The organism is Telluria sp. ZT3P39 (genome assembly GCF_059685935.1).
The window spans coordinates 1-54719 of sequence record NZ_JCASIH010000027.1; the positions used below are offsets into that span (position 1 = coordinate 1).

The following is a 54719-nucleotide window of genomic DNA, read 5'->3' on the forward strand; positions in this document are numbered from 1 at the left end:
CTGCTGACAGAGTCGTACTACAAGAAAAAGCGACGACGGGAAGCCGAAGTGGCTTCCCGTCAGCTCAGACTGATCTAATGGAGGACGTCAAGAACATTATTCCGGACAGCAGTGGGCGCATGCCGGGATCCAGGTTTCTTCGCCACCACCCTCACCTCCCCGGATCGATTCCCACGCCCCTCCCAGCGTTATAATGGCGTGTTTTTCTGAAACATGCGCCCGCGCCCTCCTTCAGACCATACAAGACAGGTAGACAAGAACATGACTGAACTGACCCCTCTCCGCCACATCCCGCATACCAACGTGTTCCGCAAGGGCGACGTGTTCGTCCTGTTCGGCGAACTGTTCGGCCGCGGCTACGTGAACGGCCTGATCGACGAGGCGCGCGCCGCCGGCATGACCATCGTCGGCATCACCGTGGGCCGCCGCGACGAGACCGGCGCCCTGCGCGCGCTGGACGCGGCAGAGCTGGCGGAAGCGGAAGAAAAGCTCGGCGGAAAAATCATCAACGTGCCGATGATGGCCGGCTTCGACATGGACGCCCCGGAAGGCGAGCAGAACCCGACCGAGATGCTCTCGAAGATCACCCTGAAGAGCTGGCAGGAAGACAAGCTTGACTGGGAAAAGATCGAAGCCTGCCGCGTAGCCGGCGTGCGCCGCTTCACCAGCTCGGCCGCCACCGTCATGGGCGAGATCGACAAGCTGATCCCGGAAGGCGCGAACGTCTTCTTCGCCCACACCATGGCCGGCGGCATCCCGAAGATCAAGGCCTTCCTGGCCATCGCCAACCGCATCTACAAAGGCCGCGGCGAGCGCTTCATGTCCTCGCGCGCCCTGCTGGAAAGCGACCTGGGCAAGCTGATCCTGATGAACTTCGACGAAGTCACCGCCAACACCCTGAAATACCTGATCGACGCGTCCAGCACCATCCGCGAGCGCGTGACGAAGGCCGGCGGCGAAGTGCGCTACACCGCCTATGGCTACCACGGCACCGAGATCCTGATCGACGGCAAGTACCAGTGGCAGACCTACACCAACTACACCCAGGGCTATGCCAAGATGCGCCTGGAATCGGTGGCCCAGGCCGCCTGGAACCAGGGCGTCCATGCGACCGTGTTCAACTGCCCGGAAATCCGCACCAATTCCTCGGACATTTTCGTCGGCGTCGAGCTGTCGCTGTTCCCTCTGCTGCTTGCCTTGAAGAGGGAAGGTGGCGGCGCCTGGGCCGACCAGCAATGGCAGATCTGCCAGGAACTGCTGGGCGAAGGCATCTCGCTCGAGTCGCTGCTGGAGGCCATCGAGCGCTATAACAACGACGCCACCAGCGCCGAGTTCCGCAACTTCGAAGCCTGGCCGATGGACAACACGCCGGCACTGGCCGAGGTCATGATCGGCACCTCGGAAGCGATCACCGCCCTGCACAAGGACAAGAAAGCCCTGATCACGGACCACCTGTCCTCGCTGGTGCTGGAAGGCGCCGGCCCCTTGATGTTCTACGGCGCCTCGGAAAAGATCGCACCGGTCGTGTGGCTCAGCCACGACATCATTGCGCGCCAGCTGAACGAACTGCACAAGTAAACTTGACGCACGCAGGCTGTGGCACAAGAATCTGCCCGGCCTCCCCTTCTTCTATTTAGGTAATATGATCTTCTCGAAAAAACACAATCTCTACGAATCCGAGCACACCAGGTTCATCAAGGAACTGAAAGCGCAAACGCCGGGTATGGAAGAGCGCCAACAGGAAGGCCGTTCGCTGCTGTGGGACAAGGCTCCGCAGTCGCTGGACGAGCAGGAACGCGCACGCCAGTCGCGCCTGCGCCAGAACGCCTACCCGTACCAGAACAAGGTTTAAGGCGGAAAGCGCCCCATGCTGCCCGAGCAGGCCGAGCACGCGTTGCCGGCCGATCCCCAGCAGGAAGGGGCGATCCCGCCACCTGCCGACGCGGCCATCGCCCGCCTGTATGGCGAGCCCCTCACGCGCCTGCCGACCGACCTGTACATCCCGCCGGATGCGCTGGAAGTCTTCCTCGACGCCTTCGAAGGTCCGCTCGACCTGCTGCTCTACCTGATCCGCAAGCAGAACTTCAACATCCTCGACATCCCGATGGCGCAGGTCACCCTGCAATACCTGAAATATGTCGAGCAGATCCGCGAGCACAACCTGGAACTGGCCGCCGAATACCTGCTCATGGCGGCCATGCTGATCGAGATCAAGTCGCGCATGCTGCTGCCCAAGCGCCATGACGAGCTGGTCGAGGACGTGGGCGACCCCCGTGCGGAACTGGTGCGGCGCCTGCTGGAATACGAGCAGATCAAGGTGGCGGCGGTCAACCTGGGCAGCGTGCCCCAGGAAGGCCGCGACTTCGTGCGTCCGCAGCTGTTCGTGGAGCAAGGCCTGGCGCCGAATCTCCCCGAAGTCGATCCGTGGGACCTGCAGCGCGCCTGGCTCGACGTCGTGCGCCGCGCCAAGCTGACCCAGCACCACCGGATCAGCCGCCAGGAATTGTCGGTGCGCGAACACATGTCGGCCATCCTGCGCACCCTGCAGTCGCAGCGCTTCGTCGAATTCTCCGAACTCTTTGCCGGCCAGCACACGGTGCCGATCGTGGTTGTACACTTTGTCGCCATGCTCGAACTTGCGAAAGAAACCTTGATCGAGATCACGCAGGCCGAACCATTCGCGCCGATCTATGTCAGGCTGGCCTATTCTCCGGCTTGAGGCCGGCTACTTTATTTGCTCATTTTTTGCACCGATAGCTCATGAAAATCATCTCCTCCATCGACGAATTGCGCGACCAGTTGCGCGGCCAGCTGCGCACCGCCTTCGTGCCGACGATGGGCAACCTGCACGAAGGCCATCTGTCCCTGATGCGCCTGGCGCGCAGGCATGGCGACCCGGTGGTCGCCTCGATCTTCGTCAACCGCCTGCAGTTCGGCCCGAACGAGGATTTCGACAAATACCCGCGCACCTTCCAGGACGACGTGGCGAAACTCGAGAAGGAAGGCGTCTACGTGCTGTTTGCGCCGACCGAGAAGGACATGTACCCGGAGCCCCAGGAATACCGCGTACGCCCGCCTGACGGCCTCGGCAACACGCTGGAAGGCGAGTTCCGCCCCGGCTTCTTCGACGGCGTGTGCACGGTCGTGACCAAGCTGTTCTCCTGCGTGCAGCCGCGCGTGGCCGTCTTCGGCAAGAAGGATTACCAGCAGCTCATGATCATCCGGAACATGGCGCGCCAGTTCGCCATGCCCACCGAGATCATCGGCGCCGAGACCTTCCGCGCCGAGGATGGCCTGGCGCTGTCCTCGCGCAACGGCTACCTGTCGCCGACCGAGCGCCTGGAGGCGCCGGCCCTGTACCAGCAACTGAACGCAGTCGCCGCCGCGATGCGCGCCGGCGATCAAGACCCGGTCGCCGTCGAGCGCGCCGCGATGGATGCGCTGGCGGCGCGCGGCTGGAACCCGGACTACGTGTCGATCCGCAAGCAAATGGATTTGCGCGCCCCGTCGGCCGCCGACCTGGCCGCCAGCGCACCGCTGGTCGTGCTGGCCGCGGCCAAGCTGGGCGCCACCCGCCTGATCGACAACCTGGAAATTTAAGTAACAAAAAAATATTGATGCTTGCGAAATTGCAATATCGGGATGGAAGGCTTTATACTTGACCGCGCAGCGCGCTAGTGACCCAGGCAACTGCGCAACAACCAAGGAATGTGCCGTGAATGCAATCGTAACTCCCCAGATCCGCAAGGGCCCGCCCAAGCCGACCGATGCCCTCAACCGCATCGGCGGCAAGGCCGAACCGCATGAGATGCGCGACCCCTTCGATATCGGCGAAGCGCTGACCACCCTGTCGCTCTCGGGCGAAGCGGTCACGGTGTTCCCGGCGGGCTGGATCGAGCCCTTGCTGGCGCGCATCGCCTCGGTGGATCCGGAACTGCCGCATTTCGTGATCGACTTCACCGGCAGCGAACTGCCCCCGAGCGGCAAGGCGACCCTGGTCGCTTCCCTGGGAGGCAATGCCAAGCTGCAGTTCGAGCTCGAGCAGAACTGGAAAGCCCTGCCCGGCCAGCCGCTGCAGGTGCCGGCGGAATTCCCGCAATCGTGCATGGTGCTGAACCGCCGCGCCGCCCGCCGCGTCGAAACGCCGGTCGGCGTGAACTACACGGCCGTGTTCCGCTGCAACGGCAAGCAGGTCAGCCTGCCGCTCTATGATTTTTCGGAAACCGGCGTCGGACTGCGCGCCACGCCTGAACAGGTGTTCGGGCTGCATGTGGGGAAAAAGCTGGAAGGCGTGCACCTGGAGCTGGGCCCGAACCTGACCCTGACCGCCGACCTGGAAGTACGCCTGATGCGCCCTTTCCGCACCTTCCTGCTGGGCGAGCAGGTGCAGATCGGCTGCAGCTTCTCGGCGATTTCGATGCAGATGAAGCAGACGCTGGAGCGGTTCGTGACCAGCGGGGCGGTGGAGCGGCGGGCGGTGGCGCGGTAGGCGCTTGCCTTACGCGACGAACTTGGATCCCGGCCTTCGCCGGGATGAGCAGGTTGATCTTGAATTTTACCCCGCCACGCTCTGCGCCCACGCCAGCGCCGACAAGTGCGCCTTGTTTACTTCTTCCGGGCTGATGTCGAGCGACGCGGCCAGCGAGGCCACCAGGTTCGAATTGAGCTCGCAAGCCTCGGCCAGCGCCAGGTAGGGCCCGTAGATGCCTTCGCGGCTGAGCAGCGCCTTGACCACTTCTTCCGGCAGCGGCACCGTCTCCAGCACCTCTTTCATCGGCAGGCCGAGCAGGCGGTCGAGCAGCGAGAACATGCCGGCGACGAACAGATTCTCCCCTTCCCCGCGCGCCAGCGCATTGTGGCCCAGCAGCTCGGCCAGGCGGCCGCGGATCACGGCCGTTTCCATCAGCACCGGCGAATAGCCGCTCTGGCTGGCCGTGGCCAGCAGCAGCACCAGCCAGCGGTACAGCGGTGCGTAGCCCATCAGCGCGATCGCCTGGCGCAGCGACTGCACCTCGCGGGCGGCGCCGAAGCCGGCCGAGTTAATGAATTGCAGCAGCTTGTAGGTCAGTGCCGGATCGCGCTTGAGCACGTTCTCGAGCTTGGGCACGTCTTCGTTGTTCTGCACCATCTGCATCAGCTGCAGGATGGTGCTCTGGGTCGCGTTCATGCCCTTGACCGCATTGCCCGGGCGAGGCGTCAGGTGCAGCTTGCCCACGAAAGCGTCCAGTCCCAGCGCCGCGCAGGCGTCGAAGTCAAGCCAGGTCGTCACCGGACGGCCCACCATGCGCATCGCCGCGTGCTTGGCGGCCGCATAGGTGCGCGCCTGCGCCGCAACGTCGAGGCCGGTGAACTGCACCTCGACATACGAAGCATAGGGCGACAGGTTGCGGCCCAGCAGATTGATGTCGGCCCCGCGGATCGACACGCCCACGCCGCCCACGCGCACGGCCGCGACCGCCGAACGCACGTTCGGGTCGGTCAGCTTGCGGATGTGCAGGGTCAGGACGGTGCGCTCGGGCGGCAGCGCGTGCAGCGCGTCGAGCGAGAGCATTTCCGGGACGGCGTCCAGGAACAGGATCTTGTCGCGCAGCAGCCAGCCCTGTTCGGGATGCACGACGTGCGCGGCGACGAAGCCGACCAGGTCTTCGAGTTCCTGGTCGGTCGGGATCTTGCCGTCGTTGTGCTGCCACGACAGCTCGTAGCCGATGACACGCTGCTTGGGATCGAGCAGCGGTTCACGGACGATGAAGTTTGTTTGGTGCATGTAGGCGCGTAGTGAAACCTGTAACGAGGCCGGAAAGAAACCGCGGCCCGACGCGCGTCAGAAACCGAGACTGTCGAGCAGGTCGTCGACCTGCCCCTGGTCGGCCACGACTTCCTGCTTGCCTTCCGGGTTGATCTGCGGACCGTTGAGCAGGCCGTTGTCGAGCTCGCGCTTGATTTCGTCCGGCGCGAAGTCGACCAGCACCTGCACCAGCTGCTGCTCGAGGTTCTGCGCGATGCCCGTGATGCGGCCGATCACCTGGCCGGTCAGGTCCTGGAAATCCTGGGCCATCATGATGTCCATCAGCTGCCCGCGGGTGGCCACTGCCCCGGCACGCGATTCGTCCAGGCCCGCGATCGTGCGCTGCGCCTGCGCGCGCCACTCGGCGTCGGAAGCGCCATTGTCCAGCAGCGCCTGCCACGACGCCGACAGTTCGCTGGAGCGCGTTTCGATCGCGTCCTGCACCGGGCCGGCCGCGTCGGTGGCGTCCAGCACCTTCTTGGCGGCCTGTTCCGACAGGCGCGCCACGTAGTCGAGCCGGTCGCGGGCGTCGGGGATCTCGCTCGCCGCCTTCTCGATCAGCTTGTCCAGGCCCAGCCCGCGCAGGCTCTCGTGGAGCGCGCGCGTCATGTGCCCGATACGGCTCAGGACCTCTTCGTTGGAGGTCTGCACACTGTCGGCAGTCTGCTCAATCATGTCAGCCGGCCTTGTCCATTTTTTCGAAGATCTTGTTCAGCTTCTCGTCCAGCGTGGCAGCCGTGAACGGCTTGACCACGTAGCCGCTGGCGCCGGCCTGGGCCGCCGCGATGATGTTTTCCTTCTTGGCTTCGGCGGTGACCATCAGCACCGGCAGCTTGGCCAGTGCGGGATCGGCACGAATGTTCTGCAGCATGGTCAGGCCGTCCATGTTCGGCATGTTCCAGTCCGAAACCACGAAGTCGAACTGCTCGCTGCGCAGCTTGGCCAGGCCCATCACACCGTCTTCGGCCTCGTCGACATTGGCATAACCCAGTTCCTTCAACAGATTCCGGACGATGCGGCGCATCGTCGAGAAATCGTCAACAACCAGAAAACGCATCTTTGGATCAGCCATGAATTACTCCGTTGAATCTTCTACTTTGGTTTAAATGGTGGGCGCCGTGCCTCGCCCGGTCATGCAGCGTCGATCGAACAGCGACAAGCAGCCTCAAGAATAGCATTTTTGTTGCCGTACGGCGATAAAATGGCAGCAATACCCCTGCATTCGCATCAAACGCGCAACGCCCGGCTGCCTTGCGAGGCCAGATGTTCGAGCACCATGCGCGGCAATTGCTGCAATGGCCCCACTTCGTGGGCGCCGCCGAGGGCGATCGCCTCGCGCGGCATGCCGAAGACCACGCAGCTTGCCTCATCCTGGGCGAAATTGTGCGCTCCCGCGTTGCGCATGTCCAGCATGCCGGCGGCGCCGTCCTTGCCCATGCCGGTCAGGATAACACCAACGGCATTCTTGCCGGCCGCCTCGGCGGCGCTGCGAAACAGCACGTCCACCGACGGGCGGTGCCGGTTCACCGGCGGGCCCTGGTCGAGTTTCGTCATGTAGTTGGCGCCGGACCTGGCCAGCAGCAGGTGCGAATGGCCAGGTGCGATATACGCGTGGCCGGGCAGCACGCGCTCGTTGCCCTGGGACTCGCAGACGCTGATCTTGCACAGCGAATCGAGGCGCCTGGCGAACGAGCTGGTGAAGCCTTCCGGCATGTGCTGGGCGATCAGGATGCCCGGGCAGTCCGAAGGCATCTGCATCAGGAATTCGCGGATCGCCTCGGTGCCGCCGGTGGAGGCCCCGATGATGATCAGCTTTTCCGACGAAATGAGCGGGCTGCGCAGCGCCGCCAGCTGGTTTGACGGCGCGGCCTGCTGCAGTGTGCGCGCCTTGACGCGCGCGCGCGAGGCGGCGCGGATCTTGTCGGCGATCAGTTCGGTGTATTCGCGCATCCCGGTCTGGATCGAGATCTTCGGCTTGGTCACGAAGTCCACGGCGCCCAGTTCCAGCGCGCGCATCGTGATTTCCGAGCCGCGCTCGGTCAGCGAGGACACCATCAGCACCGGCATCGGGCGCAGCCGCATCAGCTTTTCCAGGAAGTCCAGGCCGTCCATCTTCGGCATCTCGACATCCAGAGTCAGCACGTCGGGGTTATGGCGCTTGATCAGGTCGCGCGCCACCAGCGGATCGGGGGCGGTGGCCACCACTTCCATATCGGGCTGGGAATTGACGATCTCGCTCATCACGCTGCGGATCAGCGCGGAGTCGTCGACGATCAGTACTTTGATGGTCATGAAGCGTTCTTTCAGAACAAATCGATGTCGCCGCCCACCGGCTCGACCTTGAGCCGCTTGGCGTAGTCGAGTTCGCGCTTGGCCAGCGTATCGTTTTGGGTTTGCATCAGCTTCTTCACCAGCACCTTGCCGGTCTTGGGGAAGAAGTACACCTTGCGCGGGTAGATGTCGTTCAGGTCTTCGGCCAGTACCGGGATGCGCTCGGTCTTGAGGAAATTCATCACGAAGGCCGCATTGCGCTCGCCCACGTTCATCGCCGTGAAGCCGCGCAGCACCGCGCCGCCGCCGAACACCTTGGCTTCGAGGTGCTCGCGCCGCGCGCCCGCCTTGAGCAGGTCGTTGATCAGGATCTCCATCGCGAAGCTGCCGTAGCGCATCGAGGCCGACACCGGGTTGTTCACGTCTCCGCCGTCGGGCAGCATGAAGTGGTTCATGCCGCCCAGGCCGGTGACGCGGTCGCGGATGCAGGCCGACACGCAGGAACCGAGCACGGTCACGATCAGCATGTTCTTGCCGGTGTAGTAGTACTCGCCCGGCAGGATCTTGGCCGCGTCGCAATCAAAAGTGCGGTCGTAATAGACGTTGGTGGCAAACTGGTTGTTCATGTTCTGCTCACTGGCCTTTGGCGCGCCCGGCTCCGTCAAGCTCGTACACGGTCTTGCCGCGCAGGCGCAGCGCGTCCGACACGTACAGGAAGTTCTCGGAGTGGCCCGCGAACAGCAGCGCGTCCGGCTTCATCAGGGGCACGAAGCGCGCGAGGATCTTGCGCTGGGTGTCCTTGTCGAAGTAGATCATCACGTTGCGGCAAAAGATCGCGTCGAACTGCCCTTCCAGCGGCCATCCGTCGGCCAGCAGATTCAGCGGACGGAAGGTGACCAGCTGGCGCAGCTCCGGACGCACGCGCGCCATGCCTTCGTTGGCGCCCTTGCCGCGCATGAAGAAGCGCTTGAGGCGCTCCTGCGCCAGCTTTTCCATGCGCTCCATCGGATAGACCCCGGCGGCGGCCGTGGCCAGCACGTTGGTGTCGATGTCGGTTGCGATGATCTGCACGGGCGGGGTGAGCGTGTTGAAGGCTTCGCAGGCCGTCATCGCGATCGAATACGGCTCTTCGCCGGTGGAGGCGGCCGAGCACCATATCTTGATCGGCGCGCCGCTTCCCGCCTTGTGCCTGAGCGCCAGCAGGTGCTCCGCCAGCAGCGGGAAGTGGTGCGACTCGCGGAAGAACGAGGTCAGGTTGGTGGTGAGCGCATTGGTGAACGACTCCCACTCGGCCGCCATGCGCCCGGCTTCCAGGTCGTCGAGATAGCGCGCGAACGACTGGATGCTTGTTGCGCGCAGGCGCCGCGCCAGGCGGCTGTAGACCATTTCCTGCTTGCTGTCGGCCAGCGAAATGCCGGCGCGCTGGTAGATCAGCGCGCGAACCCGCTCGAAGTCACTTTTCGTGAAATCGAATTCCTTGACCGTATCGGTTTTTTGCTGCGGCACGTGTTTGCCTCTTCGTTGCTGTGCGCCCGGGTGAGCGGGCTCGCTTACTTTGTTGCGTGCCAAAAACCGTTTTTCGTAGGGTGGGCGGCTTCGCCGCCCGCGCGTTCAAATCACGGCAATGCTGCCCGTGCGGCGCTTCACCCTCTTGCTGAACGCGCGGTCGGCACAGCCGACCACCCTACAACTTCTTACGCAGCCAACTTGTCCATCAAACCCATCTCGCTGGAGGACATCAGCTTGTCGATGTCGACCAGGATCAGCATGCGCTCGTCCACCGTGCCCAGCCCGATCATGTAGTCGGAATTGAAGGCGCTGCCCATTTCCGGGGCCGGCTTGATCTGGTCCGGGGTCAAGGTGGTGACGTCCGACACGCTGTCGACCACCATGCCCATGATACGGCCGGCGATGTTCAGGATGATCACGACGGTGAACTGGTCGTAGACCGGGGTGCCGAGGTTGAACTTGATGCGCATGTCGACCACCGGGATGATGATGCCACGCAGGTTGATCACGCCCTTGATGAATTCCGGTGCATTGGCGATGCGGGTCACGGCTTCGTAGCCGCGGATTTCCTGCACCTTCAGGATGTCGATGCCGTATTCCTCGGAGCCGAGGGTAAAGGCCAGGAATTCGCTGCCTGCGCCGTCGTGCGCGGCGCCGTCGGCCGGCTTGGTGTTTTGTACAGTAGACATGTAAAGGTCCTCTTGGTGTAAATGATTATAGGATGGCGGCGCCATCGACCAGCTGGCGCGACGAGCGCACCAGCGCGGCCACGTCCAGGATCAGGGCGACCCCGCCGTCGCCCAGGATGGTGGCGCCGGAAATGCCCGCCACCTTGCGGTAGTTCGCTTCCAGGTTCTTGACCACGACCTGCTGCTGGCCCACCAGTTCGTCCACGAACAGCGCCGCCTTCTTGCCCTCGGTCTCCAGGATGACGACGATGCCCTGGGACGGGTCGGTGATGCGCGGGGCGATCTCGAACATCTGGTACAGCGGAATCAGCGGCAGGTATTCGCCGCGCACCTTCAGCACGCTGCCGCGGCCCGCGATCTCGCGGATGTCGCCAGGTGCCGGCTGCAGCGACTCGACGACAAACGACAGCGGCAGAATGTAGATCTCGTCGCCGCTGCGGATCGACATGCCGTCCAGGATGGCGAGCGTGAGCGGCAGCGAGATCGAAATCGTGGTGCCGAAACCGCGCGCCGAACGGATGTCGACCGTGCCGCCCATGGCCATGATGTTGCGCTTGACGACATCCATGCCGACGCCGCGGCCCGACACGTCGGTCACCTGCTCGGCGGTCGAGAAGCCCGGCGCGAAGATCAGCTGCCAGACCTCGGAATCGCTCATGTTCTCCGACACCGGCAGGCCGTTTTCAGCCGCCTTGGCCAGGATGCGCTCGCGGTTCAGCCCCCCGCCGTCGTCCGCCACTTCGATGACGATGTTGCCGCCCTGGTGGCCGGCCGACAGGAACAGGCGCCCTGCTTCCGACTTGCCGGCCGCGGCACGGGTGGCCGGCATCTCGATGCCGTGGTCGATGCTGTTGCGCACCAGGTGGGTCAGCGGGTCGACGATGCGCTCGATCAGGCCCTTGTCCAGTTCCGTCGCCGCGCCGTTGGTGATGAAGTCGACCTTCTTGCCCAGTTTCGAGGCCAGGTCGCGCACCATGCGCGGGAAGCGCGAGAACACGAAGTCCATCGGCATCATGCGGATCGACATGACCGCTTCCTGCAGCTCGCGCGTATTGCGTCCGAGCTGGCTGATGGAATTGAGCAGGCGTTCGTGCCCCATCGGATCGAGGTTGCTGCTGCGCTGCTCGAGCATCGCATTGGTGATCACCAGCTCGCCGATCAGGTTGATCAGCTGGTCGACCTTCTCGACCGAGACGCGGATCGACGAGGATTCGGCGCCCGGGTCTTTTCTTGCCGCTTTTTTCTCGGCCGCCAGCTCGGACACTTCGATCGGCTCCGGGCGCTGCCCCGCCACGACCTGCTGCGGCGATTCAATGGTGATGCCGGCCTGCGCGCGGATCTGCTCGATCGGCTGGAAGAAGCCGTAGCCGCGCTCGTCGTCGGACAGGTCGTCCTCGACCTTGTTCGCGGTTTCGTCGTCGAAGTCGAAGAAGCCGTAGCCCTGGTCGTTCTCGATGCGCTTGCGCTCGGCCGCCTCCAGTGCGCGCTGTTCCGGCGTCAGGGCCGGCGCCTCGAAGATCTTCAGGTCTTCGGGATTGAGCACGAACGAGCAGATGGCGATGACGTCGTCCAGGCTTTCGTGGGTGGTGATGACGATCGCGCTGCGCCCGCCGCCCTGCGGCGTGACTTTGGCGCGGCCCATCAGGCCCAGTTCATCGACCAGGGCGGTAATGTCGCGCTGCTCGACCGGCGGCAGCTCGATCTTGTAGCGGTGCGCCCCTTCCGTCGGGTGATGCGACCTCGCTTCGGCAGTCAGGTAGGACGGCGCGACCACCGGCGCCTGCGGCACCAGGCCCTCGGCCAGATCGTGCAGCACCATGCGCACGTTGGCGACGGCTTCCTGGTCGACGTTGGCGCCGTGGCGGTGGCCGTCGAGCTGCATCTTGAGGCTGTCCTTGGCCGCCAGGAAGGCGTCCACGTGGTTCGAGGTCAGCGCCATCTCGCCCTTGCGGATGCGGTCCAGCAGCGACTCGAGCACGTGCGTGACTTCGCTCATGTCGGTCAGGCCGAAGGTCGACGCCCCGCCCTTGACCGAGTGGGCGGTACGGAAGATCGCGTTCAGGTCTTCCGGGTCGGGCTGTGCCACGTCGACGCCCAGCAGCAGCCGCTCCATTTCGGCGAGCAGCTCTTCTGCCTCGTCGAAAAAGACCTGGTAAAACTGGCTGATGTCGATCGTCATGATGCAATCCCTTGTGTGGCCCGCTGCGTCATCGCCTTAGCCAATGACTTTTTTTACGACTTCGATGAGGCGCTGCGGATCGAAAGGCTTGACCAGCCAGCCATTGGCGCCGGCGGCGCGGCCCTTGGCCTTCATCTCGTCGGACGACTCGGTGGTCAGCATCAGGATCGGGGTCTTGGCGTAGGCCGGCAGCGTGCGCAGGGTCTTGATCAGGGCCAGGCCGTCCATGCGCGGCATGTTCTGGTCGGTCAACACCAGGTCCACGCTCTGCAGCTTGGCCTTGTCCAGGCCATCCTGGCCGTCCACGGCTTCCACCACGTTATAGCCGGCGGCCTTGAGACTGAACGCCACCATCTGGCGCAGCGAACTGGAATCGTCGACCGCGAGAATCGTTTTTGCCATATTTTTGCTCCTGCTGTTTTAAGTCCGGATATCCGGTTATAGGTATGGTGGCCATCGGGCTTCAGAAAAGCTCGATGTCCCCGCTTTCGAGATGTTGCTGTTCAACCGACTTGCGCAGCATGCTTCGCAGTTCGAGCGACTGGATCGCCAGCGCCATGCTGACCTTGCCGAGGCGCTCGACGATTTCGTCGCTGTCCGTTTCCGGCGCGATGTCCGCGCCATGTTCGCTCAGCGTGCCGAGGAATTCGCGCAGGCCGGCCACGCGGCGCAGCGTACGGTCGATCAGCTGGCTGGTCATGTCCTGGAACTGCATGCTGGTGATCGCCGTGTTCACGTGCTGGCCGATCTCGCCCGACATGTCGGCCAGGTGGGCGCTGTCTTCGGCGCTCGGCGTGCCGCCCGCCAGCAGGCGGTTGATCGCTTCCTGGCGGGTGCCGACGGCCGAGTGGATCGCCATGAAGCTGCTGGTGAGCTTGTCGATGGCTTCTTCCAGCAGCAGTTCGGTCTGCAGCAGGTCGGTTTCGACTTCGGTCAGGTGGCGGCGGCCGTGCACGGCCACGCCCGAAAGCAGGCGCTTCACGTGCGAACCGAGTATCTTTTTTCTTGTCATGCTCATTCTCCTGGCCGGCTAGTTCTTCACCGGCGCGCCGGCGGCGGCGAGGGCTGCTTGCGCCGCCGCCGCGGGTTGCTGCGCGGGCACCTCGATGCTGGCGTTGTCGCGCTGGACGGCCTCCTCGGTGCGTTTGTTCATCACGATGATGCTGATCCGGCGGTTGATCGGGTTGAACGGGTCGGCGCGGTCGAGGTGGGCGGCCGCGGCCAGGCCCACCACACGCAGCACCTTGTCGTCCGACAGCCCGCCGCGCACCAGTTCGCGGCGCGAGGCGTTGGCGCGGTCGGCCGACAATTCCCAGTTGCTGTAGCCGGCGTCGCTCACATAGGGCGTCGAATCGGTGTGGCCCGACAGGCCGATCTTGTTCGGCACTTCGTTAAGCACCATGCCGATCACGTTCAGGATTTCGCGGGTATAGGGCTGCACCTCGGCCCGGGCCAGCGCGAACATCGGGCGGTTCTGCTCGTCCACGATCTGGATGCGCAGGCCTTCGCTGGTGATATCGAGCAGCATCTGGTTCTTGTACTTCTTGAGCAGCGGGTTGACTTCGATGACCGACTCGATCTTGGCCTTGAGCGATTCGAGGCGCTCGGCTTCGGCCTTGGCCACCTGGGCCTTGGCCGCTTCCAGGTTGTAGGTCTTCGCGCTCGGGTCGATGTCGCCCTTCTTCACCTGGCCGTTGCGGCGCGTGAGGTCGGTGCCGCCGCCCTTGATGACGGACGAGGAATCGCCCGAACCGGAGCCGCCCGCCATCGCGACCTTCAGCGGGGTCTTGAAGTATTCCGAAATGCCGTCCAGGTCGCCCTTGGCCGTGGAGCCGAGCAGCCACATGAGCAGGAAGAAGGCCATCATCGCGGTCACGAAGTCGGCGTAGGCAATCTTCCAGGCGCCGCCGTGGTGACCGGCGGCGACCTTCTTGATGCGCTTGACGACGATGGGGCGCATGCCTTCATCGGCCATGGATGCTCCCGGTGCGCGGTTCGACGGATGGGCGGGACATCACTGGCTTACTTCTTCTTCTTGATATGTTCTTCGAGCTCGGCGAAGGTCGGGCGCTCGGTCGAGTACAGCACCTTGCGGCCGAATTCGACCGCCAGCGCCGGCGCGTAGCCGTTCAGGCTCGCCAGCAGCGTGACCTTCACGCACTGGAACATCTTGGTCGATTCTTCGAGTTTTTGTTCGAGGACGTTCCCCAGCGGGCTCACGAAGGCGTAGGCCAGCAGGATGCCGAGGAAGGTACCGACCAGCGCTTTGGCGATCAGGATGCCCAGCTCGGCCGGGGGCAGGCCCACCGATTCCATCGTGTGGACCACGCCCATCACCGCGGCGACGATACCGAAGGCCGGCAGGCCGTCGCCGACCTTGGCGATCACGTGGGCGGGAACCGCGCCTTCGTGGTGGTGGGTCTCGATCTCGTTGTCCATCAGGTTTTCGATCTGCATCGCGTCCATGTTCCCCGACACCATCAGGCGCAGGTAGTCGGTCATGAATTCGATGATGTGATGGTCGGCCAGCACGGCCGGGTATTTGGAGAACAGCGGCGAAGCGTCCGGCGCCTCGATGTCGCCTTCGATCGACATCAGGCCTTCCTTGCGCACTTTCGACAGCACGTCGAACTGCAGCGCCATCAGCTCCATGTACATCTCGCGCGTGTAGCGCGAACCCTTGAAGATGCTCGGGAAGGCCTTGGCGGTGGCCTTGACGTTCTTGATGGTGTTACCGACAAAGAAGGCGCCGATCGCGGCGCCGCCGATCATCAACAGCTCGAGCGGCTGCCACAGCGAGGCAATGTGGCCGCCGGACCAGACGAAGCCGCCGAACACGCTGGCGCAGACGATGACGTAACCGATAATGACTAACAAGGGGATCCCGCTCCAGAAATGCCGGGAATCGATTCTCCGGCTCGCCAAACTAAAAAAGTGATTTCAGGCAAAGTTGATGCAGGGAACCACTCTATCGGGAGAATGGGCTACGGGCAAGCAAAAAGGCCGGTTTTGTCGCCTAAAAGTGCCAGATATGAAGGGCCGGGCCACCCTCTGTGGGATAGACGGTACGGTTCGGTAAGCGATCGTCAATGACGAATTCATAACTGAGCAGGAGCGACCCGGACCGCATCTCGCGCGTGGCCTTGCGCCACAGGGCCGGCATGGCTGCCGGCGAGAGGTAGGCGAAGACGAGATCGAAGCGCGAGAAGTCGAGCCGGTTGTAGTCGCCACGCATGAAACGCGCCCCACTTCCAGACGCCAGCGCGCGCATCCTGCTGACGAACCAGGGCAGCGGCGCCAGCTCGATGCCGCTCGCCTCGATGCCGGGACGGCGCGCCTGCAGGTTCAATACCAGGCCGCCCAGGCCGCTGCCGATGTCGATCACGCGCACCGGTCCCGCGGGCGGCAGCAGGTTCGCCACCGCGTCCCACACGTGGCGGTTGGACGGGTAGTACGGCACCTGGGTGCGGTAGGTGGACCAGTACAGCAGCAGCAGGAAGAGAAAAACGGCCAGGAAGACCAGTGGCGGGATCGCCAGCTGGGCCGTGCCGTACAGGGCCAGCGGGAAGACCAACTGGATGAGGCGCCACCAGCTGGCCAGGCCGCGCCACCAGGTCAGGCCGGCGGCGATGGCGCCTTGCACGAGGGCGACGAGAAGATAGGACATCGGCAGGCCGCTGCTTGCCATCAGCCAAACTGCGGCGAGGGTCAGGGGGACGGCGCCAACTTGAAGCAGCAGCGCCGCAACCGCCGGCTTCACGTAGGGTGGGCGGCTTCGCCGCCCGCGCGTTCAACTTCCGGGTGAATTGATGCAACGCGTCCGTGCAAGCACTGGTTGAACGCGCGGCGTTCGTAATTCCGGGCACTGCCCGAAATTACCCCGCCCACCCTACAAACCCGCCGCGGCATCCCTGGCATCCTGCGCATCCTTGGCATCCTTCGCCTTGCGCGTCTTGCCGGCGCGCGAAGGCATGTGGCACAGGCCGCACAGATAGTCGGCATTCAGGTCGAGCGCGTTGACGATGAACTTGCCCTGGCACTTGCCGCACGGGGCCAGCACCAGCATGCCGCTCTGGAAGAAGCGCACCAGAGTCCAGGCGCGGGTGAGCGAGAGCAGGGGTTCTTCGCCCGGCTCGGGCGGCATTTGTTCGAGATAGAGTTTATACGCCTTCATCACCGCCTGGATGCCGGTGGCGCCGGCATGTTCGACCAGGAAGTTATGGATATTGATGAACAGCGAGGAATGGATATTCGGCTGCCAGGTCAGGAACCAGTCCGTGGAAAACGGCAGCATGCCCTTGGGCGGGGAGACACCCTTGAGTTCCTTGTAGAGCTTGAGCAGGCGCTCGCGGGAGAGCGAGACTTCGGTTTCGAGCAGCTGGAGGCGCGCGCCCAGGTTGATCAGCTCGATGGCGAGGCCGATTTCCTGCGCTTCGGATACGACGCTTTTCTTGCTCATGGTACTGCTCCCGCCTGCGTGTTACGTGCGTCGCGGCCCCGGCGGAGCCGCATCAGCGGGAATTATACGATCTCTTCAGCTGGCTGGCCGGCCATCAGGATGGCGGCGTGCGACTGGGCCAGGCTGCGGTCCTTGGTGTGGCTGGTCAGCATCGACAGGATGGCGGTGTCGTCGAAGCGGAAGCGGGCCAGCATCATGTTGCCGCCGGCGAGCTTCAGGATCTGGGCGTTGCTCATGCCTTCGATCAGGTCGGCGATGTCGGCCGAGACGCCGAGTCGGAAGATGGCGGTGACTTTGTCGGCACGGATCATCTGCTGCGCGAGCATCAGGTAGCTCAGGTTTGCGTCGCGAATTTCAGCCATCATGTCGTTCATCGTCATCTCTATCTCCGTATCCGTTGTGTCGGCGACTTGCGTGTTGCCAATGAGATAGATTCTGACCGTGGAGCAACTTTTGAGGAATTGGACAAAGTCTGTATTTTGCGTCCGATAATGACGGACAGGACCCGTAGGAGTTTGTCTGACAAACCCTGCTGGATCGCTCTGGCGCCCCTATGAAGACAGGGCTGGGGAGGTGCCGCGATGCGGCCAGATTGTGTGCGCTTGACGGTGTTGCTGTCGTGCGCTTGCTACGATTTACGTCAAGCTTCCGGAGAACTTGAGGGTTTTCGCAAAATATTTTTTTGCATCCCCAAAACCGCCCTGCTTCTTCTTTAACGGAGCGCCCGGCAAGAACTTGAGGGTTTCTTGAAAATATTTTTTCAAGCCCCATTACTGCGCTTCTGGTACGGGTAACGGCAGGGCTTTCGGGAACTTTAGGGCAATATCGAAAAAAAACTGAAATATTTTCTTCAGCCCTGAAAAGCCTTGCCGTTGAGCCAACAAACCGGGACGCCGGCCCCTGGAACTTGCTACACTGCGGGGTTTACAAAGCTTCAGGCCTCAACCATCCGCAAAGGCAGTGCATGGAATCCTTACGACTCTGGGACATCAGCCCCTTGATCTCGGCCGCCATACCGGTCTGGCCCGGCGACACGCCCTTCGAGGCCGGCCCGACCTGGCAAATCGGCGGCGGCTGCCCGGTCCAGGTCAGCCGCATGACGATGACCACCCACCTCGGCGCCCATACCGACGCCCCCAGCCACTACGACCCGGCCGGCAGCAGCATCGACCAGGTCGACCTGCGTCCCTACATCGGCGCCTGCCGCGTGATCCACTGCACCGGCATGGCGGTGGTCGAGCCGCGCCACCTCGAGGGCAAGCTCGATGGCCTGCCCCCGCGCGTTTTGCTGCGCACCTATGCGCGCGCCCCGCAAGGCGCCTGGGACCCGTCGTTCCCGGCCATCAGCCCGGCGGCCATCGAACTGCTGGCCAGCCGCGGCGCGATCCTGGTCGGGACCGACGCCGCCTCGCTCGATCCGCAGGATTCCAAGACGCTCGACGCCCACCATGCGGTGCGCGCGGCCCGCATAGCCATCCTGGAAGGCATCGTGCTCGACGACGTGCCTGAAGGCGACTACGAACTGGTCGCCCTGCCCTTGAAATTCGCCGGCATGGATGCCAGCCCGGTCCGGGCCATCCTGCGTGAACTGCCACTGAAAGAAACCGCATGAGCATCTCCCTCACCCGCGACGCCTGCGTGGCGCGCGACCACCTTGATCCGCTGCGCGCCCTGCGCGAGCGCTTCGACCTGCCGCCCGGCCTCATCTACCTCGACGGAAACTCGCTCGGCGCCCGTCCCAGGGCCGCCCTGCAGCGGGCACAGGACGTCGTCGCCCGCGAATGGGGCCATGACCTGATCAAGAGCTGGAACACGGCCGGCTGGTTCGACATGCCCAAGCGCCTCGGCAACCGCCTCGCGCCCCTGATCGGCGCGCTGGATGGCGAAGTCGCCGTCACCGACACCACTTCGCTCAACCTGTTCAAGGCGCTGGCCGCCGCGCTGCACCTGCAGGCCAACGGCCCGGGCCGGGAACGCCGCACCATCGTCACCGAGCGCAGCAACTTCCCGACCGATATCTACATGGCCGAAGGCCTGGCACAGTGGCTCGAGCGCGGCTACCGGGTGCGCCTGGTCGACTCGGTGGAAGAACTGCCTGATGCGGTCGACGCCGACTGCGCGGTGCTGATGCTCACCCACGTCAACTACCGCACCGGCTACCAGCACGACATGGCGCTGCTCACCCGCCATGCGCACGCGAACGGCGCGCTGGCGGTCTGGGACCTGGCCCATTCGGCCGGCGCGGTGCCGCTCGACCTGCATGCTTCTAGAGCCGACTTCGCGGTGGGCTGCACCTATAAATACCTGAACGGCGGCCCCGGCGCGCCGGCTTTCATCTGGGTGCCGAAACGCCACCAGGAACGCTTCGCCCATCCGCTCACCGGCTGGTGGAGCCATGCGCAACCCTTCGCCATGTCGCACGGCTTCACGCCTTGCGACGGCATTGGCCGCGCGCTGTGCGGCACCCAGCCGGTGGTGTCGCTGGCCCTGGTCGAATGCGGGCTCGAAGTGTTCGAGCAAACCTCGATGGCGGCGATCCGCGAAAAATCGCTGGCCCTGACCGACTTGTTCATCGAACTGGTGGAGACCACCTGCGCCGGCCACCCGCTCGCTCTGGTGACCCCGCGCGAACACGCGCGCCGCGGCAGCCAGGCCAGCTTCACCCATCCGCACGGCTATGCGGTGATGCAGGCCCTGATCGAGCGCGGCGTGATCGGCGACTACCGCGAGCCGGAGATCATGCGCTTCGGCTTCACGCCGCTGTACACGGGCTACGCCGACGTATGGGACGCGGTGGCGATCCTGAAGGACATCCTCGACCGCGGCGCCTACGACGTGGCGCTCGAGCGCGGCGCAGTGACTTGAGGAGGACGCATGAACGAGCCAACGAACACCACCGCCGGCTGCCCGATGAGCGCAGCGAACACCGGCAACACCGCCGAATGGCATGGCGCCAAACTCGATTTCAAGGAGTCGATGAGCTATGGCGACTACCTGGGCCTGGACCAGATCCTGTCGGCCCAGCACCCGCTCTCGCCGAATCACAACGAGATGCTGTTCATCATCCAGCACCAGACCAGCGAGCTGTGGATCAAGCTGATGCTGCACGAGATGCAGGCGGTGCGCCGCAACATCCGCGAGAACAACCTGCCGCCGGCCTTCAAGATGCTGGCCCGGGTCGCGCGCATCATGGACCAGCTGGTGCACGCCTGGGACGTGCTGGCGACCATGACGCCGCCCGAATACACGGCGATCCGCCCTTACTTGGGCGCGTCGTCGGGCTTCCAGTCCTTCCAGTACCGCCAGCTCGAATTCATCCTCGGGAACAAGAACGCGACCCTGGTCGGCGTGCACGAGAAATTCCCCGAAGCGCATGCGGTGCTCGCGCACGAACTGACCACGCCTTCGGTCTACGATGAGGCGGTGATGCTGCTGGCGCGCAGCGGCTTCGCGGTGGCGCCCGAGCGCCTGGCGCGCGACTGGACCCGCCCTACCGAACTCGATGAGTCAGTCAAGGCGGCCTGGCTGGGCGTCTACCAGGATACCGATCACCACTGGGCGCTGTACGAGCTGGCCGAGAAGCTGGTCGACCTGGAAACCGCCTTCCGCTTCTGGCGCTTCCGCCACGTGACCACGGTCGAGCGCATCATCGGCTTCAAGACCGGCACCGGCGGTACTTCCGGCGCCAGCTACCTGCGCAAGATGCTCGACGTGGTGCTGTTCCCGGAGTTGTTCGCGCTGCGGACCGCGCTTTGAAAAGAAAAACGGAAAGCGTGCGACCCAGGATCAATAAAAGTTATTGTCCCACTGACTGTCACCATCTTCGTAATCTTGGAAATTCTCATCCCATTTGTCGAGCTTGACATGATCCTCCACGATTTTTTGAAGATGTTTTTGTTCAACTTTACTCCTTGTCTCGAACATAGCTAGCAGATTTTCCTTGCACTTAGTAACGTTCAGACCTTTTTCCAGTACGTCTTCTAAGACATACAAGATATCGTCTGTCATTTTAGCAAACAGCGTTAATACTGATCTCCACCACGCAGAAGCGAGAAGCGGCCCCAAGTCAATGCCACGGTTAGCACACAATTCCGAGGCGCTAAGATATTCCTGATACCGAAGGTGACCAAATCCAAAATCGCCATCCGCTGTCATCGGAACTAAAACATTACAAGGATCAATGAGTTCATGAACCGCGCGCCTCGCTTGCGGTTCACTTACACCGCTTCGTCGCCCAGCAATCCGGACGGCAGCATCTTCGAGATCTTTTAACGATGCAGAACGCGTATTGCGCGTATGCAAATAAAATGCAAGCTTTCTTGCTATAACTTCTAGGGCGGAATGGTGTGAGTCAACCCGTCGCGTCTTCTTATGAATGTCATAGTGACCATATAAAAGCTTAAAGCGCTCTGCATACATGCTTAACTCCCCCTCAGGCAAAGGCACATGATTCTCGGCCAGCACGCAAAGAATGGTAGCAAGGAGCGGGCTTCGGACTATTTCACGCAACTCACTTGCGTTATCGAGGTGCATTTCGACCGCACTAGCCATCTCAGGACTATCGATGAACCAACCCCGAACAAAATATCGGACTTGCTCATCTGTAAAAGGGAGCAAAGTAAGGCCAAGATATTGAATTTCATCTGTGTAACGCCCACTCATCCTAGAAGAAAGAATAATTTGACAATTAGTATAGGTTCTTTCCACTCCCTCAATCGCCTCTAGCACCCAAGGGGTTCGCTTTACGACCTCATCGACACCATCAAAAATAAAAGTAACACGTCGCTTGCTTTTAATAAAATTCGCCATCTCAATCGAACTGATGGCCTTCTCCGAAATAAGATAACTCGACAAACAACTTTCTAATTTTTGCACTGGGGACAGCGAACTTGAATCCGAAGGAAGCATTTTGTCCGCTAGAATTCGAGTTAAAGGCAAAAAGAGAGTCAATTCGTTATCTGGATCACGTCCCGACGCATACGCGGCGTACTGATGCAGTGTTGTAGATTTCCCTGCTCCAGCCTCGCCATACACTGCGCAATGAATTCCCGTTGCGAATACTTCGCGCAATGGCATACTAATACGCTGCGCCGGCATCAGGGGAGCATTATCGCCAATGACTTCTGGCGACAATACGCCCGAGAAATATTTATCGTCAAATATCGCCTCCAAGAACTTGAACAGACTTTGGCAGCGCGAGAAAAACTCTCGAATCTCGCTTGGGCTTTGCCCGCCTTTTGAAAGCAGCTTGATTCTTTTCGCAATCCAGCTTTTCTCTAACTCGACGCCACGAGCTAACACGCATCCGTCAATTTTTATTTGATAATCCGGCTCCGCCACTCTCTTAGCCATCCGCGCGCTTAACTGCTTATGCTTTTCCTTGACTGTCGCCAAATCTTTCAACAAAGCTGAAAGTCTCGTTTTCGCGGTTGATTTGAGAATTGCGATCTCGACCAAAATTTCCTGGGCGTGCGAATCACTCTCACCAATTAAGATACCAATCCGATCATGCACTGCCACGGTCGTTTGCCGGGCTTCTTGGAGAGACTGCAACTGAGCATTTAATGCTGAATTCACTGAACGAATCCTATGCAAACGCTGGCTTTCCTCAATCGTCAGCTCGCTCTTTGTTTTGGCTTGATTATTATTCCTTAGACTATCCAAATTGATTTCTTCGGTTAAGGCATCAGAAATAACTTGGCCGCTCCTTTCGACAAAGGAAAACAATATCTCCTCGATTTCCGACCGTATGCTGCCAATCTCCTTTAGAAGCATTTGATTAGCAGGAGAATGCCAACGCTCAAATTCGATCTCAAACTTAGCACACGCAACTGCAATTGATGGACTGAACATTTCATCTGCAACAAAAGGGACTGCGGCGGCTGCGAGCCCCTCAAAATTGGCCCACCGAGAACGAGGGATGGCGTATTCCGCCAGCGACGGCGAGAAAGTCGTCGAAAACAAACTTTTCGTTGTAATCTTTCCAACACCAAAATCTAAGTCGCAGTAAAAGTCGGCAATCCTTTTCTCGTTCGAGTAGTTAAGCGCGCTTAACAAATCAGCATTTGAAATATTCGAAAGAAGCTTTGCTTCCACCGCGAAGGATTGTCCGCAGATTTTCTCTGCAATATCGGGGAGCCGTCGAACCAATTCGCTAACAATCATACGCCCGTCAAGAATTCGCACACCTCGCGGCGCAAGACTGGCCACTCCTTCGAATCGACTTTCTAAAGCACGTGTATTGATTTCAAACGGCGTAATGAAGTAGACATACGTCGGCAATTGCGCCAGTCCGGACAGTGAGGGAACTTTCTTCTCTACTGCCTGTTGAAGTTGCCACACGATGCCGGCAAAACTTGTTGACTTCCCTGCTGCCGCTGAGGCCGTCGTTTTTTTTACTTGAATGACGCTGACTTCTTGGAAGCCAAAGTCTGCACCCTTCCGACAGATGATATCTTTTCCACCTTCAGAAGGACCACCGTGATAGTCAACTTGGTATCCCATGCTTTTGAATAGTGGGATGATGGCTACCTCAGTAAAGTCGGATTCCGACATAGCCTGAAGCTTTGAGATCAGTAGATCATCTCGTGTGACTGGCGTTTTTTCTTTTTTCATCGAATTTATTTCAAAATTTTTTCTCCAACTAATTGTAACGTCAAACACAGGCCTAGTCTCAGTGGTGCTTCCACGTTTGATTTGCAATCGCGAGGTTTAGCCGACACAGTGATGGCAAACCTGACAGGATGACCGACTCGACAATGGCGGTCACAGGATTGAAGCGTCTGATTGTTTAATTTTTTAATTTCAAGACCGGCACCGGCGGTACTTCCGGCGCCAGCTACCTGCGCAAGATGCTCGACGTGGTGCTGTTCCCGGAGTTGTTCGCGCTGCGCACGGCACTCTGAACCGCCCGGCGGGGGTGCGTGCAAGCGCAAAAAAAGCCTCGCGCGGAGTCTCCGCGACGAGGCTTTTTCACGAGACCGGGCAAGCGCCCGGTTTGCCGATGCGTATTCAGCCGGCAACGACCTGGAACGGATCTTCCACGAATTCTTCGAACCAGGTCGGTTCGCCTTCTTCCGGCAGGGCCGGTTCAAGCTGTTCGACCTCGACCTCGATCGGAGGGCAGACATTCTTGCATTTCGGCGGGGCAGGCACTGCGACGGCCGAGGTAGCGAAGGCAGCGGCGGCGATGGCGAGAACGATTTTTTTCATTGCTGGTCCTGGTGGTTGATTGTCGAATTTAGCCTGAAATTATTTCGGCTTGGAAATAGTATAAGCACCCTTGCTGCGGAAGACAACACACGGTGGGTAAGGTCGGTTCCCCCTGATAAGTCGACCGGAACAATGGCTTGACCCTGGGCGCCCGGCCGGGTGTATGATCGCATTGTTGTCATGATTTACAGAAACAATGCCATATTTACAAGAACCGCTCGCGCGCCCGTTTTCGCTCTATCTCGACCTGACCCGGCTGCTGGCCGCGGTCCTGGTCGTGCTCGCGCATTTCGAGTTCTTCGGCATCCTTCCCGCTGGCGCCTGGGGCGTCCTGCCGGACATGGGCCGCGAGGCGGTGATCGTCTTCTTCGTGCTGTCGGGCTTCGTGATCGCCTCCAGCACGGCCCAACGCAGCCCCTCCGCGCGCGACTATGCGGTGGCGCGGCTGTCGCGCCTGTACTCCGTGGTGCTGCCGCTGCTGCTGCTGGCCTTCGCCTGCGCGGCGCTGCTGCGCACGGCGACCGGCCTGGAGCCGACCTCCGCTTACACGCTCGCCAAGCCCTACGTCTACCTGCCCTTCCACCTGCTGTTCCTCGGCGAGCACTGGCAACTGGCGGAAGTGCCGCCCTTCATGCTGCCTTATTGGTCGCTCGGCTACGAGGCCTGGTATTACCTGCTGTTCGGCCTGGCCTGCTACCTGCGTGGCACCCGCCGCACGCTCGCGGTCGCGCTGGTGCTGGCCATCATGGGCTACAAGCTGTGGCTGCTGCTGCCGGTCTGGTTGAGCGGGGTCTGGCTCAGCCGCCTCTACCGCCGGAACAGCCTCCCGCGCATGGGCATCAAGACAGCGCGCCTCGGCTGGTGTGCCAGCGTGCTGGCCTTCGGCCTGTATTCGGCCGTCGACCTCGAAGGCAGCCTGCGCGCGGCCGCCCTGGCCTGGTGGCCGTTCGCCGGTCTGCCGCTGGGCAGCGCCGACCGTTTCCTGTCCGACTACCTGGTCTGCGCCATCGTGCTCGCCAACTTCGCCTGCGCACGCGACGCCCGCTTCACCGCGCTGCTGCGCTTCGCCCCGGCCTGGCAGCCGGCCGCCTCGCATACGTTCACGCTCTACCTGTCGCACGTGCTGGTGATCGAACTCTGGCTCGCGCTCTACCCGCACGACCCGCGCTCGACCATCGATGTGCTGGCCGTGACCATCCTCATCGCGGCCGCGACCGTGGCGCTTGGCGCCGTGACCGAGCGCCGGCGCCAGGACTATCGCGCGCTGTTCGAGCGGCTGCTCGGCGCAGGCCGCGGCCCCGTTTCGACGTACAATCGCCCTTGATCTTTTACCAATGGTGGAGGTGGTATGAAGTGCGACGTACTGATCGTGTCGGGCCTGTGGAATTCCGGCCCCGAACATTGGCAAACCCAATGGCAGGGACGCTACCCGCAATGGACCAAGGCCCCGCACCGCGACTGGAACTGCCCGGACCGCGACGAATGGGTGGCCGAGCTGGACGCCGCCATCGCCGCCTGCCAGGGCGCGCCGATCCTGGTGGCGCACAGCCTGGGCTGCATGCTGGTCGCGCACTGGGCGCACAGCGGCTCGCCGCTAAAAGTGGCCGGCGCCTTTCTTGTGGCGCCGAGCGATATCGAGGCCCCCTCCTACCCGGTGCCGGTCAACGGCTTCGCCCCGATCCCGCAGGCAGCCCTGCCCTTCCCGAGCATGGTGCTGGCCAGCGCCAACGACCCCTATATCACGCCCGAGCGCGCGCAGCTCCTGGCATCGAACTGGGGCAGCCGGCTGGTCGAGATCGGCGACGCAGGCCACGTGAACACCGAATCCGGCCACGGTCCCTGGCCTGAAGGCGAGCGCCTCCTGCAGGCCTTCTGCGACGAGATCGGACAATAGTCGAACATGACGATCCTGACGACCGCGCGCCTGCGCCTGGAGCCGATCTGCCTCGAGCACTATGCGGGCCTGCGCGTATTGAACGCCGCCCCCCTGGTTGCGCGCTTCATCGGCGGCAAGCCCGAAACCCCCGACGAAACGCTGGCGATGATCGAGCGCGTGCAGGGGCGCTGGCAAAGCTTCGGCTATTCGTGGTGGAGCTTCATCGAACACGAGACGGGCGAACTGGTGGGCGCCGGCTGCATCCAGCACCTCGGCCACGACCCGGCCAATGCCCACGAAATCGGCTGGCGCCTGCGCCCGGACCGCTGGGGACGCGGCTATGCCACGGAAAGCGCGCGGCGCATGGCGGCCTTCGCGTTCGAGGACCTGAAGGCGCCGCGGCTGGCGGCGATCTGCGATCCGCGCAACCTGGACTCCGCCCGGGTCATGCAGCGGCTCGGGATGCATTACCGCGGTGAAGATGTGTGGAACGCGCAGGCGGTCTCCGTCTACGACCTCGGCTTTGAAGCCTGGCAGGCTGCCAGGCTTACCTAGCTTCTATGCCGCACAAATGAAATCGGCCGCGGGGCATGGATTTGTTCCTCAAGGCAGGCTTGGCCGCGGTATCGTTGCGGGTTCAGGGATCCGGAGGACAGCAATGAAAACCTACCACGGCAGCTGCCATTGCGGCCGCGTGCGATTCGAGGCCGACATCGACCTCGCAGGCGGCACGATCAAATGCAACTGCACGATCTGCACCAAGATGCGCTTCTGGGCGGCGCAGGTGCCATCCGGTGCATTCCGCTTGACGAGCGGTGCGGAGGCGCTGCGCGAATACCGCTACGCCACCCGTCGCGACGCCCATTATTTCTGCGGCCAGTGCGGCATCAACACCTTCTCGACTGGCGAGTCGTCGGCGCTGGGCGCTTTTCATGCGGTGGTGCTGGCCTGTCTCGACGACGCTTCGGCGCAGGAACTGGCGGCCGCGCCGGTGCGCTATCTCGATGGCCGCAACGACAACTGGACCACGCCACCGCTCGACGTGCGCCACCTGTAAGCGCCGAAGCAGACCCGCCACGACCATGCACCGAAAACCAAGCGCCTACTCCATGTCCATCGCCTTCGCCCTGCTCGCCTATCTCTGCCTGTGGCCCGTGCCAATCCAGGCCGTGTCCTGGGACGCGCCGCGCGCGCCCGGATTCACCGGCCCGCACGCCGTCAACCAGCGCCTGGCGGGAATGCGCCAGATCGGCCTCGATGGCGAAGTCGGCCCGGAGCATGTCGCCATCGGCCCCGACGGCAAGCTGTACGTGTCCGTGGAGAGCGGGCGCATCCTGCGCCTGGCGCAGGACGGCGGCCGCCTGGAGGTGTTCGCCGCCACCGGCGGACGCGCGCTGGGCCTGGCCTTCGACGGCAGCGGCAAGCTGATCGTCGCGGACGCCTTCAAGGGCCTGCTGTCCGTCGACGCAAACGGGGCCGCGACCGTGCTGGTCAAGGCCGGTCCGGGCCAGCCGCTCACGTTTCCGAATGCGGTCGCGATTGCCGGCAACGGGAAGATCTTCCTCACCGATTCGTCCGCACGCTTCGCGCCGGCGCAATGGGCCACTACCAATGCCGCGGCCATACTCGAAGTGTTCGAGCAATCCGCCACCGGCCGGGTCCTCGAATACGACCCGCGCACCGAACGGCTGCGCGTGGTCGCGCAGGGTTTGAGCCTGGCCAACGGCATCGCCCTGAGCGCCGACGAACGCAGCCTGTTCGTGAGCGAGAGCGGGCGTTACCGGGTCTGGAAAATCGGCGTCGATGTGGTGGAGGCGGACGTCGCGGCCAGGCCGGCCGGCGTGCAGGTGCTGCTCGAGAACCTGCCGGGCTTTCCGGACAACCTCACGCGCGGCGCCGACGGGCGCATCTGGCTCGGCCTGGCCGGCCCGCGCAACGCGCTCGACGCGCTGTCGACGCGTCCCTTCGTGCGCGAAATGGCCTTGCGCATCCCGCGCGCCATGTGGGCGATGCCGGCGCCGTACGGGCATGTGATCGCGTTCACCGAAAACGGCGGCATCGTGGACGACCTGCAAGACCCCACCGGCAATTCGCCCACCACGACCGGCGCGACCGAGACCGCGCAAGGGCTGTACATCCACAACGTCGATAGCGCGGGCCTGGGCTTCATTGCCAGGCCACAGGCCATCGGCCAGGGAGGCCCACGATGAACGTGCTCGCAGCAATCCAGGCCATTTTCGCCGCCGCCTTCCTGCTGGTCGGCCTGGTTGCGCTGTTCGGCATCGGCATCACCGGCCTGCTGTTCCTGGTCCCCGCCGCACTGTTCGGCGCCATCGCGGGCATCGTACTGGACCGGTCGCGCGCCGCCACCGCGGCGGCCCTGGGGGTGGACGCCGTGCTCGCATGGTTGGCGCTGCGCATGCTCGGCACGCTGTTCGACGCACGCGCGGCCGGGCGCGCCGTCGCGGGTATCTGGCCGCTCGACTACCTGCTTCCCTGCGCGGTGCTGGCGCTGGTGGCGAGCGGCGCCATCGCGGCGGCGGCCGACTGGCGCGCGCTGCGTGATGCGTCGTGGTTCTAGCGGCTCCCGGACGGGCGTAAAAAAACCGGGGCACGCGCCCTAATGCTGTTCAGTTAAACGTAGGGTGGCCGGGGTCGTTCAGGCCAGTGGCCTGAACGACGAACGGCCGCGCGTCCAGCTCCGATGTGATCTGCCACAGCGCATCGGTGATGTGAACGCGCGGCCGGCGAAGCCGGCCACCCTACATTTTTATGCTAACTGAACGGCATTAGGGCCAGTGCCCCGGTTTCGTGTGCGACTTGAACGACACTTTACGCCGTCGTCGCCAGCAGCATCTCGTTCAGGCGTTTCACGAAGGACGCCGGATCGCTCAGGCTGCCGCCTTCGGCCAGCATCGCCTGGTCGAACAGGATGTGCGACCAGTCGCCGAAGCGCGTGCCGGCCGCGTCTTCGTACTTCAGGCGCGTCACCAAGGGGTGGTTCGGGTTGATCTCGAGGATAGGCTTGGACTCCGGCGCGTCCTGGCCGGCGGCCTTGAGCATGCGCAGCAGGTTACCGGACAGCTCGTTCTCGTCCGCGACCAGGCAGGCCGGCGAATCGGTCAGGCGGAAGGTCACGCGCACGTCCTTGGCCTTGTCGCCCAGGGCGGCCTTCATCTTCTCGACCAGTTCCTTGTAGCCGGCTTCGACTTCAAGGTGCTCCTTCTTTTCCGCCTCGTCTTCCAGCGAACCGAGGTCCAGGCCGCCCTTGGCCACCGACACCAGTTCCTTGCCTTCGAACTCGCTCAGGAAGGACAGCATCCACTCGTCCACGCGGTCGGTCATGAGCAGCACTTCGACGCCCTTCTTGCGGAAGATCTCGAGGTGCGGGCTGTTCTTCGCGGCGTTGAAGCTGTCGGCGGTGACGTAATAGATCTTGTCCTGGCCTTCCTTCATGCGTCCGATGTAGTCGGCGAACGATACGGTCTGCTCGCTCGACTCGTTCGACGTCGAGGCAAAGCGCAGCAGCTTGGCGATGCGGTCCTTGTTGGTCGCATCTTCGCCGATGCCTTCCTTGAGCACCTGGCCGAATTCTTTCCAGAAGGTCGTGTACTTGTCGCGGCCTTCCTGCTCGTCGGCGTTCGCCATTTCTTCCAGCATGCCCAGCACGCGCTTGGTCGAGCCTTCGCGGATCACCTTCACGTCGCGCGACTCCTGCAGGATCTCGCGCGAGACGTTCAGCGGCAGGTCGCTCGAGTCGATCACGCCCTTGATGAAGCGCAGGTAGGTCGGCATCAGCTGCTCGGCGTCGTCCATGATGAACACGCGCTTGACGTACAGCTTGATGCCGGCACGCTTGTTGCGGTCCCACAGGTCGAACGGCGCATGGCCCGGAACGTACAGCAGCTGGGTGTATTCGCTGCGGCCTTCGACCCGGTTATGGGTCAAGGTCAGCGGTTCCTGGAAATCGTGCGAGACGTGCTTGTAGAACTCGTTGTACTGCTCGGCGGTGATGTCGGCCTTGTTGCGGGCCCACAGCGCGCTGGCCTGGTTGACGGTCTCGAATTCGTCCTTGAGCACGGTCTGCTTCTGCTCTTCGTCCCACTCTTCCTTCTGCATCACGATCGGCAGCGAGATGTGGTCCGAATACTTGCGGATGATCGATTTCAGCTTCCACGACGACAGCAGCTCTTCCTCGCCCGCGCGCAGGTGCAGGATCACGTCGGTGCCGCGGCCCGCCTTTTCGATCGACTCGATGCTGTAGTCGCCTTCGCCGGTCGACTCCCAGCGCACGCCTTCGGAGGCGAATGCGCCGGCGCGGCGGGTGTTGACGATGATCTTGTCGGCCACGATGAAGCCCGAGTAGAAGCCCACGCCGAACTGGCCGATCAGGGCCGCGTCCTGCTGCTGGTCGCCCGACAGCTTGCTGAAGAATTCCTTGGTGCCCGACTTCGCGATCGTGCCCAGGTGCGAGATGACTTCGTCGCGGCTCATGCCGATGCCGTTGTCCGAAATCGTGATGGTGCGCGCGTCCTTGTCGAAGGACACCTTGATCTTGAGCTCATGGTCGTTGCCGAACAGGGCATCGTTGTTGATCGCCTCGAAACGCAGCTTGTCGGCCGCGTCCGATGCGTTCGAGATCAGTTCGCGCAGGAAGATCTCCTTGTTTGAATACAGGGAGTGGATCATCAGTTGCAGCAGCTGTTTTACTTCTGCTTGGAAGCCAAGGGTTTCTTTTTCGGCGACAGCCATGTTGTTCCTCGTGGTGGTTCAGGTTAAACGGATTGCAGCCATATAGGGATGGCGAAAGCGATTTCAAGGCCTGTTTTATAAAGTCAATGTTGCAATTATTCTAACCCGGCAGGGTAGCTCCGGCCAAGCCCTTGCCGGTAAACGTGTCGGACGCGGCTGGCTGGACGTACAATATCGGCTTCATTCACCGCATCGAAAAAAACCATGTCCGTCTACGACAAACTCAAAGAACTGAACATCACCCTGGCCGCGCCGGCCACCCCGGCCGCCGCCTACGTCATGTACGTGCAGACCGGCAACCTCGTCTTCATCTCGGGCCACATCGCCAAGAACGCTGACGGCTCGCCGAACGCCGGCATTTTGGGCCGCGACAAGACCACTCTGGATGGCCAGGCGGCCGCACGCTCGGTCGCGATCGACCTGATGGGCACCCTGCAGGAAGCCGTCGGCGGCGACCTCACGCGCGTCAAGCGCATCGTCAAGGTCATGAGCCTGGTGGCCTCGACCCCGGAATACAACGAACAGCACCTGGTCACCAATGGCTGCTCGGAACTGATCGGCGAAGTGTTCGGCGATGCCGGCAAGCACGCCCGCTCGGCCTTCGGCGTGGCCTCGCTGCCGCGCGGCACCTGCGTCGAAATCGAGATGATCGTCGAAGTTGCCTGAACAATTGTCTAAACAAATATGACATTTGTTTAGACGTATCGGTAGCGAGCCGGGCCTATCCGGACCGGCTCTTCCCGAAGCCGCCTACCCGGCGTGCTTTATAATGGCCCGGCACTACCGTGCGGTCCCTTCCTGTCAGTGAGAACAGTATGAAAATCGAGAATCCAAATCCTATCCAGTGGCAATTTTCGGAGCGCGCGCAGCAGCTGCAAAGCTCGTTCATCCGCGAAATCCTGAAAATCACCCAGCGTCCGGAGATCATCTCCTTCGCCGGCGGCCTGCCGTCGCCAGCCACCTTCCCGGTCGAGCGCATGAAAGCCGCTTACGACAAGGTGCTGACCGAAGCAGGCAAGGTCGCGCTGCAATACGGCCCGACCGACGGCTACGCGCCACTGCGGGAATGGATCGCGAATTCGCTCTCCACGGAAGGCAGCCGCATCCTGCCGGAACAGATCCTCATGACCTCGGGCTCGCAGCAGGCGCTCGATTTGCTGGGCAAGGTCCTGGTCGACGAAGGCAGCCGCGTGCTGGTCGAAACCCCGAGCTATCTCGGCGCGCTGCAGGCCTTCTCGGTCTACCGTCCCGAATTCAAATCGGTCGACACCGACGAGCACGGCCTGGTGCCCTCGTCGATCGCCGCCGTGGCCGAAGGCGCGCGCATGCTGTACTCGCTGCCGAACTTCCAGAACCCGACCGGCCGTTCGCTGTCGCTCGAGCGCCGCCACGAGCTGGTCGAGACCTGCGCCCGCTTCGGCATCCCGCTGATCGAGGACGATCCGTACGGCGCCCTGAGCTATAAAGGCGAGCCGATGCCGAAGATGGTCGCGATGAACCCGGACGGCGTGATCTACATGGGTTCGTTCTCGAAGGTGCTGACCCCGGGCATCCGCCTCGGCTACGTCTGCGCCCCGCTGCCGCTGGTGCGCCGCCTCGAGCTGGCCAAGCAGGCGGCCGACCTGCACACCGCCCAGCTCACGCAAATGGTCGTGCACGAAGTGGTCAAGGACGGCTTCCTCGACCAGCACATCCCGACCATCCGCAAGCTGTACGGCGACCAGTGCCAGGTGATGCTCGATGCGATGCTTGAGCACTTCCCGGGCAGCGTGACCTGGACCAAGCCCGAAGGCGGCATGTTCATCTGGGTGACCCTGCCGAAGAGCGTCGACGCCATGAAACTGCTGGACCAGTCGCTGGCCGCACGCGTGGCCTTCGTGCCGGGCGCGCCCTTCTACGCCAACGACCCGGCCAGCAACACGCTGCGCCTGTCCTTCGTCACGGTGCCGCCGGAACGCATCCGTGAAGGCATTGCCGTCCTCGGCAAGCTGATCAAGGACATGCTGTAAGCACACCCTGCGGGCGCGCCCACGGCCGCCCGCAGCACGACCGCCGGTTACCCACCATGGGTCGACCAAAAGTTGTAGGGCCGCAACAGCGATGTTTCTATGGGAAACGATAGTTGCCGCAGGCGAAGATGATGGGAGTATGATCTCGTCAGTCTGAACCGGCCTGAACCCCATGAATCATCCTGCTTTCGCAGTTCCCGCGCCCCTGCGCCAGGCCGCGATCCTGATTGTCGACGATGCCCCCGCCAGCCTCGGGCTGCTGCAGGATATCCTGCGCTGCCAGGGTTACCGCACCTTTGTGGCCACCTCCGGCGAACGCGCGCTCGACCTTGCCTGCCGCGTCCAGCCCGACCTGATCCTGCTCGACGTGATGCTGCCCGGCCTTGATGGGCTGGAAACCTGCAGCCGCCTGAAGAACCAGCCGGGCACCGCCGATATCCCCGTCATTTTCGTCAGCGCCTGTTCCGACACCGACGACATCGTCGCCGGCTTCGACCACGGCGCGGCCGACTATATCGCCAAGCCGCTGCGCCTGCCGGAAGTCTGCGCCCGGGTCCGGGCCCAGCTGCAGATCCGCGCGGCCAACCAGTCCCATACCCAGCAGGTCAAGCGCCTGCGCATGATCGTCGACGGCATGGACGAAGGCTTGATGCTGCTCGGCCAGGACGGCCGCATCCAGTATGCCAATCCGGCCAGCGAGCGCTGCCTGGGCTACAGCGACCGCGAACTGGCCGGCCGGCCGCTGGCCGAACTGGTGGCCGAACCCGCCGCCACCGAGGTCGCCGCCTGGTTCGCCAGCCTCGGCGACGCCATGCCGGAGCACTGCCGCGGCACGCGCGAAGTGCTGCTGCGCCTGCCCGACGGCAGCCTGCGCGCGATGGACCTGAACCTGTCGCCGATGACCACCGGCGAGCAGCTCTGGGTCGCCATGCTGCACGACATCACCCATCACAAGCAGTCCGCCAATGCGCTGCAGCGCGCCGCGCTGGCCGACCCGCTCACCGGCATCGCCAACCGCCGCCATTTCGACGCCTGCCTCGAGCGCGAATGGCAGCGCGCGATGCGCAATGCGAAGCCGCTGTCGCTGCTGGTCATCGACGTCGACCACTTCAAGCTGTACAACGACCTGCTCGGCCACGCCGCCGGCGACCAGTGCCTGCAGGCGGTGGCCAGCGCGCTGCAGGCCCACGCCCTGCGCGCAACCGACCCGGCCGCGCGCTACGGCGGCGAGGAATTCGTGCTGCTGCTGCCCGATACCCCGCATGCCGGCGCGTCCAGGGTGGCCGAAGCGATCCGCGCCGACGTCGAGCGGCTGCGCGTACCGAACCCGCGCTCGACCACCCTTGAATTCGTCACCGTCAGCGTGGGCGCGGCCACCATCGTGCCGACCAGTTTCGACGAGCTGCGCGCGCTGTTCCTGGCCGCCGACCGCGCCATGTACGACGCCAAGGCGGGCGGGCGCAACCAGGTGCTGACGGTCGGCGCCGGGTATGCCTGGGATGCGATGAGCCAGGCGCTGGCGCGCTGAACTACACCTGCTTCGGGTAGCCGGTGATGCGCGCGATGTCGCGGTACATCGGCTGCAGGCGCCGGTACATCTTCAGGTAGACCTCGCGGTACAGCCGATCATAAACGGCGTGGTTGGCCGCGATCGGCTCGAACACCTTCCCCACCCGCGTCATCGCGGCGATCGCCGTCGCAAAATCCGGGTACAGCCCCAGTCCCACCGCCGCATCGATGGCCGCCCCCAGTCCCGAGGTTTCATACACGTGCGGCCGCGAAGTCGGCAAACCGAAAATGTCGGCGGTGAGCTGCATCGCCGCATCGCTTTGCGAGCCGCCGCCCGACACCCGCAATTCGGTAATCCGGGTGCCGCTCCGGCGCTCGATGCGCTCCTTGCCTTCGCGCAGCGCATAGGCCAGCCCTTCCAGGATGGCGCGGTAGACGTGGGCGCGGGTATGCACATCGCCGAAGCCGATGATCGCGCCCTTGGCTTCGCGCCCCGGCACCCGGATGCCCGGGGTCCAGTAAGGCTGCAGCATCAGGCCCATCGAGCCGGGCGGCACGGCATTGGCCAGTTCGTCGAACAGGCGCTCGGGCGCCACGTCTTCCAGCAGGGCGCGCGACTGCTCGTGGTGGCCGAACTGCTCCTTGAACCAGCTCACCATCCAGTAGCCGCGGAAGACCTGCACTTCCGTGCTGTAGGCGCCGGGAATGGCGGCCGGATACGGCGGCACGAAGGGCGTCACCTCGACATAGCGCGTGCCGGTGGTGTTGATCGTGGCGGTGGTGCCGTAGCTCAGGCAGCCCACCTGCGGGGTGCTGCAGCCGGCCCCGATCACTTCGCAGGCCTTGTCGGCGGCCGCGGCCAGCAGCGGCAGGCCTTCGGGGATGCCGGTGTCCAGCGCTGCCAGCGCGCTGATCTCGCCCAGGCGCGTGCCGGGCTCGAACAATTCGGGCAGCATGCGCGGCTCGATCGCCAGCGCCTGCCATTTCCAGTCGCGCCGTCCCGCCCACTTGCGGCGGCGATAGTCGAAGGGAATATATGCGACCTGCGAGCCGGTCGAATCGGCATAGCGCCCGGACAGGCGGTAATTCAGGTAGCCGGAGAGCAGCAGAAATCGATGGGTCGCTTGCCACACCTCGGGCTGGTGCGCGCGGATCCAGTTGATCTCGGCCTCGCCGCGGAAATAGTCGATGGTGCCGCTCACCCGCGCCAGCCGGAAGGCCGTGCGCCACAGGGGGCCGATCGGCGGCACGGTCTCGGTGCGGCGCTGGTCGAGCCAGGTGATCGCCGGGCGCAAGGGTTTGCCGTTGAGGTCCACGTTGATGACGGTGCCACGCTGGGTGGTGACGGCCACCCCTTTGATGCGGCTGCGGTCGGCGCCGGGCTGGGCCCACAGCGCGCGGCAGGCCTGGCAGAGCGCCTGCCAGAAGCCTTCGGGGTCGTGCTCGGCCCAGCCGGGATGCGCGCTCGTGTAGTCCAGCAGCTGCACCTGCGACTTGGCGACGATCTCGCCTTTCAGGTCGAACAGCAGCGCGCGCACGCTCTGGGTGCCGTTGTCGATAGCGAGGATCAGGGGGTCATTCATGCAATGTTATTCTCGTCCGGAAAGCGTCCGTCACTCTACCGTATCGCGCCGCCCCGTCACAGGTTTGCCTGCTTGCGGCCGGGCTAGGGCTATAATTGACGGAATATCGAAAGCGCACACCGCACCTGGCGGCTACCGACGTGAACCCACATCTCGACCAGCTCCACCCCTACCCCTTCGAACAACTGCGCCGGCTGTTCGCCGGCGTGGTCCCGAACGACGCCTACAGCCCGATCAGCCTGGGCATCGGCGAACCGAAACACCCGACGCCACCCTTCATCGAAAAAGCCCTGACGCACGCGATGGCGGGCCTGTCCAGCTACCCCAGCACCATCGGGGGCGAGCTGCTCCGCGCGGCAATCGCCAGCTGGCTCGAGCACCGCTACGGCCTCCCGCCGGTCGACCCCGCCACCATGGTGCTGCCGGTGAACGGCTCGCGCGAAGCGCTGTTCGCCATCGCCCAGTGCGTGGTCGATGCATCGAAAGGCGATGCGCTCGTGATGAGCCCCAACCCGTTCTACCAGATCTACGAGGGCGCGGCCTACCTGGCCGGCGCCGAGCCGTATTACGTGAACTCGGAACCCGGCCGCAACTTCGCGCCCGATTTCGGCAGCGTGCCGGACGCCGTCTGGCCGCGCGTGCAGCTGCTGTACGTCTGCTCGCCCGGCAACCCGACCGGCGCCGTGCTCTCGCTCGAGGACTGGCGGCAGCTGTTCACGCTGTCCGACCGCCACGGCTTCGCGATCGCGGCCGACGAGTGCTATTCCGAGATCTATTTCGGCGCGACGCCGCCGCTGGGCGCGCTCGAAGCGGCGCACCAGCTCGGGCGCAGCAGCGGTGAACACCCGTATGCCAACCTGATCGTGTTCTCCAGCCTGTCGAAGCGCTCGAACGTGCCGGGCATGCGCTCGGGCTTCGTCGCGGGCGACCCGCAACTGATGAAGAAATTCCTGTTGTACCGCACCTATTGCGGCGGCGCGATGTCTCCGCCGGTGCAGGCCGCCTCGATCGCGGCCTGGGGCGACGAGCACCACGTGCAGGAAAACCGCGCGCTCTACCGCGAAAAATTCAGGCTCATCACCCCGCTGCTGCGCGAAGTGATGGACGTCGAGCTGCCCGACGCCGGTTTCTACCTGTGGGCCGACGTGCGCAGGACAAGCCTGTCGGACACCGACTTCGCACGCCGCCTCTACGCCGAATATAATGTCACCGTCCTGCCGGGCAGCTACCTGGCGCGCGAAGCGCACGGCGTCAACCCCGGCCGCAACCGCATCCGCATGGCGCTGGTGGCCGGTGTCGACGAAGGCCTCGATGCGGCGAACCGCATCAATGAGTTCTGCAAGACGCTGGCCTGAGCACCCCCAATTCATCCACTGAAGATCCATCATGACCCAACAACTCCAGAACATCATCGACACCGCGTGGGAACAGCGCGCGGACATCAGCCCGTCGAACGCGCCCGCCGAAGTGCGCGACGCGGTCGCCCACGTGCTGGCCGGCCTGGATGCCGGCACCCTGCGCGTGGCGCAGAAAGACACCGGCAGCTGGGTCGTGAACCAGTGGATCAAGAAGGCCGTGCTGCTGTCCTTCCGCCTCGAGAACAACGTCCCGGTGTCGGGCGGCGACGGCATGCAATTTTATGACAAGGTCCCGACCAAGTTCGCCGGCTACACGCCGGAAGATTTCGCCAAGGGCGGTTTCCGCGTGGTGCCGCCGGCCGTCGCCCGCCGCGGCAGCTTCATCGGCAAGAACGTGGTGCTGATGCCGTCCTACGTCAACATCGGCGCTTACGTCGATGAAGGCGCCATGGTCGACACCTGGGCCACCGTCGGCTCCTGCGCCCAGATCGGCAAGAACGTCCACCTGTCGGGCGGCGTCGGCATCGGCGGCGTGCTCGAGCCGATGCAGGCCAACCCGACCATCATCGAAGACAACTGCTTCATCGGCGCGCGCTCGGAAATCGTCGAAGGCGTGATCGTCGAAGAGAACTCGGTGATCTCGATGGGCGTGTACATCGGCCAGTCGACCAAGATCTACAACCGCGAAACCGGCGAAGTGACGTACGGCCGCGTGCCGTCGGGCTCCGTGGTGGTGTCGGGCAGCCTGCCATCAAGCGACGGCAAGTACAGCCTGTATTGCGCCGTGATCGTCAAGCGCGTCGATGCCCAGACGCGCTCGAAGACCGCGATCAACGACCTGCTGCGCGGGGATTGATGCGGTAGTTGGACGCGCGGTCGGGGAACCCGACCACCCTACGTAGGGTGGTCGGCTCCGCCGACCGCGCGTTCAACCGGCTGTTGCGCACCACAATTTCAAGGAGACGATGATGGCCATGGACCGCCTGTTCCAGCTGATGAAAGAGAAGAACGCATCCGACATGTTCTTCGCCGTGAACTCGCCGGTGCATATCAAGATCAACGGGAACCTCATCCCGATCAACCAGCATCGTCTCGAACCCGAGAACATCATCTCCCTGCTGTCGGAAATCGCCACGCCCGAGCAGATGACGGAACTCGACCGCGAAAACGAGCTGAACCTGGGCGTGTCCGTGCCCAACCTCGGCCGCTTCCGCCTGTCGGCCTTCCGTCAGCGCGGCTCGATTTCCGCCGTGTTCCGTTTCGTGCCGGCGAATATCCCGCCGATCGGCGAACTGGGGCTGCCGCCGGTGCTGTCCGAACTGATCATGGAAAAGCGCGGCCTGCTCCTGATCGTGGGCGCCACCGGTTCGGGCAAGTCGACCACCATCGCCTCGATGCTGGATCACCGCAACGAACAGCGCCCCGGCCACATCCTCACGTTAGAGGACCCGATCGAATACCTTTTCAAGAACAAGAAATCGATCGTCAACCAGCGCGAGATCGGCAGCGACGCCACCAGCTTCGGCACCGCCCTGCGCAACTCCATGCGCCAGGCGCCGGACTGCATCCTGATCGGCGAGATCCGCGACAAGGAAACCATGGCGGCGGCACTGGCCTATGCGCAGTCGGGCCACCTGGTGCTGGCCACCCTGCACGCGAACAACAGCTACAACGCGCTGAACCGCATCATCAGCTTCTACCCGATCGAGAACCGCGCCGCCCTGCTGCAGGACCTGTCGTCGAGCGTGAAGGCGATCGTCTCGCAGCGCCTGGTCAAGTCCGCCGCCGGCGGCCAGCGCCAGGCCGCGGTGGAAGTCATGCTCAACACCCGCTACATCGCCGACCTGATCGAAAAAGGCGAGATCGGCCAGATCAAGGATGCGATGGACAAGAGCCTGTCGCCGGGCTCGCAGTCCTTCGAGACCGCCCTGCTCAAGCTGGTGAAAGACGAGCTGGTGACCCAGGAAGAAGCGCTGGCCAATGCCGACTCGGCCACCAATTTGCTCTGGTTGCTCAACAATGGGCCGGACAACCAGCAACAGCCGGAAGAGCAGCAGAAACCGGGCGCCGATCCGTCCAGCGCTTCCTTCACGGAATTCACGCTCAACACCTGAGTCCAGCCGTCCGCTCCTGAAAACCGCCCCTGTGTAGAATCCTCACAGGGGCGTGCTGTGCTATCCTCCCGCCTTTCCAAAAATACCATCAGCCTGCGCACTCGCGCGGGCGCAACGAGCTACGCCCATGACCATTACCCTCCACGGCATCCCCAACTGCGACACCGTCAAGAAAGCCCGCACCTGGCTGGCGGACAACGGCCACGACTTCACCTTCCACGACTTCAAGAAGCAGGGCTTGAGCCGCGAACTGGTCGCCGGCTGGCTGGAAGAACTCGACTGGGAAACCCTGGTCAACCGCAAGGGCACGACCTGGCGCAATTTGCCTGACGAGCGCAAGGCGCACGTCACGGACAAGGCCAGCGCGCTGGAGCTGATGCTGGAGAACCCATCCGTGATCAAGCGCCCGGTGCTTCTAGGTGCCGGCCCGGTCTCGGTCGGCTTCTCGCTAGAGCAATACGCGGCCAGGTTCGCCAAATGAAGCCCTCGCGCACCCTGCTTCTCACCGAAGAGCTGATCGCGCTGGATTCGGTCACCCCGCACGACAAGGGCTGCCAGCAAACGCTCATCAAACTGCTCGCACCGCTGGGTTTTGTGTGCGAGACCATCGAATCGAACGGCGTGACCAACCTGTGGGCGCGCAAGGGCACCACCAGCCCGGTGTTCGTCTTCGCCGGCCACACCGACGTGGTGCCGACCGGCCCGGTGCAGCAATGGGAATCGGCGCCCTTCGTGCCGACCCGGCGCGACGGCAAGCTGTATGGGCGCGGCGCCTCGGACATGAAAACCTCGATCGCGGCGATGGTCGTCGCCTGCGAGGAATTCATCGCGGCGCACCCGGACCATAAAGGCTCGATCGCTTTTCTCATCACCAGCGACGAAGAAGGCCCCGCGACGGACGGCACCGTAGTCGTGTGCGAACGGCTGGAAGAGCGCGGCGAGACGTTTGATTACTGCCTGGTGGGCGAACCGACATCGAATCACGTGATGGGCGATACCATCAAGAACGGCCGCCGCGGCTCGCTCTCCGGCCACCTGGTGATCAAGGGCATCCAGGGCCATATCGCCTATCCGCACCTGGCGCGCAACCCGATCCACCAGGCAGCGCCGGCGCTGGCCGAACTGGCGGCGGAGGTCTGGGACGAAGGCAACGAATACTATGCGCCGACCAGCTGGCAGGTCTCCAACATCCAGGGCGGCACCGGCGCCAACAACGTGATCCCGGGAAGCATGAGCCTGGAATTCAACTTCCGCTTTTCCACCGCCAGCACCGCCGACGGCCTGGAAGCGCGGGTGCATGCGATCCTCGACCGCCATTGCCTGGATTACGATCTGGAGTGGACGCTGTCGGGCCAGCCCTTCCTCACGCCCAAGGGCACCCTGTCCGACGCACTGTGCGTGGCAATCCAGGATGAGCTGGGCGTGCAGACCGAATTGTCGACCACCGGCGGGACCTCGGATGGGCGCTTCATCGCCCGCATCTGCCCGCAAGTGATAGAATTCGGGCCTCCGAACGCCAGCATCCACAAAATCGACGAACACATCGAGCTGCGCTACATCGACCCCCTCAAGAATATCTACCGCCGCACGCTCGAACAGTTGCTGGCGTTTTGCACATGAAGCAGTAAAAGAACGAACAGGACAGGAGAAGGCCATGACCACCACCAATTTCAGCACGCCGCGCGACCTGCTGCGCTATGCCATCACCCGCTTCAACGGCGCGAAGCTGTTCTTCGGCCACGGCAGCGCCGAGGCCTTCGACGAGGCGGCCTACCTGGTCCTGCATACCCTGAAGCTGCCGCTGGACCGCCTCGAGCCCTTCCTGGACGCGAAACTCCTGCAGGAAGAAGTGCTGCAGGTGCTGTCCGTAATCGAGCGCCGCGTCAGCGAGCGCGTGCCGGCCGCCTACATCACCAAAGAGGCGTGGCTGGGCAGCTACCACTTCTACGTGGACGAGCGCGTGCTGGTGCCGCGTTCCTTCATCGCCGAACTGATCCCGAATACCTTCAGCCCGTGGGTACAGGACCCGGAAGCGATCGACAACGTGCTGGAACTGTGCACGGGCAGCGGCTGCCTGGCGATCATGATGGCCGACGCCTTCCCGAACGCCGTGGTCGACGCGGTCGACATCTCGAAGGATGCGCTGGCCGTGGCCGAGCACAACATCCGCGAGTACAAGCTTGAAGGCCGCGTCAACCCGATCGAATCGGACCTGTACACCAACGTGCCGTTCAAGAAGTACAACCTGATCGTCTCGAACCCGCCGTACGTGAACAGCGCGTCGATGGGCAAGCTGCCACCGGAATACCAGCGCGAGCCGCAAATCGCCCTCGCGGGCGGCGAAGACGGCATGGACCTGGTGCGCAAGATCGTCGCCGGCGCCGCCGAACGCCTGACCCCGGACGGCGTGCTGGTGGTCGAAATCGGCAACGAAGCCGAATACGCGGAAGCCGCCTTCGGCCACCTCGGCCTGACCTGGCTCACCACCAGCGCCGGCGATGACGCCGTGTTCCTGCTTACTGCCGAACAGCTGCAAGCCAAATAAATTAGTCATTCGGTCACCGCCTGGTGACTGATCGATGTCCGTAGGGTGGGCGGGTCTCCCGCCCGCGCGTTCAACCGGCGTATGCGCTACGCAAATGTCATTTGAACGCGCGGGCGGCGAAGCCGCCCACCCTACGCAAATCCCAATATAGTTAGTCTCCCATGATCCGATTCCAGAACGTCAGCCTGATGCGCGGCACCAAGCCGCTGCTCGTGGACGCCGACCTTACCCTCAACCCCGGCGACAAGATCGGCCTGATCGGCGCCAACGGCGCCGGCAAATCGAGCCTGTTCGCGATGCTGCGCAACGAGCTGCATGCCGACCAGGGGTCGATCGACTTCCCGACCAAGTGGCGCATGGCCTACGTGGCGCAGGAGACGCCGGCGCTGGACCGCCCGGCCCTGGAATACGCGATCGACGGCGACGTCAACCTGCGCCGCCTGCAGGCCGAACTCGAACGCCTGGAAGCGCACGAGGACATGGACGCACACGGCATGGCGCTGGGCGAAGTGCATGGCGCGCTGCTCGATGCCGATGCCTACACCGTGCAGTCGCGCGGCGAGCAGCTGCTGCTCGGCCTGGGCTTCTCGCTCGACCAGATGCAGCAGCCGGTGGCGAGCTTCTCGGGCGGCTGGCGCATGCGCCTGAACCTGGCGCAGGCGCTGATGTGCCCTTCCGACCTGCTGCTGCTCGATGAACCGACCAACCACCTGGACCTGGACGCCATCATCTGGCTCGAGGACTGGCTCAAGCGCTATCCCGGCACCCTGGTCATCATTTCGCACGATCGCGACTTCCTGGATGAAATCGTCAACGTCATCGTCCACATCGACGAGCGCAAGCTCAAACGCTACGGCGGCAACTACTCGAGCTTCGAGCGCCAGCGCGCCGCCGCGATGGTGCTGGCCGCCAGCGCGATGGAAAAGCAGCAGCGCACGCGCGCCCACCTGGAATCCTTCATCAACCGCTTCAAGGCGCAAGCCACCAAGGCGCGCCAGGCCCAGAGCCGCATGAAGGCCCTGGCCAAGATGGAAGAACTCGCGCCGCTGCGCGCCGCCGCCGAATTCTCGTTCGAGTTCCGCGAGCCGCTGGCCGCTCCGAATCCGCTGCTGGTGCTGGACAACGTGAATGCCGGCTACCACCTGCTGGACGAGCACGGCGACAAGGTCGGCGCCAAGACCATCGTCAAGCGCATCAACTTCTCGCTGCAGATCGGCCAGCGCATCGGCCTGCTCGGCGTGAACGGCGCCGGCAAGTCGACCCTGATCAAGACGATTGCCGGCGAGCTGGCGCCGCTCGAGGGGATTGCCACCCTCGGCAAGGGCCTCTCGATCGGCTATTTTGCCCAGCACCAGGTCGAGATGCTGCGCCACGACGAATCGCCCCTGTGGCACCTGGCCAAGATCGCGCCGACCGTGCGCGAGCAGGAGCTGCGCAACTTCCTGGGCAGCTTCAACTTCCCCGGCGAGATGGTCAGCAGCCCGATCAAGCCCTTCTCGGGCGGCGAAAAGGCGCGCCTGGCGCTGGCCCTGATCGTGTGGCAGCGCCCAAACTTGCTGCTGCTCGATGAACCGACCAACCACCTCGACCTCGAAACGCGCGAAGCATTGACGATGGCGCTGGCCCAGTTCGAAGGCACCGTGGTCCTGGTATCGCACGATCGCCACCTGCTGCGCGCCACCACCGACGAATTCATCATCGTCGCCGACGGCAAGCTGCAGCCCTTCGACGGCGACCTGGACGACTACAAGGAATGGCTGTTCAAGACCAAGCTCGGCAAGGGCACGGTCACCCTGCCCACCATCGCCCCGGCGACGATCACGGCGGCGGCGACCGAGGCCAGGGCCGCGCTGGCCGCGGCGGCGCCGGCCGAGCGCAAGGACCAGAAGCGCGTGGAAGCCGGCGAGCGCCAGCGCATTGCCGCGCTGCGCAAACCGATCGAGAACCGGGTCAAGCGCCTGGAAGAACAGATGGCCAAGCTCAACGAGAAGAAGGCCGGCATCGACGCCGCGCTGCTCGACCCGGCCGTCTACGAAGCCGGCCAGAAGGAGCGCCTGAAGACCCTGGTGGCCGACCAGGCATTCGCGGTGCGCGACCTGGAGCAGCTGGAAACCGAATGGATGACGCTGCAGGAACAGCTCGAAGGCCTGGCCGCTTGACCAAGGCCAGGCTGGCCGCTAGGCTACCTGGCGCGGCTCGGCCGGGGCCAGCGACATCAGGCGGTCGATGTCGATCAGGATCAGGCGCCGTCCCTTGATGGTCCCGAGGCCGATCAGGTAGTCGGCATCGGCCTGGGCGCCCGGCAGCGGCGCCACCTGTTCCGGATGCAGCCGCACTACGCCCGTCACCCTTTCCACTACCACCCCCACCACGCCGGCCGGGACCCGCACGACGATCACGTCGGTGCTCGGATCGGGCCTTGACAGCTCCGCCGAGAAGGCCGCGCGCAGGTCGACCACCGGCATGATCACCCCGCGCGAAAGCGCCACCCCGCCGACGATTTCCCCATCGCTCGAAAAGCGTTCGAGCGACTTGAACAGCTTGAGCTCCTGGACGGCGGCATAGTCGAGCCCATATTCGAGCCCGCCGAGGGTGAAACCAAGGAACTGCTGGGGTACGGCTAGCGGTTGGTTCGACATGGTGCTCCCTTTCATCGGCATCACCAATGCTAAGGGCGTGGCCTCTTGGGAATGTTGACTGTAGTCAACTAGTGCAGCCTCCAGAAACAACAAGGCCCGGTCGTGTTACCGACCGGGCCCTGGACGCTTCGACACTGCCGGGGGCAGTGCGGGTGCTTCCCGATTACTTGCTTGCCTTGCGGCGGCGCACTGCCGCCATGCCGGCCATCGCCAGGCCGAACAGGGCGATCGATGCCGGCTCAGGAACTTGCGACGAGGTGATGCTCATGGTGGCGTTCTGGGTGGTCAGCGACCAGCCTGGATAGCCCCACGAATTGGTGAACATGCGCATCGAGACTGCCAAGTTGCCCGACTGGTCGATGGCCATCAGCAGCGCATTGAGTTCGGTCAACTCGGCAGCGCCGAAGTCGCGGGTCTGGGTCGACCAGCTATGCGTGGCGCCGGCCAGGTGCAGGTTGTACAGGTGGTTTTCGCCGTTGTACAGGCCGACGTAGACGCCGTTGCTCGGATCCTGGCCGCCCCAGCCCTGGTCGACCAGGGTGACCGAGCTGGTCAGGTTCGATACGTAGTTGGTGCCGGCGGCGAAGGTGACGCGGCCCAGTTCCTGGTTGCCGCCCCGCTGGAACGAACCGGCCGGAGCCGTGGTTTGCACGACCGATGCCGATGCCGATGCTGCGGCGCCTGCCAGGATGACGGAGATTGCGAATGCTTTCAGGACGTTCATGGTGTTCTTCCGATTGTTGGTTATGGTTGTTGTCGCCCTACCCTATTAGCAATCATCGTGCCAGCAGGAAAATTTCCTTTACATTCAACAACATAACCGATCAGGCCAAAATATTTCCCAAGTGAATGTAAAGTTTCTCGACAGATTTAATATGCGGCATTGCAACTTTAATCGGCAGACTATTCCGGGTGGGTGAGCCGTGCGTGGGAGAGCCGCTGGCTTGGGTATAGTCGGGCCATGTCCAGCCCTCGTACCTATCCCACTACACCGGACGGCCGCTATTTCGTCGTGAAAGGACGCCTCTGGCGCACCAGTAACCCGGAACTCGCGCCGGACGAACGACAGCGTTGGGTGAACCGCCTCATGGATGCGCGCAGGCAGGTCGGCGCCGCCAGGAAAGCGGGCGACCCAGACTTGGAGCACGGCGCGCGGGCCGCCGTGGATGCGGCCAAGCGCGCGCTGGGAGAGCGCGGGCCGGTGTGGTGGCATGACGGCGCCCCGGACTTCAACCGCCGCTTCGTCGCCAATACCCCGTATGCCGGCTGGTACGCCGCGCTGCCCGATAGCGCGCCCTGAGATTGATTCCGCGATCCTTCTGTGACAACATCGAATCACTCATCGGCTCTCCCTTCCAGGTCCGCACAACAATGAAAAGAATGCCCGGCTCTTCTCCCATGACGCTCGCGCTCGACAACGTGCTGCTCGACACCAGGGCGCGCCAGCTCGGCGGCTGGCGCCGCGGCGGCGCCGAATTCCTGTATTTCGGCTTCAAGAATGCGCGCGCCTGCCTGTTCGTCGGTCTGTTCTTCGCCGCCATGATGCTGACCCCGCGCGCAGGCCTGTTCGGCATTCTGCGCTACGACGTGCTGCTGCTGGTGGCGCTGGCGATCCAGCTGTGGATGGTCCGTTCCGGACTCGAGACGATGGACGAGCTCAAGGCCATCTGCCTGTTCCATGCGGTCGGCTTCGTGCTCGAGGCCTTCAAGGTCTCCGGCAGCATCCAGTCCTGGAGCTATCCGGATGCCGGCTACACCAAGCTGCTCGGCGTGCCGCTGTTCTCGGGCTTCATGTATGCGGCCATCGGCAGCTATATCGTGCAGGCCTGGCGCCTGTTCGACCTGCGCATCCGCCACCATCCGCCGCACTGGATGGCCTGGACCATTGCGATCCTGATCTACCTGAACTTCTTCACCCACCATTACATCGGCGACTACCGCTGGTACCTGGCCGCCTGCGCGCTCGGTCTTTACTCGCGCACCATGGTGGTGTTCCGCCCGCTCGACCGCGACCGCAAGATGCCGCTGCTGCTGGCCTTCGTGCTGATCGGGTTCTTCATCTGGCTGGCCGAGAACATCGGAACCTTCTGGGGCGTGTGGCGCTACCCGAACCAGCTGGGCGCCTGGTCCAGCGTTCACGTGAGCAAATGGAGCTCGTGGTCGCTGCTGGTGATCATGACCTTCACCATCGTCGCCAACCTCAAGCACATCAAGGAAAAAATCCACGTCGCGCGTGCCTGACAGGCGCCGGCGCCGAGGATGCGCCTAGCCGGCGGCAGGCGCCGTGGCGCTGTCGGGATGCACCAGCAGCGCGCGCGCCAGGTCGGCCGGCTCCATCTCGACGCCCGCCATGTCGGCGTTGAAGTTCACACCGGCGCGCATGCCGTCGTCGTGCATGCCGCGCAGCCAGGTGTCGACGAAGTCCTCGAACGCGATGGCGGCGGGCCGGTAGGCCGCCCACTCGCCCTGGGCGTGGCGGCGCGCATCGGCTTCGCTTGACCAGAAGACCAGCACCTGGGTTTCGCCCTCGTTCGACTGGCAGCATGCCCAGCCCTCTTCCGATTGCAGGCCCCAGGCCACGCCGCTGTCGCGGACGGCGGCAATGAAGCGGTCACGGTCGGCCTGCGGGTCGGCATTCAGGTGCAGCGTCATGGTATTCCTTTGATGGGTTGGTGGTTCAGGCGTCGGCCGGGCCGCTGGTGCTCCAGCTGAAGGCGCCGGTGCTGCCGGAGAACAGCAGCTCGGCGCCGCTGGCGTCGCGCAGGCGCGCCTTGAATTCGCGTGCCGGCAGGGCATGCATGCTTTCCGCTTCCGGCTCGACGTCCAGCGCCCGCACCGTGATCTCGCCGGCCACCGCCTGGATGTCGGCGCCGGCCACCGCGCTGTGCTGGGCGCGCTGCGCTTCCAGCCTGGCTTGGCAAGCCACGCCCGCTTCCTGCTCGGCCTCGATGTCCTTGAGCTCCTGCGCAAAGGCCGACATCTGCTTGAGCGCGGGGGCGACGCCGGCGGCCAGCTTCTTGAACATCGGCTGCTGCTCCGGCGTGAGCACCAGCTCGCCCTTGCGCACGCGCCCGGCCAGCTTGACGTAGCTGGCCACCTCCGGCTGGGCCGACAATTCCTGCATCGCCGTGCGGCGCTGCGCGGCCAGCTCGCCGAACTGCTTGATGCGCTCGCGGATCATGCCGATCGCCGCATCGATGCGGCTGCAGTCGGGGCGCAGCACGAAGATCCGCATCTCGCTGTGCCCGCGCGGCGCGGCGCGCTCGATGCTCACCCGCCGGGCGGCGATCGCGCAGCCTTCGGCCTGGCCGACCACGACCTCGTCGGCGATGATCTCGCAATTGAGGGCCTCCGCGACCGTCACCTTCACGCCCGAGATGGTGCAGTTCTCGGCGCGCTGCACGCTCACTTCGCCCTTGCTGCTGTGGATGATGGCGCTCGAGGCCACGCCCGTCACCTGGATCGGGCCGTCGGCATTGCGCGCGCTGCCGCCCCTCAGGTTGCGGTTCAGGCGCACGATGCCGCCGCGCGAAGCGATGTGCCCGAACACGTCGGCGTGCACGGTGATGCCTTCGCCCTCGATGATGCGGTTTTCCTGGACTTCGCCGAACTCCTCGTAGTCGCCGCTGAGCTGCAGGTTGCCGGTGGTGCGGGCGCTCACGCCGTCATGGCTGACGATCTTGTCGCCCACGGTGATCTGGCTGCTCGAGCGGTCCACGTTCAGGAAACCGTCCTGCAGGGCCACCAGGAATTCGCCTTCCGCGATCCGGTCGACCACGGTGCCGGGGCCGCTCAGGCTGGCCAGGTCGAAGTCGCTCGGCACCTCGGGCGGCAGCGCGATGCCGGACAGGTCGAAGCCCGGTTCGCCGTGCACGCGCGGGAGTTTTTGCAGCAGCCGGTTGCCGCGGTGGACCTGGGGGAAACGGTTCTGGAAGCTCATCAGGTCGAGCTTGCCGTTCGCGAGCTGGCGCGGCGCGTCGCTGCGGTGCAGGTCGTTCGAGACCTCGACCACGCGCGCATCTTCGCCGGGTTTCGGCGGCAGGCGCCGCGCCACGGTGAAGCGTCCGGCCGCGCCGCTTGTTATCGCTTCCCGGACCGCGTCGACATCGATGCCGAAGCGGATCCCCTTGGTCCACATGTCGGCGATGAATTCGTCGAGATCGAGCCGGGCCGGCTGCTCGACACCTTCTTCATCAAGCATGAACAGCGGCTCGAAATAGTATTCGGCCTGGCCGTCGGCGATCTTGGCGGCGCGGTAGAGCAGGCGGCGCTTCGGGTCGAAGGGCAGGATGTCGTCGGCCAGGCGCACCACGGTCTCGCCGCGGGCATTGCGCGGCAGATCGGGGCCGTGGTCGAACAGCGCCTTGATCAGGACGGCGTAGTCCAGGCCCGCAAGATACTGGTTCTTCAGGAAGATGGCGTCGACCGCCGCCAGCAGGGCCGGGCCGAGCGCGGTCACGTCGGCATACACGCCGTCGGACTGCTTCGCGATGCACTGGCCGCCCGCGAAAGCGGAGGCCGGGGCGCGCGTGGCAGGCAGGGGGGCGGTGCTGGATACTACGGAGTCGGACACGATCACGCTCTTCAATCAGGCAGGGTAATCGCCAAGATACCATGTTGCGACAACCAAATAAACGGATGGCAACAAAATTTCTTCTGGGAAATCACTCTTCGTCTGCGCCGAAACCCTTCGCCCATGAAAAACGGCGCCCTCGGGCGCCGTTCAGGTGCAGCCAGGCCGCGTTCAGCGGCGGCGTGCGTTCGGATACAGGTCCGCCCCGGCTTCGTTGATCTGGCGGCGCAGGTCGCGGCGCTCGTCCGGCGTCATGCGCCCGCCGCGGCGTTCGTCACGCACACGGTTCGCCTCTTCCTGCATTTGCGCGCGGCGCGCCTCTTCGCGCATCTCGTAGGCGCGCACGTCGAAACGCGGATCCTGGGCGCGGGCGTCGAAACGCTCGCGCTGCTGCTGCTGCTGGATGTCTTCGCGGCGCGAACCACGGTCGCGCTCTTGCGCCATGGCGCCGGCCGCGGTGCAGGCCAGCACGCAGACGACCACACCGTGCCGCACGAAAGTGGCGAAACCCCGGACGAACCCATTCCCGGCGGTGCCGCATGCTGCCTGGTTTTTCATAAGCGCGTCGTTCATAGTGTTCCTCTTCCGCGATGCCATATAAACAGATAAGCTGTGATTTCCACTTGCCGCCAATAGCCGGATGTGTCTTTCACTTGAAGCCAGTTTATGTGCATACCGTCTGAGGTGTAAGCTTGATTGGGTAAAGTTTGTAACACAATGTAATGGCTGAGCCATATGGACGAGATGTCCAATCGATAAGACGTTACCATAGCGACATGCATCTGACAATTCCGGAATCCATATGAATCCATCGACGAACAACACCAGTACAAACGCAAGCCCCGGCGCCCAGGGCGGCCACAGCGCGAAAATCATGGTCGTGGACGACGACGTGCGCCTGCGCGACCTGCTGCGCCGCTACCTCACGGAGCAGGGCTTCCAGGTGGTGACCGCCGAAAGCGCACCGGCCATGAACAAGCTGTGGCTGCGCGAGCGCTACGACCTGCTGGTGCTCGACCTGATGCTGCCCGGCGAAGACGGCCTGTCGATCTGCCGCCGCCTGCGCGGCGCCGGCGACCAGACCCCGATCATCATGCTCACCGCGAAAGGCGAAGACGTGGACCGCATCGTCGGCCTCGAGATGGGCGCCGACGACTACCTGCCCAAGCCCTTCAACCCGCGCGAGCTGGTGGCGCGCATCAGCGCAGTCCTGCGCCGCAAGGGCCCGGACGAAATCCCGGGCGCCCCGAGCGAAACCCCGCAGACCTTCGAGTTCGGCGACTTCGTGCTCGACCTGGGCACGCGCACGCTGAAGAAGAACGGCGAGACCGTGCCGCTGACCACCGGCGAATTCTCGGTGCTCAAGGTGTTCGCACGCCACGCGCGCCAGCCGCTGTCGCGCGAGAAGCTGATGGAGCTTGCGCGCGGCCGCGAATACGAAGTCTTCGATCGCTCGCTCGACGTGCAGATCTCGCGCCTGCGCAAACTCATCGAACCGGATCCTTCGAGCCCGCTGTACATCCAGACCGTCTGGGGCCTGGGTTATGTGTTCATCCCTGAAGGCCAGCCGCGCTAGTGTTCGCACCATTTTCGGCGGCGCGGCGCGCCGCGCGCTTTGCCTGGTACCGCAGCGGCCTGTTCTGGCGCACCTTCCTGCTCATGTCGCTGCTCACCGCGGCCTCGATGGGCTCGTGGATCGGCATGATCAGCGTCTTCCAGCGCGACCAGAAAGTCCAGCAGACCGCCGAGCTGGTGGGGTCGGCGGTGACCATCACCCGTGCCGCCCTCACCCACTCGGCGCCGGACCTGCGCCGTGAACTGCTGCTCGAACTGGTGTCCAACGAAGGCATCCGTGTGCTCACGCTGAACGACTACGACATCGTCGAGCCGCCGCCGAACACGCCGCTGATGGCGGAGATCGCGACCGCCGTGCGCGAGCGCCTCGGCAAGCAGACGCGCCTGTCGAGCTCCGTGAACGGGGTGCCGGGTTTCTACATCAGCTTCAATATCGACGAAGACGAATACTGGCTGATGCTCGAGCGCGAGCGCCTGACCGGCCTGTCCGGCGTGCAGTGGCTCGGCTGGGCCACCCTGGTTGGCCTGCTGTCGCTGGTCGGCGCCGCCGTCGTTTCGAATCTCGTCAACCTGCCGCTGGCGCGCCTGACGGCAGGCGCGCGCGCCATCGCCAAGGGCGAGCGGCCGGCGCCGCTGCCCGAGAAAGGCTCACAGGAGATCATCGAGGCCAACCGCAGCTTCAACCAGATGGTGGACGATCTGGCCCAGGTCGAGAAGGACCGCGCCGTGATCCTGGCCGGCATCTCGCACGACCTGCGCACGCCGCTCGCGCGCATGCAGCTGGAGATCGAAATGGTCGACCTGCCGCAGGATGCGCGCGAGGGCATGCAGTCGGACATCAACCAGATGGACGCGATCATCGGCCAGTTCCTCGACTTCGCCAAGCCGACCGACGCCGCCACCTTCGTGGAGGTGAACCTGTCCGAGATGCTGTCCGACGTCGGCCGCGAGGCCGGCCGCATCCGCGACCTGAAGGTGGCGGTCGACCTGATGCCGGGCGTGCACGTGATGGGCAACGCCACCGACCTGCGCCGCGTGGTCAACAACATCATCGAGAACGCCCGCAAATACGGCAAGACGCCTGGCCAGGACTACACCGAGATCGCCATCGTACTGCGCGTGAAAGCCACGGGCCACGGACGCCGCGCGGTGATCGAGATCTGCGACCACGGCGTGGGCGTGCCGGAAGACCAGATCCCGCAGCTGCTCAAGCCCTTCACGCGCCTGGACAGCGCGCGCGGCCAGGCCAACGGCGCGGGACTGGGGCTGGCGATCGTCGAGCGCGTGCTCACGCGGCATAACGCCGAGCTGACGGTGAGCAATCGCGAAGGGGGCGGCTTGCTGTTGCAGGTGGCCTTGCCGCTGGCGGGCTAGCCATGCCGGAATCAGCGCGCGCCGCGATCGCCCAGGCCTACGACGCCCTGGCCGAACGCTGGCTCGACGCCGCCTTCAACGCGTCGAACGGCATGCGGCAGCACGAACATGCGCTCGCCTTCCTCGAACCAAAGCCCGGCGCCTGGGCGCTCAACGTCGGCTGCGGCTGCAATACCCGCTTCAATCCCCTGATGCGCGCGCATGGCCTGCGAATCGAAGGCATCGACATCTCGGCGCGGATGATCGCCCTGGCGCGCGAGGCCGACCCAAGGGTCGTCCTCCATCAGGCCGACGTCTGCACATGGCAGCCGCCGCGCAGCTACCGCTTCATCACGGCCTGGGACAGTCTCTGGCATGTTCCGCTGGCAGCGCAACGCCCCGTCATGGCCAAACTCCTGGCGGCGCTGGAAGACGGCGGCGTCTGCGTTTTCTCGGCCGGAGGGCTGGACGCGCCGGACGAGCATGTCGACGCGACAATGGGACCCGAAGTCTATTACAGCACCCTGGGCATACCGGGCCTGCTCGCGGCGATCGCGGATGCGGGCTGCGTATGCAGGCATCTCGCATTCGACCAGCATCCGGAGAAGCACCTCTGCGTGGTGGTGCAACGCCCATGCCGGGACACAGGCAAATAAGGCTTCCTTCGCTATACTATCTGCTTCCGACCTACGCGAGCCCCACATGAACGATACCGCCGCCCTCTCCTACCGTGACGTCGAACTGGCCGCCGAGCGCCTCGCCGGCGCCGCGCACCGTACGCCGGTCTTGAGCTCGACCACCGCCGACCGGCTCACCGGCGGCACGCTGTTCTTCAAGTGCGAGAACTACCAGCGCATGGGCGCCTTCAAGTTCCGCGGCGCCTATAACGCGATCGCGAAGTTCGACGCTGCCCAGCGCGCGGCCGGCGTGGTGACTTTCTCGTCGGGGAACCATGCCCAGGCGATCGCGCTGTCGGCAATGCTGGCGGGCATCAAGTCGGTCATCATCATGCCAAGCGACGCGCCCGCGCTCAAGGTCAAGGCCACGAAAGAATACGGCGGTGAAGTGATCACCTACGACCGCTACACGGAAGACCGCGAAGCGATCGGCCGCAAGCTGTCGGAAGAACGCGGCATGACCTTGATTCCGCCCTACGACCATCCGGACGTCATCGCCGGCCAGGGTACGGCGGCCAAGGAACTGTTCGAGGAAACCGGTGAGCTGGACCTGCTGCTGGTCTGCCTCGGCGGCGGCGGCCTGCTGGCCGGCTGCGCGCTGGCGGCGCGGGCCCTGTCGCCGGCTTGCCGCGTCATCGGGGTCGAGCCGGAAGCCGGCAACGACGGCCAGCAGTCATTGCGCCGTGGGGAGATCGTGCACATCGCGGTGCCGAAGACGATCGCCGACGGCGCCATGGTGACCCATCTCGGCGTGCACAATTTCGACGTGATCAAGCGCCACGTGGACGACATCGTCACCGTGACCGACGCCCAGCTGGCGCAAACGATGGCCTTCTTCGCCGAGCGCATGAAAATGGTGGTGGAGCCGACCGGCTGCCTGGCGGCGGCGGCCGCCCTGCACGGCGTGGTCGACGTCAAGGGCAAGCGCGTCGGCATCGTGATCAGCGGCGGCAACGTCGACCTGTCGCGCTTCGCCGAACTGGTCACGAGCGCTTGAATGGAATTCGTCCAGTCTCCGGAACTGCCGGCGCCCGCCGGGCATTACTCGCAGGCGGTCGTCACGCGCGGCGGCCTGGTATTCGTCTCGGGCGTGCTGCCGGCGCGCGAACTGGCCGGCGCCGGCTTCGAGGCCCAGTGCGCGTCGGTGTTCGGCCAGTGCGAGAAGATCCTGCGCGCGGCCGGCTGCGCCCTGGAGGACGTCGTGCAGTGCACGGCCTACCTGGCAGGTAGCGAGCACTGGCCGGCATTCAATGCGGCGTATGCGGGCGTATTCGGCGATCACCGGCCCGCACGCGCGGTGGTGCCGGTGCCGGCCCTGCATTATGGTTTCCTGGTGGAAGTGCAGCTTGTTGCTGAAACGCGTCCCGTAGGGCCCAACGGCTGAGTGATTGTCGTGTGTTTCGTACGCACGCGTGTGCTACCGAACAGAGAATTGTCAATTTGACACTAATAATGGAGGCTCAAGAACAAGGAGCCGACCATGAAGCGTCATCTCTGCCTTAGCCTCATTATCGCAGCCACCACCCTCATCACCCCCGGCGCATTCGCCGGTTCGGACATCGTCAAATGCGTCGATGGCGCCGGCCACGTCACGCTGACCGACCAGGCCTGCGACGACGGCACCGCCACCGTGCGCCTGGCCAGCAGCAGCGTGCCGGACGACACGCCGCGCGCCGAACCGCATCCGCTGGCCGCCCAGCATATCGCCCTGCCGCCACCACCGGTGCAGCGCCGCCACCTGGCGCCGCGCGTCAAGGCCAAGCCGATGATGCGCGATGTCGCTACGCTGAAAGAAGCGCGGGCGCATTTCCTGATGCTGGATGCGGCGCCGCGGCAGAGGTTGGCGACGCTGGATTGAGTAACAGAATCGATCTCAGCGTAACCCGGGGTCAGGTCTGACATTCAGACACAGGCTCAACTGTGGCAAGGCTGGGATCGTGTCCGAATGTCAGACCTGACCCTGACCCTTCCCCTCAAATTCTCACCTCCTGCACCAAGGTAATCAGTTCAATAAGGGCGGTCTCGAACGCGTGTGGAGGTAATCGAGGTCGC

56 protein-coding genes and 1 pseudogene are annotated in these 54719 nt (G+C 63.9%); 33 read left to right on the top strand and 24 right to left on the bottom strand.

Going from position 1 to position 54719, the window contains the following annotated elements; all coding sequences use genetic code 11:
- The first annotated feature begins 261 nt into the window (after positions 1-261).
- The 5 genes from AC56LR_RS18755 (at position 262) to AC56LR_RS18775 (ending at position 4489) form a co-directional block, all read left to right on the top strand.
- Positions 262-1578, top strand: coding sequence for an enoyl ACP reductase FabMG family protein (locus tag AC56LR_RS18755; protein ID WP_497132557.1), 1317 nt, complete (start codon positions 262-264; stop codon positions 1576-1578).
- Between the two features lie 64 nt (positions 1579-1642).
- Complete coding sequence (locus AC56LR_RS18760; protein ID WP_497132559.1) at positions 1643-1852, top strand: DUF3460 family protein; 210 nt, start codon at positions 1643-1645, stop codon at positions 1850-1852.
- A gap of 15 nt (positions 1853-1867) precedes the next feature.
- Positions 1868-2719 carry a segregation and condensation protein A gene (locus tag AC56LR_RS18765; protein WP_497132561.1) on the top strand — a complete coding sequence of 284 codons (852 nt, stop codon included), beginning with the start codon at positions 1868-1870 and terminating at the stop codon, positions 2717-2719.
- A gap of 41 nt (positions 2720-2760) precedes the next feature.
- Positions 2761-3600 (top strand): pantoate--beta-alanine ligase, encoded by an 840-nt coding sequence (panC, locus tag AC56LR_RS18770; protein WP_497132563.1) that lies wholly within the window; start codon positions 2761-2763, stop codon positions 3598-3600.
- Between the two features lie 115 nt (positions 3601-3715).
- Positions 3716-4489, top strand: coding sequence for a flagellar brake protein (locus AC56LR_RS18775; protein WP_497132565.1), 774 nt, complete (start codon positions 3716-3718; stop codon positions 4487-4489).
- Between the two features lie 66 nt (positions 4490-4555).
- Here AC56LR_RS18775 and AC56LR_RS18780 read toward each other — a convergent pair whose 3' ends face one another.
- The 15 genes from AC56LR_RS18780 to flhD form a co-directional block, all read right to left on the bottom strand.
- Entirely contained in the window at positions 4556-5764 is a 1209-nt protein-coding gene (locus AC56LR_RS18780) for an EAL and HDOD domain-containing protein (protein ID WP_497132567.1), read from the bottom strand.
- Positions 5765-5821: 57 nt separating this feature from the next.
- Entirely contained in the window at positions 5822-6460 is a 639-nt protein-coding gene (gene cheZ, locus AC56LR_RS18785) for a protein phosphatase CheZ (protein WP_497132569.1), read from the bottom strand.
- Position 6461: 1 nt separating this feature from the next.
- A complete protein-coding gene (gene cheY, locus AC56LR_RS18790; RefSeq protein WP_171081109.1) occupies positions 6462-6857 on the bottom strand; it encodes a chemotaxis response regulator CheY in 396 nt (131 codons plus the stop codon).
- A gap of 155 nt (positions 6858-7012) precedes the next feature.
- The gene (locus tag AC56LR_RS18795) at positions 7013-8077 is read right to left on the bottom strand and encodes a protein-glutamate methylesterase/protein-glutamine glutaminase (protein ID WP_497132571.1); all 1065 of its coding nucleotides are present in this window, start codon (positions 8075-8077) and stop codon (positions 7013-7015) included.
- Positions 8078-8088: 11 nt separating this feature from the next.
- The gene (gene cheD, locus AC56LR_RS18800; RefSeq protein ID WP_497132573.1) at positions 8089-8682 is read right to left on the bottom strand and encodes a chemoreceptor glutamine deamidase CheD; all 594 of its coding nucleotides are present in this window, start codon (positions 8680-8682) and stop codon (positions 8089-8091) included.
- Positions 8683-8689: 7 nt separating this feature from the next.
- Positions 8690-9562, bottom strand: a complete 873-nt coding sequence (locus AC56LR_RS18805; RefSeq protein WP_497132575.1) for a CheR family methyltransferase — start codon at positions 9560-9562, stop codon at positions 8690-8692.
- Positions 9563-9750: 188 nt separating this feature from the next.
- Complete coding sequence (locus tag AC56LR_RS18810) at positions 9751-10254, bottom strand: chemotaxis protein CheW (protein ID WP_497132576.1); 504 nt, start codon at positions 10252-10254, stop codon at positions 9751-9753.
- A 25-nt stretch (positions 10255-10279) separates the two neighbouring features.
- Entirely contained in the window at positions 10280-12433 is a 2154-nt protein-coding gene (cheA, locus tag AC56LR_RS18815) for a chemotaxis protein CheA (RefSeq protein ID WP_497132578.1), read from the bottom strand.
- A 36-nt stretch (positions 12434-12469) separates the two neighbouring features.
- Entirely contained in the window at positions 12470-12835 is a 366-nt protein-coding gene (locus tag AC56LR_RS18820; RefSeq protein WP_036248827.1) for a response regulator, read from the bottom strand.
- A 61-nt stretch (positions 12836-12896) separates the two neighbouring features.
- Entirely contained in the window at positions 12897-13445 is a 549-nt protein-coding gene (locus tag AC56LR_RS18825; protein WP_497132580.1) for a chemotaxis protein, read from the bottom strand.
- 18 nt (positions 13446-13463) lie between these two features.
- Positions 13464-14408 carry a flagellar motor protein MotB gene (gene motB, locus AC56LR_RS18830; protein WP_497132582.1) on the bottom strand — a complete coding sequence of 315 codons (945 nt, stop codon included), beginning with the start codon at positions 14406-14408 and terminating at the stop codon, positions 13464-13466.
- 47 nt (positions 14409-14455) lie between these two features.
- On the bottom strand, positions 14456-15310 hold the full coding sequence (motA, locus tag AC56LR_RS18835) for a flagellar motor stator protein MotA (RefSeq protein WP_497132584.1): 855 nt from the start codon (positions 15308-15310) through the stop codon (positions 14456-14458).
- A 139-nt stretch (positions 15311-15449) separates the two neighbouring features.
- Positions 15450-16100 carry a class I SAM-dependent methyltransferase gene (locus AC56LR_RS18840; protein ID WP_497132586.1) on the bottom strand — a complete coding sequence of 217 codons (651 nt, stop codon included), beginning with the start codon at positions 16098-16100 and terminating at the stop codon, positions 15450-15452.
- 222 nt (positions 16101-16322) lie between these two features.
- On the bottom strand, positions 16323-16892 hold the full coding sequence (gene flhC, locus AC56LR_RS18845) for a flagellar transcriptional regulator FlhC (protein ID WP_497132590.1): 570 nt from the start codon (positions 16890-16892) through the stop codon (positions 16323-16325).
- A 62-nt stretch (positions 16893-16954) separates the two neighbouring features.
- Entirely contained in the window at positions 16955-17272 is a 318-nt protein-coding gene (gene flhD / locus AC56LR_RS18850) for a flagellar transcriptional regulator FlhD (RefSeq protein ID WP_171081135.1), read from the bottom strand.
- 584 nt (positions 17273-17856) lie between these two features.
- Between flhD and kynB the strand changes: the two genes are divergently transcribed.
- Genes kynB through kynA form a run of 3 tightly spaced genes read left to right on the top strand, consistent with a single transcriptional unit; the run spans position 17857 to position 20648 of the window.
- Complete coding sequence (gene kynB, locus AC56LR_RS18855; RefSeq protein WP_497132592.1) at positions 17857-18504, top strand: arylformamidase; 648 nt, start codon at positions 17857-17859, stop codon at positions 18502-18504.
- Complete coding sequence (kynU, locus tag AC56LR_RS18860) at positions 18501-19757, top strand: kynureninase (protein ID WP_497132594.1); 1257 nt, start codon at positions 18501-18503, stop codon at positions 19755-19757. Before kynB ends, kynU begins: the two co-directional genes overlap by 4 nt.
- 9 nt (positions 19758-19766) lie before the next feature.
- Positions 19767-20648, top strand: coding sequence for a tryptophan 2,3-dioxygenase (gene kynA / locus AC56LR_RS18865; RefSeq protein WP_497132596.1), 882 nt, complete (start codon positions 19767-19769; stop codon positions 20646-20648).
- A 30-nt stretch (positions 20649-20678) separates the two neighbouring features.
- Here kynA and AC56LR_RS18870 read toward each other — a convergent pair whose 3' ends face one another.
- Complete coding sequence (locus AC56LR_RS18870; protein WP_497132598.1) at positions 20679-23507, bottom strand: NACHT domain-containing protein; 2829 nt, start codon at positions 23505-23507, stop codon at positions 20679-20681.
- Between the two features lie 188 nt (positions 23508-23695).
- On the opposite strand from AC56LR_RS18870, the pseudogene AC56LR_RS18875 reads away from it, so the two are divergent.
- A pseudogene (locus AC56LR_RS18875) lies at positions 23696-23797 on the top strand (tryptophan 2,3-dioxygenase); the annotation flags it as partial.
- Positions 23798-23903: 106 nt separating this feature from the next.
- Here the strand turns inward: AC56LR_RS18875 and AC56LR_RS18880 are convergent.
- The gene (locus AC56LR_RS18880; protein ID WP_497132599.1) at positions 23904-24104 is read right to left on the bottom strand and encodes a hypothetical protein; all 201 of its coding nucleotides are present in this window, start codon (positions 24102-24104) and stop codon (positions 23904-23906) included.
- A gap of 196 nt (positions 24105-24300) precedes the next feature.
- On the opposite strand from AC56LR_RS18880, the gene AC56LR_RS18885 reads away from it, so the two are divergent.
- The 6 genes from AC56LR_RS18885 (at position 24301) to AC56LR_RS18910 (ending at position 28561) form a co-directional block, all read left to right on the top strand.
- Positions 24301-25428 carry an acyltransferase family protein gene (locus AC56LR_RS18885; RefSeq protein WP_497132601.1) on the top strand — a complete coding sequence of 376 codons (1128 nt, stop codon included), beginning with the start codon at positions 24301-24303 and terminating at the stop codon, positions 25426-25428.
- Between the two features lie 24 nt (positions 25429-25452).
- Positions 25453-25998 (top strand): RBBP9/YdeN family alpha/beta hydrolase, encoded by a 546-nt coding sequence (locus tag AC56LR_RS18890; protein WP_497132603.1) that lies wholly within the window; start codon positions 25453-25455, stop codon positions 25996-25998.
- Between the two features lie 6 nt (positions 25999-26004).
- Entirely contained in the window at positions 26005-26535 is a 531-nt protein-coding gene (locus tag AC56LR_RS18895; protein ID WP_497132605.1) for a GNAT family N-acetyltransferase, read from the top strand.
- 103 nt (positions 26536-26638) lie between these two features.
- Positions 26639-27037 carry a GFA family protein gene (locus AC56LR_RS18900; protein WP_497132607.1) on the top strand — a complete coding sequence of 133 codons (399 nt, stop codon included), beginning with the start codon at positions 26639-26641 and terminating at the stop codon, positions 27035-27037.
- Positions 27038-27089: 52 nt separating this feature from the next.
- Complete coding sequence (locus AC56LR_RS18905) at positions 27090-28190, top strand: SMP-30/gluconolactonase/LRE family protein (RefSeq protein ID WP_497132608.1); 1101 nt, start codon at positions 27090-27092, stop codon at positions 28188-28190.
- Positions 28187-28561, top strand: a complete 375-nt coding sequence (locus AC56LR_RS18910) for a hypothetical protein (RefSeq protein WP_497132610.1) — start codon at positions 28187-28189, stop codon at positions 28559-28561. The genes AC56LR_RS18905 and AC56LR_RS18910 overlap by 4 nt, the downstream gene beginning before the upstream one ends.
- Before the next feature lie 251 nt (positions 28562-28812).
- On the opposite strand, the gene htpG is transcribed toward AC56LR_RS18910, so the two are convergent.
- Positions 28813-30732 (bottom strand): molecular chaperone HtpG, encoded by a 1920-nt coding sequence (gene htpG, locus AC56LR_RS18915; protein WP_497132612.1) that lies wholly within the window; start codon positions 30730-30732, stop codon positions 28813-28815.
- 204 nt (positions 30733-30936) lie between these two features.
- Between htpG and AC56LR_RS18920 the strand changes: the two genes are divergently transcribed.
- The 3 genes from AC56LR_RS18920 (at position 30937) to AC56LR_RS18930 (ending at position 34269) form a co-directional block, all read left to right on the top strand.
- The gene (locus tag AC56LR_RS18920; protein ID WP_497132614.1) at positions 30937-31398 is read left to right on the top strand and encodes a RidA family protein; all 462 of its coding nucleotides are present in this window, start codon (positions 30937-30939) and stop codon (positions 31396-31398) included.
- Positions 31399-31547: 149 nt separating this feature from the next.
- Positions 31548-32741, top strand: a complete 1194-nt coding sequence (locus AC56LR_RS18925; RefSeq protein ID WP_497132616.1) for an aminotransferase-like domain-containing protein — start codon at positions 31548-31550, stop codon at positions 32739-32741.
- 172 nt (positions 32742-32913) lie between these two features.
- Positions 32914-34269: a diguanylate cyclase gene (locus tag AC56LR_RS18930; RefSeq protein ID WP_497132618.1), complete on the top strand. Its 1356-nt coding sequence runs from the start codon at positions 32914-32916 to the stop codon at positions 34267-34269.
- Between the two features lies 1 nt (position 34270).
- On the opposite strand, the gene AC56LR_RS18935 is transcribed toward AC56LR_RS18930, so the two are convergent.
- Positions 34271-35833 carry an FGGY-family carbohydrate kinase gene (locus tag AC56LR_RS18935; protein WP_497132619.1) on the bottom strand — a complete coding sequence of 521 codons (1563 nt, stop codon included), beginning with the start codon at positions 35831-35833 and terminating at the stop codon, positions 34271-34273.
- A 140-nt stretch (positions 35834-35973) separates the two neighbouring features.
- Here AC56LR_RS18935 and dapC point away from each other — a divergent pair, with 140 nt between their 5' ends.
- From dapC to AC56LR_RS18970, 7 genes are all read left to right on the top strand, one after another.
- Positions 35974-37188, top strand: a complete 1215-nt coding sequence (gene dapC, locus AC56LR_RS18940) for a succinyldiaminopimelate transaminase (protein WP_497132620.1) — start codon at positions 35974-35976, stop codon at positions 37186-37188.
- A gap of 31 nt (positions 37189-37219) precedes the next feature.
- Complete coding sequence (gene dapD, locus AC56LR_RS18945; protein ID WP_497132622.1) at positions 37220-38047, top strand: 2,3,4,5-tetrahydropyridine-2,6-dicarboxylate N-succinyltransferase; 828 nt, start codon at positions 37220-37222, stop codon at positions 38045-38047.
- A 112-nt stretch (positions 38048-38159) separates the two neighbouring features.
- Positions 38160-39305: a PilT/PilU family type 4a pilus ATPase gene (locus AC56LR_RS18950; RefSeq protein ID WP_497132651.1), complete on the top strand. Its 1146-nt coding sequence runs from the start codon at positions 38160-38162 to the stop codon at positions 39303-39305.
- A 127-nt stretch (positions 39306-39432) separates the two neighbouring features.
- Positions 39433-39786 carry an ArsC family reductase gene (locus AC56LR_RS18955; protein ID WP_497132623.1) on the top strand — a complete coding sequence of 118 codons (354 nt, stop codon included), beginning with the start codon at positions 39433-39435 and terminating at the stop codon, positions 39784-39786.
- Complete coding sequence (dapE, locus tag AC56LR_RS18960; RefSeq protein WP_497132625.1) at positions 39783-40925, top strand: succinyl-diaminopimelate desuccinylase; 1143 nt, start codon at positions 39783-39785, stop codon at positions 40923-40925. Before AC56LR_RS18955 ends, dapE begins: the two co-directional genes overlap by 4 nt.
- Before the next feature lie 34 nt (positions 40926-40959).
- Positions 40960-41850: a 50S ribosomal protein L3 N(5)-glutamine methyltransferase gene (gene prmB / locus AC56LR_RS18965; RefSeq protein ID WP_497132626.1), complete on the top strand. Its 891-nt coding sequence runs from the start codon at positions 40960-40962 to the stop codon at positions 41848-41850.
- Between the two features lie 161 nt (positions 41851-42011).
- Complete coding sequence (locus tag AC56LR_RS18970) at positions 42012-44009, top strand: ATP-binding cassette domain-containing protein (protein ID WP_497132628.1); 1998 nt, start codon at positions 42012-42014, stop codon at positions 44007-44009.
- Positions 44010-44027: 18 nt separating this feature from the next.
- Here AC56LR_RS18970 and AC56LR_RS18975 read toward each other — a convergent pair whose 3' ends face one another.
- Both AC56LR_RS18975 and AC56LR_RS18980 read right to left on the bottom strand, forming a co-directional pair.
- Positions 44028-44489 (bottom strand): chemotaxis protein CheW, encoded by a 462-nt coding sequence (locus tag AC56LR_RS18975; protein WP_497132630.1) that lies wholly within the window; start codon positions 44487-44489, stop codon positions 44028-44030.
- A gap of 163 nt (positions 44490-44652) precedes the next feature.
- Positions 44653-45213, bottom strand: a complete 561-nt coding sequence (locus AC56LR_RS18980; protein WP_497132632.1) for a PEP-CTERM sorting domain-containing protein — start codon at positions 45211-45213, stop codon at positions 44653-44655.
- Between the two features lie 237 nt (positions 45214-45450).
- Here AC56LR_RS18980 and AC56LR_RS18985 point away from each other — a divergent pair, with 237 nt between their 5' ends.
- Positions 45451-45789, top strand: coding sequence for a hypothetical protein (locus AC56LR_RS18985; RefSeq protein ID WP_497132634.1), 339 nt, complete (start codon positions 45451-45453; stop codon positions 45787-45789).
- A gap of 98 nt (positions 45790-45887) precedes the next feature.
- A complete protein-coding gene (locus AC56LR_RS18990; protein WP_497132653.1) occupies positions 45888-46730 on the top strand; it encodes a DUF817 domain-containing protein in 843 nt (280 codons plus the stop codon).
- 24 nt (positions 46731-46754) lie between these two features.
- On the opposite strand, the gene AC56LR_RS18995 is transcribed toward AC56LR_RS18990, so the two are convergent.
- The 3 genes from AC56LR_RS18995 to AC56LR_RS19005 all read right to left on the bottom strand — a co-directional run bounded on the left by AC56LR_RS18995 (position 46755) and on the right by AC56LR_RS19005 (position 49635).
- Positions 46755-47141, bottom strand: coding sequence for a DUF2750 domain-containing protein (locus AC56LR_RS18995; protein WP_497132636.1), 387 nt, complete (start codon positions 47139-47141; stop codon positions 46755-46757).
- Between the two features lie 25 nt (positions 47142-47166).
- A complete protein-coding gene (locus tag AC56LR_RS19000) occupies positions 47167-49062 on the bottom strand; it encodes a flagellar assembly protein A (protein ID WP_497132637.1) in 1896 nt (631 codons plus the stop codon).
- A 171-nt stretch (positions 49063-49233) separates the two neighbouring features.
- Positions 49234-49635 carry a hypothetical protein gene (locus tag AC56LR_RS19005; protein WP_497132639.1) on the bottom strand — a complete coding sequence of 134 codons (402 nt, stop codon included), beginning with the start codon at positions 49633-49635 and terminating at the stop codon, positions 49234-49236.
- 301 nt (positions 49636-49936) lie between these two features.
- Between AC56LR_RS19005 and ompR the strand changes: the two genes are divergently transcribed.
- The 6 genes from ompR (at position 49937) to AC56LR_RS19035 (ending at position 54525) form a co-directional block, all read left to right on the top strand.
- On the top strand, positions 49937-50638 hold the full coding sequence (ompR, locus tag AC56LR_RS19010) for an osmolarity response regulator transcription factor OmpR (protein ID WP_497132655.1): 702 nt from the start codon (positions 49937-49939) through the stop codon (positions 50636-50638).
- Complete coding sequence (locus AC56LR_RS19015) at positions 50638-52011, top strand: ATP-binding protein (RefSeq protein WP_497132641.1); 1374 nt, start codon at positions 50638-50640, stop codon at positions 52009-52011. The genes ompR and AC56LR_RS19015 overlap by 1 nt, the downstream gene beginning before the upstream one ends.
- Before the next feature lie 2 nt (positions 52012-52013).
- Positions 52014-52646, top strand: coding sequence for a class I SAM-dependent DNA methyltransferase (locus AC56LR_RS19020; RefSeq protein ID WP_497132643.1), 633 nt, complete (start codon positions 52014-52016; stop codon positions 52644-52646).
- A 46-nt stretch (positions 52647-52692) separates the two neighbouring features.
- Positions 52693-53664, top strand: coding sequence for a threo-3-hydroxy-L-aspartate ammonia-lyase (locus tag AC56LR_RS19025; protein WP_497132645.1), 972 nt, complete (start codon positions 52693-52695; stop codon positions 53662-53664).
- Positions 53665-54051, top strand: a complete 387-nt coding sequence (locus AC56LR_RS19030; protein ID WP_497132647.1) for a RidA family protein — start codon at positions 53665-53667, stop codon at positions 54049-54051. It abuts the gene before it with no gap.
- Between the two features lie 96 nt (positions 54052-54147).
- Positions 54148-54525, top strand: a complete 378-nt coding sequence (locus tag AC56LR_RS19035; RefSeq protein WP_497132649.1) for a DUF4124 domain-containing protein — start codon at positions 54148-54150, stop codon at positions 54523-54525.
- The last annotated feature ends 194 nt before the right edge of the window (positions 54526-54719 follow it).

What these genes read in the sequence shown, in the direction of transcription:
- AC56LR_RS18755 (WP_497132557.1), top strand. Translation starts at nt 262, where the DNA reads ATGACTGAACTGACCCCTCTCCGCCACATCCCGCATACCAACGTGTTC.
- AC56LR_RS18760 (WP_497132559.1), top strand. Translation starts at nt 1,643, where the DNA reads ATGATCTTCTCGAAAAAACACAATCTCTACGAATCCGAGCACACCAGG.
- AC56LR_RS18765 (WP_497132561.1), top strand. Translation starts at nt 1,868, where the DNA reads ATGCTGCCCGAGCAGGCCGAGCACGCGTTGCCGGCCGATCCCCAGCAG.
- panC (WP_497132563.1), top strand. Translation starts at nt 2,761, where the DNA reads ATGAAAATCATCTCCTCCATCGACGAATTGCGCGACCAGTTGCGCGGC.
- AC56LR_RS18780 (WP_497132567.1), bottom strand. Translation starts at nt 5,764, where the DNA reads ATGCACCAAACAAACTTCATCGTCCGTGAACCGCTGCTCGATCCCAAG.
- cheZ (WP_497132569.1), bottom strand. Translation starts at nt 6,460, where the DNA reads ATGATTGAGCAGACTGCCGACAGTGTGCAGACCTCCAACGAAGAGGTC.
- cheY (WP_171081109.1), bottom strand. Translation starts at nt 6,857, where the DNA reads ATGGCTGATCCAAAGATGCGTTTTCTGGTTGTTGACGATTTCTCGACG.
- AC56LR_RS18795 (WP_497132571.1), bottom strand. Translation starts at nt 8,077, where the DNA reads ATGACCATCAAAGTACTGATCGTCGACGACTCCGCGCTGATCCGCAGC.
- cheD (WP_497132573.1), bottom strand. Translation starts at nt 8,682, where the DNA reads ATGAACAACCAGTTTGCCACCAACGTCTATTACGACCGCACTTTTGAT.
- AC56LR_RS18810 (WP_497132576.1), bottom strand. Translation starts at nt 10,254, where the DNA reads ATGTCTACTGTACAAAACACCAAGCCGGCCGACGGCGCCGCGCACGAC.
- cheA (WP_497132578.1), bottom strand. Translation starts at nt 12,433, where the DNA reads ATGACGATCGACATCAGCCAGTTTTACCAGGTCTTTTTCGACGAGGCA.
- AC56LR_RS18820 (WP_036248827.1), bottom strand. Translation starts at nt 12,835, where the DNA reads ATGGCAAAAACGATTCTCGCGGTCGACGATTCCAGTTCGCTGCGCCAG.
- AC56LR_RS18825 (WP_497132580.1), bottom strand. Translation starts at nt 13,445, where the DNA reads ATGACAAGAAAAAAGATACTCGGTTCGCACGTGAAGCGCCTGCTTTCG.
- motB (WP_497132582.1), bottom strand. Translation starts at nt 14,408, where the DNA reads ATGGCCGATGAAGGCATGCGCCCCATCGTCGTCAAGCGCATCAAGAAG.
- AC56LR_RS18840 (WP_497132586.1), bottom strand. Translation starts at nt 16,100, where the DNA reads ATGTCCTATCTTCTCGTCGCCCTCGTGCAAGGCGCCATCGCCGCCGGC.
- flhC (WP_497132590.1), bottom strand. Translation starts at nt 16,892, where the DNA reads ATGAGCAAGAAAAGCGTCGTATCCGAAGCGCAGGAAATCGGCCTCGCC.
- flhD (WP_171081135.1), bottom strand. Translation starts at nt 17,272, where the DNA reads ATGACGATGAACGACATGATGGCTGAAATTCGCGACGCAAACCTGAGC.
- kynB (WP_497132592.1), top strand. Translation starts at nt 17,857, where the DNA reads ATGGAATCCTTACGACTCTGGGACATCAGCCCCTTGATCTCGGCCGCC.
- kynU (WP_497132594.1), top strand. Translation starts at nt 18,501, where the DNA reads ATGAGCATCTCCCTCACCCGCGACGCCTGCGTGGCGCGCGACCACCTT.
- kynA (WP_497132596.1), top strand. Translation starts at nt 19,767, where the DNA reads ATGAACGAGCCAACGAACACCACCGCCGGCTGCCCGATGAGCGCAGCG.
- AC56LR_RS18870 (WP_497132598.1), bottom strand. Translation starts at nt 23,507, where the DNA reads ATGAAAAAAGAAAAAACGCCAGTCACACGAGATGATCTACTGATCTCA.
- AC56LR_RS18880 (WP_497132599.1), bottom strand. Translation starts at nt 24,104, where the DNA reads ATGAAAAAAATCGTTCTCGCCATCGCCGCCGCTGCCTTCGCTACCTCG.
- AC56LR_RS18885 (WP_497132601.1), top strand. Translation starts at nt 24,301, where the DNA reads ATGCCATATTTACAAGAACCGCTCGCGCGCCCGTTTTCGCTCTATCTC.
- AC56LR_RS18890 (WP_497132603.1), top strand. Translation starts at nt 25,453, where the DNA reads ATGAAGTGCGACGTACTGATCGTGTCGGGCCTGTGGAATTCCGGCCCC.
- AC56LR_RS18895 (WP_497132605.1), top strand. Translation starts at nt 26,005, where the DNA reads ATGACGATCCTGACGACCGCGCGCCTGCGCCTGGAGCCGATCTGCCTC.
- AC56LR_RS18900 (WP_497132607.1), top strand. Translation starts at nt 26,639, where the DNA reads ATGAAAACCTACCACGGCAGCTGCCATTGCGGCCGCGTGCGATTCGAG.
- AC56LR_RS18905 (WP_497132608.1), top strand. Translation starts at nt 27,090, where the DNA reads ATGTCCATCGCCTTCGCCCTGCTCGCCTATCTCTGCCTGTGGCCCGTG.
- AC56LR_RS18910 (WP_497132610.1), top strand. Translation starts at nt 28,187, where the DNA reads ATGAACGTGCTCGCAGCAATCCAGGCCATTTTCGCCGCCGCCTTCCTG.
- htpG (WP_497132612.1), bottom strand. Translation starts at nt 30,732, where the DNA reads ATGGCTGTCGCCGAAAAAGAAACCCTTGGCTTCCAAGCAGAAGTAAAA.
- AC56LR_RS18920 (WP_497132614.1), top strand. Translation starts at nt 30,937, where the DNA reads ATGTCCGTCTACGACAAACTCAAAGAACTGAACATCACCCTGGCCGCG.
- AC56LR_RS18925 (WP_497132616.1), top strand. Translation starts at nt 31,548, where the DNA reads ATGAAAATCGAGAATCCAAATCCTATCCAGTGGCAATTTTCGGAGCGC.
- AC56LR_RS18930 (WP_497132618.1), top strand. Translation starts at nt 32,914, where the DNA reads ATGAATCATCCTGCTTTCGCAGTTCCCGCGCCCCTGCGCCAGGCCGCG.
- AC56LR_RS18935 (WP_497132619.1), bottom strand. Translation starts at nt 35,833, where the DNA reads ATGAATGACCCCCTGATCCTCGCTATCGACAACGGCACCCAGAGCGTG.
- dapD (WP_497132622.1), top strand. Translation starts at nt 37,220, where the DNA reads ATGACCCAACAACTCCAGAACATCATCGACACCGCGTGGGAACAGCGC.
- AC56LR_RS18950 (WP_497132651.1), top strand. Translation starts at nt 38,160, where the DNA reads ATGGCCATGGACCGCCTGTTCCAGCTGATGAAAGAGAAGAACGCATCC.
- AC56LR_RS18955 (WP_497132623.1), top strand. Translation starts at nt 39,433, where the DNA reads ATGACCATTACCCTCCACGGCATCCCCAACTGCGACACCGTCAAGAAA.
- dapE (WP_497132625.1), top strand. Translation starts at nt 39,783, where the DNA reads ATGAAGCCCTCGCGCACCCTGCTTCTCACCGAAGAGCTGATCGCGCTG.
- prmB (WP_497132626.1), top strand. Translation starts at nt 40,960, where the DNA reads ATGACCACCACCAATTTCAGCACGCCGCGCGACCTGCTGCGCTATGCC.
- AC56LR_RS18970 (WP_497132628.1), top strand. Translation starts at nt 42,012, where the DNA reads ATGATCCGATTCCAGAACGTCAGCCTGATGCGCGGCACCAAGCCGCTG.
- AC56LR_RS18975 (WP_497132630.1), bottom strand. Translation starts at nt 44,489, where the DNA reads ATGTCGAACCAACCGCTAGCCGTACCCCAGCAGTTCCTTGGTTTCACC.
- AC56LR_RS18980 (WP_497132632.1), bottom strand. Translation starts at nt 45,213, where the DNA reads ATGAACGTCCTGAAAGCATTCGCAATCTCCGTCATCCTGGCAGGCGCC.
- AC56LR_RS18985 (WP_497132634.1), top strand. Translation starts at nt 45,451, where the DNA reads ATGTCCAGCCCTCGTACCTATCCCACTACACCGGACGGCCGCTATTTC.
- AC56LR_RS18990 (WP_497132653.1), top strand. Translation starts at nt 45,888, where the DNA reads ATGACGCTCGCGCTCGACAACGTGCTGCTCGACACCAGGGCGCGCCAG.
- AC56LR_RS18995 (WP_497132636.1), bottom strand. Translation starts at nt 47,141, where the DNA reads ATGACGCTGCACCTGAATGCCGACCCGCAGGCCGACCGTGACCGCTTC.
- AC56LR_RS19005 (WP_497132639.1), bottom strand. Translation starts at nt 49,635, where the DNA reads ATGAACGACGCGCTTATGAAAAACCAGGCAGCATGCGGCACCGCCGGG.
- ompR (WP_497132655.1), top strand. Translation starts at nt 49,937, where the DNA reads ATGGTCGTGGACGACGACGTGCGCCTGCGCGACCTGCTGCGCCGCTAC.
- AC56LR_RS19020 (WP_497132643.1), top strand. Translation starts at nt 52,014, where the DNA reads ATGCCGGAATCAGCGCGCGCCGCGATCGCCCAGGCCTACGACGCCCTG.
- AC56LR_RS19025 (WP_497132645.1), top strand. Translation starts at nt 52,693, where the DNA reads ATGAACGATACCGCCGCCCTCTCCTACCGTGACGTCGAACTGGCCGCC.
- AC56LR_RS19030 (WP_497132647.1), top strand. Translation starts at nt 53,665, where the DNA reads ATGGAATTCGTCCAGTCTCCGGAACTGCCGGCGCCCGCCGGGCATTAC.
- AC56LR_RS19035 (WP_497132649.1), top strand. Translation starts at nt 54,148, where the DNA reads ATGAAGCGTCATCTCTGCCTTAGCCTCATTATCGCAGCCACCACCCTC.